This is a genomic window from Pustulibacterium marinum (assembly GCF_900116665.1).
Lineage (GTDB): Bacteria > Bacteroidota > Bacteroidia > Flavobacteriales > Flavobacteriaceae > Pustulibacterium > Pustulibacterium marinum.
The window spans coordinates 227,373-285,043 of the sequence record NZ_FPBK01000002.1; the positions used below are offsets into that span (position 1 = coordinate 227,373).

The 57,671-nt window shown below is 35.4% G+C and carries 49 protein-coding genes (1 of these 49 only partly in view); 21 read left to right on the top strand and 28 right to left on the bottom strand.

From position 1 onward, the window contains the following. The 4 genes from BM383_RS05460 to BM383_RS05475 form a co-directional block, all read right to left on the bottom strand. The gene (locus BM383_RS05460; RefSeq protein WP_093023816.1) at positions 1-1,149 is read right to left on the bottom strand and encodes an alpha-hydroxy acid oxidase; all 1,149 of its coding nucleotides are present in this window, start codon (positions 1,147-1,149) and stop codon (positions 1-3) included. Between the two features lie 2 nt (positions 1,150-1,151). Then, on the bottom strand, positions 1,152-2,546 hold the full coding sequence (locus BM383_RS05465; protein WP_093023818.1) for an FGGY-family carbohydrate kinase: 1,395 nt from the start codon (positions 2,544-2,546) through the stop codon (positions 1,152-1,154). Between the two features lie 54 nt (positions 2,547-2,600). Further along, positions 2,601-3,881, bottom strand: a complete 1,281-nt coding sequence (locus BM383_RS05470; RefSeq protein ID WP_093023820.1) for a sugar isomerase — start codon at positions 3,879-3,881, stop codon at positions 2,601-2,603. A gap of 131 nt (positions 3,882-4,012) precedes the next feature. After that, positions 4,013-6,109 carry a bifunctional aldolase/short-chain dehydrogenase gene (locus tag BM383_RS05475; protein ID WP_093023822.1) on the bottom strand — a complete coding sequence of 699 codons (2,097 nt, stop codon included), beginning with the start codon at positions 6,107-6,109 and terminating at the stop codon, positions 4,013-4,015. A gap of 156 nt (positions 6,110-6,265) precedes the next feature. On the opposite strand from BM383_RS05475, the gene BM383_RS05480 reads away from it, so the two are divergent. The 6 genes from BM383_RS05480 (at position 6,266) to BM383_RS05505 (ending at position 13,967) form a co-directional block, all read left to right on the top strand. Then, positions 6,266-7,315, top strand: a complete 1,050-nt coding sequence (locus tag BM383_RS05480) for a GntR family transcriptional regulator (RefSeq protein ID WP_093023824.1) — start codon at positions 6,266-6,268, stop codon at positions 7,313-7,315. Between the two features lie 125 nt (positions 7,316-7,440). Next, on the top strand, positions 7,441-10,161 hold the full coding sequence (locus BM383_RS05485) for a glycosyl hydrolase (RefSeq protein WP_093023826.1): 2,721 nt from the start codon (positions 7,441-7,443) through the stop codon (positions 10,159-10,161). Positions 10,162-10,169: 8 nt separating this feature from the next. Then, positions 10,170-11,297, top strand: a complete 1,128-nt coding sequence (locus BM383_RS05490) for a glycoside hydrolase family 88/105 protein (protein ID WP_093023828.1) — start codon at positions 10,170-10,172, stop codon at positions 11,295-11,297. Positions 11,298-11,299: 2 nt separating this feature from the next. After that, positions 11,300-12,214 (top strand): alpha/beta hydrolase, encoded by a 915-nt coding sequence (locus BM383_RS18985; protein ID WP_093023830.1) that lies wholly within the window; start codon positions 11,300-11,302, stop codon positions 12,212-12,214. Positions 12,215-12,220: 6 nt separating this feature from the next. Continuing rightward, entirely contained in the window at positions 12,221-13,144 is a 924-nt protein-coding gene (locus BM383_RS18990) for a glycoside hydrolase family 43 protein (RefSeq protein WP_093023832.1), read from the top strand. A 67-nt stretch (positions 13,145-13,211) separates the two neighbouring features. Then, positions 13,212-13,967, top strand: coding sequence for a LytR/AlgR family response regulator transcription factor (locus BM383_RS05505; RefSeq protein WP_093023834.1), 756 nt, complete (start codon positions 13,212-13,214; stop codon positions 13,965-13,967). On the opposite strand, the gene BM383_RS05510 is transcribed toward BM383_RS05505, so the two are convergent. Then, a complete protein-coding gene (locus tag BM383_RS05510; protein WP_093023836.1) occupies positions 13,968-14,333 on the bottom strand; it encodes a winged helix-turn-helix transcriptional regulator in 366 nt (121 codons plus the stop codon). 148 nt (positions 14,334-14,481) lie between these two features. On the opposite strand from BM383_RS05510, the gene BM383_RS05515 reads away from it, so the two are divergent. Together BM383_RS05515 and BM383_RS05520 are read left to right on the top strand one after the other, a co-directional pair. Further along, positions 14,482-15,360 carry an SDR family oxidoreductase gene (locus BM383_RS05515; protein WP_218157913.1) on the top strand — a complete coding sequence of 293 codons (879 nt, stop codon included), beginning with the start codon at positions 14,482-14,484 and terminating at the stop codon, positions 15,358-15,360. 66 nt (positions 15,361-15,426) lie between these two features. Further along, positions 15,427-16,113 (top strand): TrmH family RNA methyltransferase, encoded by a 687-nt coding sequence (locus BM383_RS05520; RefSeq protein ID WP_093024070.1) that lies wholly within the window; start codon positions 15,427-15,429, stop codon positions 16,111-16,113. Positions 16,114-16,162: 49 nt separating this feature from the next. Here BM383_RS05520 and purL read toward each other — a convergent pair whose 3' ends face one another. Further along, positions 16,163-19,822 (bottom strand): phosphoribosylformylglycinamidine synthase, encoded by a 3,660-nt coding sequence (gene purL / locus BM383_RS05525; RefSeq protein WP_093023841.1) that lies wholly within the window; start codon positions 19,820-19,822, stop codon positions 16,163-16,165. Between the two features lie 146 nt (positions 19,823-19,968). On the opposite strand from purL, the gene BM383_RS05530 reads away from it, so the two are divergent. Then, positions 19,969-20,433, top strand: coding sequence for a hypothetical protein (locus BM383_RS05530; RefSeq protein WP_093023843.1), 465 nt, complete (start codon positions 19,969-19,971; stop codon positions 20,431-20,433). A gap of 75 nt (positions 20,434-20,508) precedes the next feature. Here BM383_RS05530 and purB read toward each other — a convergent pair whose 3' ends face one another. The 3 genes from purB to BM383_RS05545 form a co-directional block, all read right to left on the bottom strand. Next, positions 20,509-21,843: an adenylosuccinate lyase gene (gene purB / locus BM383_RS05535; RefSeq protein ID WP_093023845.1), complete on the bottom strand. Its 1,335-nt coding sequence runs from the start codon at positions 21,841-21,843 to the stop codon at positions 20,509-20,511. 69 nt (positions 21,844-21,912) lie between these two features. Then, positions 21,913-22,479 (bottom strand): NUDIX domain-containing protein, encoded by a 567-nt coding sequence (locus BM383_RS05540; RefSeq protein ID WP_093023847.1) that lies wholly within the window; start codon positions 22,477-22,479, stop codon positions 21,913-21,915. Continuing rightward, positions 22,476-23,036 (bottom strand): hypothetical protein, encoded by a 561-nt coding sequence (locus tag BM383_RS05545; protein WP_093023849.1) that lies wholly within the window; start codon positions 23,034-23,036, stop codon positions 22,476-22,478. The genes BM383_RS05540 and BM383_RS05545 overlap by 4 nt, the downstream gene beginning before the upstream one ends. A gap of 110 nt (positions 23,037-23,146) precedes the next feature. Between BM383_RS05545 and BM383_RS05550 the strand changes: the two genes are divergently transcribed. Then, positions 23,147-23,617, top strand: a complete 471-nt coding sequence (locus BM383_RS05550; RefSeq protein WP_093023851.1) for a heme-binding domain-containing protein — start codon at positions 23,147-23,149, stop codon at positions 23,615-23,617. Positions 23,618-23,625: 8 nt separating this feature from the next. Beyond that, a complete protein-coding gene (locus tag BM383_RS05555) occupies positions 23,626-24,861 on the top strand; it encodes a glycosyltransferase family 4 protein (protein WP_093023853.1) in 1,236 nt (411 codons plus the stop codon). Here the strand turns inward: BM383_RS05555 and BM383_RS05560 are convergent. The 5 genes from BM383_RS05560 to BM383_RS05580 all read right to left on the bottom strand — a co-directional run bounded on the left by BM383_RS05560 (position 24,850) and on the right by BM383_RS05580 (position 28,954). Next, positions 24,850-25,530 (bottom strand): SIR2 family NAD-dependent protein deacylase, encoded by a 681-nt coding sequence (locus BM383_RS05560; RefSeq protein ID WP_093023855.1) that lies wholly within the window; start codon positions 25,528-25,530, stop codon positions 24,850-24,852. The two genes, BM383_RS05555 and BM383_RS05560, sit on opposite strands and share 12 nt — an antisense overlap. A 197-nt stretch (positions 25,531-25,727) precedes the next feature. Further along, complete coding sequence (locus BM383_RS05565) at positions 25,728-26,498, bottom strand: anti-sigma factor (protein ID WP_093023857.1); 771 nt, start codon at positions 26,496-26,498, stop codon at positions 25,728-25,730. A 1-nt stretch (position 26,499) separates the two neighbouring features. Further along, positions 26,500-27,030 carry an RNA polymerase sigma factor gene (locus BM383_RS05570; RefSeq protein WP_093023859.1) on the bottom strand — a complete coding sequence of 177 codons (531 nt, stop codon included), beginning with the start codon at positions 27,028-27,030 and terminating at the stop codon, positions 26,500-26,502. Between the two features lie 23 nt (positions 27,031-27,053). Next, the gene (locus BM383_RS05575) at positions 27,054-28,166 is read right to left on the bottom strand and encodes a tetratricopeptide repeat protein (RefSeq protein WP_143106344.1); all 1,113 of its coding nucleotides are present in this window, start codon (positions 28,164-28,166) and stop codon (positions 27,054-27,056) included. Between the two features lie 65 nt (positions 28,167-28,231). After that, the gene (locus BM383_RS05580; protein WP_093023863.1) at positions 28,232-28,954 is read right to left on the bottom strand and encodes an SDR family NAD(P)-dependent oxidoreductase; all 723 of its coding nucleotides are present in this window, start codon (positions 28,952-28,954) and stop codon (positions 28,232-28,234) included. 310 nt (positions 28,955-29,264) lie between these two features. Between BM383_RS05580 and BM383_RS19100 the strand changes: the two genes are divergently transcribed. Further along, a complete protein-coding gene (locus tag BM383_RS19100) occupies positions 29,265-29,609 on the top strand; it encodes an SRPBCC family protein (RefSeq protein ID WP_394331586.1) in 345 nt (114 codons plus the stop codon). On the opposite strand, the gene BM383_RS05590 is transcribed toward BM383_RS19100, so the two are convergent. From BM383_RS05590 to rlmH, 5 genes are all read right to left on the bottom strand, one after another. After that, positions 29,606-31,213 carry an alpha-amylase family glycosyl hydrolase gene (locus BM383_RS05590; protein WP_245766534.1) on the bottom strand — a complete coding sequence of 536 codons (1,608 nt, stop codon included), beginning with the start codon at positions 31,211-31,213 and terminating at the stop codon, positions 29,606-29,608. The genes BM383_RS19100 and BM383_RS05590 overlap by 4 nt on opposite strands. Before the next feature lie 98 nt (positions 31,214-31,311). Further along, on the bottom strand, positions 31,312-32,094 hold the full coding sequence (locus BM383_RS05595) for a carboxypeptidase-like regulatory domain-containing protein (RefSeq protein ID WP_093023869.1): 783 nt from the start codon (positions 32,092-32,094) through the stop codon (positions 31,312-31,314). A gap of 94 nt (positions 32,095-32,188) precedes the next feature. Then, on the bottom strand, positions 32,189-33,934 hold the full coding sequence (locus BM383_RS05600) for a DEAD/DEAH box helicase (RefSeq protein ID WP_093023877.1): 1,746 nt from the start codon (positions 33,932-33,934) through the stop codon (positions 32,189-32,191). Between the two features lie 120 nt (positions 33,935-34,054). After that, positions 34,055-34,627, bottom strand: a complete 573-nt coding sequence (locus BM383_RS05605) for a non-canonical purine NTP diphosphatase (RefSeq protein ID WP_093023879.1) — start codon at positions 34,625-34,627, stop codon at positions 34,055-34,057. A gap of 2 nt (positions 34,628-34,629) precedes the next feature. Continuing rightward, a complete protein-coding gene (gene rlmH, locus BM383_RS05610; protein ID WP_093023881.1) occupies positions 34,630-35,103 on the bottom strand; it encodes a 23S rRNA (pseudouridine(1915)-N(3))-methyltransferase RlmH in 474 nt (157 codons plus the stop codon). Between the two features lie 85 nt (positions 35,104-35,188). Here rlmH and nadC point away from each other — a divergent pair, with 85 nt between their 5' ends. From nadC to priA, 4 genes are read left to right on the top strand one after another with little or no spacing between them, the layout of a single operon-like run. After that, positions 35,189-36,046: a carboxylating nicotinate-nucleotide diphosphorylase gene (gene nadC / locus BM383_RS05615; RefSeq protein WP_093023883.1), complete on the top strand. Its 858-nt coding sequence runs from the start codon at positions 35,189-35,191 to the stop codon at positions 36,044-36,046. Next, the gene (locus BM383_RS05620) at positions 36,047-36,979 is read left to right on the top strand and encodes a YihY/virulence factor BrkB family protein (RefSeq protein WP_093023885.1); all 933 of its coding nucleotides are present in this window, start codon (positions 36,047-36,049) and stop codon (positions 36,977-36,979) included. A gap of 1 nt (position 36,980) precedes the next feature. After that, complete coding sequence (locus BM383_RS05625) at positions 36,981-37,412, top strand: DUF2147 domain-containing protein (protein ID WP_093023887.1); 432 nt, start codon at positions 36,981-36,983, stop codon at positions 37,410-37,412. A gap of 14 nt (positions 37,413-37,426) precedes the next feature. Next, entirely contained in the window at positions 37,427-39,880 is a 2,454-nt protein-coding gene (gene priA / locus BM383_RS05630; RefSeq protein ID WP_093023889.1) for a replication restart helicase PriA, read from the top strand. A gap of 5 nt (positions 39,881-39,885) precedes the next feature. Here the strand turns inward: priA and BM383_RS05635 are convergent, their stop codons facing one another. After that, a complete protein-coding gene (locus BM383_RS05635; RefSeq protein WP_093023891.1) occupies positions 39,886-40,590 on the bottom strand; it encodes a LytR/AlgR family response regulator transcription factor in 705 nt (234 codons plus the stop codon). Between the two features lie 180 nt (positions 40,591-40,770). On the opposite strand from BM383_RS05635, the gene rpsF reads away from it, so the two are divergent. From rpsF to treF, 4 genes are all read left to right on the top strand, one after another. Then, positions 40,771-41,109 carry a 30S ribosomal protein S6 gene (gene rpsF / locus BM383_RS05640; protein ID WP_093023893.1) on the top strand — a complete coding sequence of 113 codons (339 nt, stop codon included), beginning with the start codon at positions 40,771-40,773 and terminating at the stop codon, positions 41,107-41,109. A gap of 2 nt (positions 41,110-41,111) precedes the next feature. Further along, positions 41,112-41,411, top strand: a complete 300-nt coding sequence (rpsR, locus tag BM383_RS05645) for a 30S ribosomal protein S18 (protein ID WP_177229071.1) — start codon at positions 41,112-41,114, stop codon at positions 41,409-41,411. Between the two features lie 14 nt (positions 41,412-41,425). Next, positions 41,426-41,878, top strand: a complete 453-nt coding sequence (rplI, locus tag BM383_RS05650; RefSeq protein ID WP_093023897.1) for a 50S ribosomal protein L9 — start codon at positions 41,426-41,428, stop codon at positions 41,876-41,878. Between the two features lie 221 nt (positions 41,879-42,099). Further along, complete coding sequence (gene treF, locus BM383_RS05655; RefSeq protein ID WP_093023899.1) at positions 42,100-43,653, top strand: alpha,alpha-trehalase TreF; 1,554 nt, start codon at positions 42,100-42,102, stop codon at positions 43,651-43,653. A 3-nt stretch (positions 43,654-43,656) separates the two neighbouring features. Here the strand turns inward: treF and BM383_RS05660 are convergent, their stop codons facing one another. The 6 genes from BM383_RS05660 to BM383_RS05685 form a co-directional block, all read right to left on the bottom strand. Next, the gene (locus tag BM383_RS05660) at positions 43,657-44,787 is read right to left on the bottom strand and encodes an AEC family transporter (RefSeq protein WP_093023901.1); all 1,131 of its coding nucleotides are present in this window, start codon (positions 44,785-44,787) and stop codon (positions 43,657-43,659) included. A gap of 3 nt (positions 44,788-44,790) precedes the next feature. Continuing rightward, positions 44,791-45,978, bottom strand: a complete 1,188-nt coding sequence (locus BM383_RS05665) for a pyridoxal phosphate-dependent aminotransferase (RefSeq protein WP_093023903.1) — start codon at positions 45,976-45,978, stop codon at positions 44,791-44,793. Positions 45,979-46,125: 147 nt separating this feature from the next. Further along, complete coding sequence (locus BM383_RS05670) at positions 46,126-47,415, bottom strand: porin (protein WP_245766535.1); 1,290 nt, start codon at positions 47,413-47,415, stop codon at positions 46,126-46,128. Positions 47,416-47,533: 118 nt separating this feature from the next. Further along, the gene (locus tag BM383_RS05675; protein ID WP_093023905.1) at positions 47,534-48,520 is read right to left on the bottom strand and encodes a Gfo/Idh/MocA family protein; all 987 of its coding nucleotides are present in this window, start codon (positions 48,518-48,520) and stop codon (positions 47,534-47,536) included. Further along, the gene (locus tag BM383_RS05680; protein ID WP_093023907.1) at positions 48,517-50,238 is read right to left on the bottom strand and encodes a sodium:solute symporter family protein; all 1,722 of its coding nucleotides are present in this window, start codon (positions 50,236-50,238) and stop codon (positions 48,517-48,519) included. The genes BM383_RS05675 and BM383_RS05680 overlap by 4 nt, the downstream gene beginning before the upstream one ends. A gap of 106 nt (positions 50,239-50,344) precedes the next feature. Then, on the bottom strand, positions 50,345-52,867 hold the full coding sequence (locus BM383_RS05685) for a PIG-L family deacetylase (RefSeq protein ID WP_093023909.1): 2,523 nt from the start codon (positions 52,865-52,867) through the stop codon (positions 50,345-50,347). 174 nt (positions 52,868-53,041) lie between these two features. Here BM383_RS05685 and asd point away from each other — a divergent pair, with 174 nt between their 5' ends. Next, the gene (gene asd / locus BM383_RS05690; RefSeq protein WP_093023911.1) at positions 53,042-53,929 is read left to right on the top strand and encodes an archaetidylserine decarboxylase; all 888 of its coding nucleotides are present in this window, start codon (positions 53,042-53,044) and stop codon (positions 53,927-53,929) included. Positions 53,930-54,001: 72 nt separating this feature from the next. Here the strand turns inward: asd and BM383_RS05695 are convergent, their stop codons facing one another. Next, entirely contained in the window at positions 54,002-55,114 is a 1,113-nt protein-coding gene (locus BM383_RS05695; protein WP_093023913.1) for an efflux RND transporter periplasmic adaptor subunit, read from the bottom strand. A 4-nt stretch (positions 55,115-55,118) separates the two neighbouring features. After that, a protein-coding gene (locus tag BM383_RS05700) for a CusA/CzcA family heavy metal efflux RND transporter (RefSeq protein ID WP_093023915.1) crosses the window boundary here: on the bottom strand, positions 55,119-57,671 show its 3' portion. The gene runs 1,779 nt beyond the window's last position; the window shows 2,553 of its 4,332 coding nt (coding positions 1,780-4,332); the start codon falls outside the window, past its right edge; the stop codon is at positions 55,119-55,121.

Here is a 57,671-nt window from a genome sequence, read left to right on the forward strand (position 1 = left end):
TTACTTGACTAAATAGTTTGGTAAATCTTTTACGTTTTCGCAACAAACTTGTTCCATTACTTGCTGTAATTGCATTTTCAGCATTTCTATCACTTGATCTCCACCTTTTTCACCTAAAGCACCAACGCCGTACATAAAACTGCGCCCCATAAAGGTGAAATCGGCTCCGCAGCTCATAACTCTTGCAATATCAGGACCTGAACGAACGCCGCTATCTAGCATCACTGTAAGTTTGTCTTTGTATTTAGGAACGATTTCTTTTAGTGGTTTGATGGTAGATTCTCCGGCATCTAACTGGCGACCTCCGTGGTTGGAAACGATGATTCCGTCGAAACCTAATTTAACAGCTTCTTCGGCATCTGCTTCCGAAGCAACTCCTTTTAAAACCAGTTTTCCTTTCCATTGATCACGAATCGGTTTTATTTTTTCAGCATTTAAACGACCAGAAAAAGTAGCATTCATCCACTTTCCTAATTGTTTAATACTCATGCCGTTTTCCATATATTTTTCCATGGTAGCAAAGTTGGGCTGACCATGTTTTAATGTTTCCATTGCCCAACGAGGTTTGCCTAAAACTTGAAAAACGTTGCGCATGTTCATCTGTGGCGGCATGGCTAAACCGTTTCTAATTTCTTTTGGGCGATATCCAAACGTGGGAACATCACACAACACAACTAATACATCACAACCCGATTCTTCTGCTCTGGAAAGTATATCTTTTCGTAACCAATCTTCAGCAGGATTGTAGAGTTGAAACCAATAATTTCCTTCGGTCAACTCAGCTATACGTTCAATACTGCTAGTAGTTACGGTACTCAGGACAAATGGAATGTTATGTTTGAAAGCAGCTTTGGCCAAAATTTCCGGAGCATTGGGCCACATTAAACCTTGCAATCCCACAGGAGAAATTCCAAAAGGAACGCTGTATGTTTTTCCGAAAAGTTCAGTTTTCAAATTGGCATTTCCATAGTTTTTAAGATAAGTAGGCTTTAGTTGAACTTGTCTTATTTCGTCTGTATTTCTTTTAATATTGATATTTTCATTGCAACCACCATCTAAATATTCAAACGCAAATTTTGGCATGCGCTTTTGGGCACGTTCTCTCAATGATTCTATAGACGGATATTCGGTATTAAAGGGGAACGCCATAATTAATGCATGATATTTTTAAAGATTAATGGTTGTAATTCTTTCATTTTATAGTGTGTTTGCAAAAAGCCATCTGTAATTTCTTTGTTGGAAATCACCATGGCTGCACCTAGTGCCGAACCAAGCGGCGAATGTGTGCTTAAAACTTTGTATTCACTGAAATGGTGAGACATGAGTTTCATAAACACATCGTTATCGGTAAAGCCGCCATCTATGTAAATGGTTTTGATAGGCGAATTGCCAATGGCATTGGTAATAGTATGAATTTGCAGTTCCATCAATTCAATCATTAATTGATGATATGCCTCTTCAAAAGTTTCAAAAGATTTAAGATCTGTTGCCTTTAATGTTTTTCGTTTCAAAGAAATTCCTTCAAATCGAAAATAGATTGAAGGTTTTTCTATCAACTTTAAATACAGTTCTTGATTAAATTGAACTGTTCTATGATAACCGTACTCTTTGCCGTAATATTCACTTAATTTTTCTACTTGAATTCGGTATTCATTACCCATAAAAAAGCGTGAAGCTTTTACTCGTTTTCCATCGGTTCTTAAATAATTCAGACAATTATTTTCAATATCTTTCTCTTGTAACTGTTCTTCATTAAACGGATTTAACGAAATACTCCAAGTTCCTGTAGAAAGTAGTAGAAAAGGTTCTTTTTTACTTAAAATATATGGAAGCAGAGCAGAAGAGCTATCGTGAATACCTACTCCAATTTTGATTTTTTTGTCCTTATATACGGTATTTAAACTTGCCGAAGTTGGTACAATTGAGCCAAATAATCTATCAAACCCCTCATCTAAAACCCATTGGTGATAATCACCTTTTTGGTAATCCCATAAATTTGTATGACAACCAATGGAAGTGTACTCACTCACAGGAACTCCGGTAAAAAGAAATGATAAATACTGAGGTAAATGCAAGCTGTATTTTACTTTAGCAAACGTTGTAGGGTATTTTTCCTTTAACCAAAATAGTTGTAAACCGCTATTTAACATTCCAGCTTGAGGCGAAGCTGTTTCTACAGCTATTTGTAACTCACTACCATGTTTTTCATAAAATGAAGTAAGAATTTCTTTTTCTATGGGCTTGGTGTAATTGTACAAAGGAAAAAGTACATTTCCTTTATGATCTAGGTGTACAAAACTGGCTCCATATGTAGAAAAGTTAATAGCTTTTATTTCATATTCTTCAGAAAGTAAAACTTTGTGAAATGTTTTCTGAATCCATGTTGTAAGCGCCTGAAGATCTTCCGTAGGATATTGATCTTCGTCTAATGTCAATGGAAGATGTGTATATTCTCGAAAAACTTCCTGATAATGTTTATCAAACAGAAAAAACTTTTTGTTTGTTTTACCAATATCAAAAACGGCAGTTACTTTCTTTTTCCCCATGTTATTTTCTTATTGCCTACAAAAGCAATACTTCTTTTTGAGTTTTTATTGAAATTATAGTCCTGTTGCCTGAACTTCTAAACCTCTTTCATCTATGAGTTGCTGACGAACCTGAAATGCACGATAGGCTTTTAACGGATCTACCGCACCACCTGCTTGTTCGCGAGCAGCTTTTAAAATAGAACGTACATCGGTGTTGTAAGCATCTTGTAAAATTTCCTGACATTTAACAACGTCATTTTCTAATTGGGCAGTTTTCAAAGCTTTTTGGTCTACCAATAACGCTTTGGCGTATGCCATTAAAATTGCTTCTAAAGATTGAATAAGATCTTCTAACGGATCTTTGATATTGTGACTTGCGTCAATCATCCAAGCTGGATACGGGTTTTGTGGATTGTTTTCCATTCCGTATACCAATTCATTAAAAATTAAGAATAAAGCATATGGTTTGATGGAGCCTACGGTAAGGTCATCATCTCCGTATTTACTGTCGTTAAAGTGAAAACCTCCTAATTTTCCTTTGTGCATTAAGGTAGCCACAATCTGTTCTATATTGGTATTTGGTAAATGGTGCCCTAAATCTACCAAGGTGTACGCTCTTTCTCCACAAGCATTTGCTAACATAAAAGAGGTTCCCCAATCTTGAATAGTGGTACTGTAGAAGTTGGGTTCATAGGGTTTGTACTCAATAAATAACTTCCAATCTTCTGGCATGGCTGCATAAATTTGTTGCAAACTGTCTTCGGTGTTTTTCAAAGCAGTTTGAAAATTTAATTGCCCGGGAAAACTAGCGCCGTCTGCCAACCAAACTGTTAAACTTTTAGAACCTAATGCTTTTCCAATTCTAATTACTTCTTTGTTGTGTTCCACAGCATATTCTCGAGCCCTTTTATCGGTACTGTTTAACGAACCGTATTTATAAGTTTCTTCTGCGTTTGGCTGATCTTGAAATGTATTAGAGTTCATAGCATCAAACACAATTCCGTGATTGGCGGCAATTTCTTTTATTGCATTGATATCTTCAGGAATATCCCAAGGTATGTGAAGAGATACAGTACCAGCACTTTTGGTTAAAGCATGAATAAGGCCAACATCATTTAACTTTTGTTCTAAAGTAGCGGGTTCTCCTCCATAAGAAAAGCGTCCAAATCTTGTTCCTCCAGCACCTAAAGCCCAACTTGGAATAGCCACTTGGAAATCGGCTACTTTTTTAATAATGGCATCGATATCGATTCCTTTTTTGGTAAACTTCGATCTTAAGAAATCGTTTTCGTGTTTGTAATCTTGGTTACACGATTTGTTAAAATCGGCTATTTCGTTTTTTGATAGTTTCATAACAATAGTATTGGTTGATTTGTACTAAAAGTAATACAAATAAATTGTATGATTATAAAAATCGTACAATTTTATAAGGATAAATCACAAGATGAAAAAAAGTCACCTTGTGATTTATGATATTTTTTAAATTATCTCACAAAAGCATTGGCCATACCACCATCTACATTAATGGTATTTCCGGTACTTTTATCTAAAATTCCGATGCAAGCAAATACTCCGTTTGCAATATCGTCTGGTAAAATAATTTCGTTTAATAAATTTCGCTTCGCGTAGTGCGCAGGTAATTCTTCTACCGTAATTCCATATGCTTTGGCACGGCCTTCTGCCCAGGCGCCTTCCCAAATTTTACTACCAACAATCACTCCGTCTGGATTTACGGTATTTACACGGATTTTATCTTTGGCCAATTCAGCAGCCAATAAACGCGTCATGTGTTGCTGTGCGGCTTTTGCTGTTCCGTAGCCTACATTGTTTGGTCCGGCAACCAATCCATTTTTACTAGCAATGTGTACAATATCACCGCCTAAACCTTGCTTGCGCATAATGTCTACAGCTTTTTTAGCCAATAAGAACTGACCTTTTACTAATACATTTTGAAGCAATTCCCAATCGCGAATTTCGGTATCTTCTAAAGATTTAGAGATGGCTAATCCGGCAGAGTGAATTACAATATCTACACCTCCAAAAACTAAACAAGCTTCTTTGTAGGCTTTCTGAATAGAGTTTACATCGGTTACATCGCATAGAGCGGTAGCAACTTCGTCTCTTTTATAGGTTTTGAATGCACTTGCCAAATTGTCTTCATTAATATCTGTAAGTACCACATTAGCACCTTCGGCTACCAATTTATCCGCAATTGCTTTTCCTATTCCGCCTGCTGCTCCGGTTACCAAAGCTACTTTTCTGCTCAATGGTTTTTCGGCGGGCATACGTTGTAATTTAGCTTCTTCTAGTAGCCAATATTCAATATCAAAAGCTTCTTGACGCGGTAATGAAGTGTATGCTGAAATTGCTTCGGCTCCACGCATTACGTTGATGGCATTGATATAGAATTCACTGGCAACACGAGTGGTTTGCTTGTTTTTAGCAAAGCTGAACATACCAACTCCCGGATAAATAATGATGACCGGATTTGGGTCTCTCATAGCCGGACTGTTAGCGTGTTTACAGGTTTCGTAATAGGCTTTGTATTCGTTTCTATATTTTTCGAAAGAAGGATTTAGTTTTGCTAATACTGCTTCGGTATTCGTCAGATCTTCATCTGTAGCTAAATCTAAGATCAAGGGTTGAATTTTGGTACGTAAGAAATGATCTGGACAAGAAGTTCCCATAGGAGCTAATCGTTCTAAATCATTACTGTTAATGTACTCTAATACCACATCGGTATCTGTAAAATGACCAATCATTCTGTTTTCAGAAGAAGCCAATCCTCTTAATAATGGCATTAACTGAGCCGCTTTTTCTTTACGTTCTGCCGGTGGTAAGGATGCTAATTTTTGTCCGCCAAAAACACTTCCTTTTTCTTTTATTTTCTTGTTGATATATTCAGAAGCGGTTTCAATTACTTCTAAGCTGTTAATGTAGCATTCGTAAGAGGTATCTCCCCAAGTGAATAAACCGTGACTTCCTAAAACAATTCCACGAATTCCCGGATTATCATTCAAGCATTTTTCTAGCTGTAACCCAAGATCAAAACCTGGTCGTTGCCAAGGAACCCAACCCATAGTGTCTCCCCAAATTTCTTTGGTAATTTGCTCACTATCTTGTGCTGCGGCAACAGCAATCAAAGCATCTGGGTGAAGGTGATCTATATGTTTAAAAGGAAGTAAACCATGTAAAGGTGTGTCTATCGAAGGCGCTTTACTATCAAGATCATAAATACAATGGTTAAAAAGGCCAACCATGCGGTCTTCATCAGCTAAACCACCATATACATTTTTCAAATCTCTTAATCTATTGGTATACAAACCGGCAATACCTTTACGGGTAAGTGTACCAATATCTCCACCTGAACCTTTCACCCACATTACTTCTACCTCTTCATTGGTCAACGGATCTTTTTCTATAGTTTTACAACTTGTGTTTCCTCCACCATAGTTAGTTATTCTTAGATCGGAACCTAAAATATTTGATCGGTATAGAAACAATTCTACCTGATCATCTCCTAAAGATGCTGTTTTGGCTTCATCCCAAAGATAATCTACATACTGAAACGTTTTTTCCATTTTATGATTTAATTTCATTAAGCTTTTCAAATGTAGTTGTTACATTTTCTGACTCCATCCTGTGCTATACTGCTTATTTTAATAATTTTTATATCTTGTTTTTGAAAACTTATAATTATTTTAGAGAATTAATAGAACAGACTAACCATAGTATAAATGTTATCGAAAACCTTTGAGATTACCATAGACTCAGAATCTCGGATTCCAAAATACAAGCAAATTGTAGATTCCGTTATCAATGATATTGCCCAGGGAAATATAAAAATAGGAGAGCGTATTCCTTCTATTAATGAACTTAGTGAACATTTACTTTTAAGTAGAGATACCGTAGAGAAAGCATATAAACTTTTAAAAGAAAAGAAGATTATTGTATCGGTAAAAGGGAAAGGATATTACACATCTAAAACCGAGTTGATTTCCAAAACAAATGTCCTTTTTTTGGTCAATAAGCCGAGTACATATAAGTTGATGATCTATAATTCTTTTGTAAATACACTAGGAATTAATGGGCATGTAAACTTGTTCATCTATCATTGTGATGAATCATTATTTGTAAATTATTTAGAGCGCAATATTGGATATTACGATTATTACGTAATAATGCCGCATTTTAGAGATGAGAACCTAAATCATTTGAGTTATACGGATAAAGTTATTAAAACTTTGGAGCGTATACCTAAGAACCAACTCATTATGCTAGATAATACGAAGCCGGCTATTAAGGGCGATTATGGGTCTATTTATCAAGATTTTAACGATGATATTTATAGTGCTTTAAAAGAAGGGTTAGATAAGATAAAGAAGTATGACAAGATTATTTTGGTATACCCATCTTCATCGGTAAACCCATATCCTAAAAGAATTGTACACGGGTTTAAAAGGTTTTGTATTGAGTTTGATATCGATTTTGAAATTCTGGATGAAATTTATGACGATATGGAATTGCAAAGTAAGGATGTGTATATAACCATTCAGGAACGTGATTTGGTTAATTTGGTTAGGCAAGTACGTGCTAAAAATCTAGAAATGGCAAAGGATATAGGAATTATATCCTATAATGAAACTCCGCTTAAGGAATTATTAGGCATCACAGTTATTAGTACAGATTTCAAAGCAATGGGAGAATCTGCGGCATATATGGTGTTGAAAAACAAGAAAGAAAGCGTTAAAAACGTCTTTAAGTATATCGAAAGAAATTCTTTGTAGCTTACGATGCAATCGATTACTTCCGTTAAAAGCTCAGGATACAACAGGATAGCGATACTGAAAATTGCTGGTAATTTCACACGATAAAAAGAAAACGTTTTCGTTTGAAAAGAATACAACTTTAAATGAATTTTATTAAAAATAGTTTTGTGTGTATCTGTGCCATGGTGAGCTTGCAAATGGCAGCGCAAACCACCACCACCACAACAACAACAAATGCATGGCAAAATACCAATAACGAAGCCAAACCCTGGACTCGCTGGTGGTGGATGGGAAGCGCCGTAGACAAGCACAATATTAAAAACCACTTGGTGCAATTTCAAAAAGCGGGTCTTGGCGGTGTAGAAATCACACCGATTTATGGAGTAAAAGGGGAAGAAGCTAATTTTTTAGAATTTTGGTCTCCTGAATATTTAGAAGTGCTTTCATATACCATTAAAACTGCCGATAGTTTAGGTTTGGGCGTAGATATGGTATTGGGAACCGGTTGGCCGTACGGCGGTAAGCAGGTAAATCTGGAAGATGCTGCTTCTAAACTGGTTTACAAGAAAATTGATATCAAAAAAGGAGAGAAGTTTGAAGGCTCCATACTGCCCGAAAAAGCCAAACACCTTACACTACAAGCGGTCATGGCTTTTAGCTCTAATAAAGCAGAAAACATCACAGCGAAAGTAACGGCTGAAAATACCATTAAATGGAAAGCTAAAAAAGGAGATTATACTATTTATGCCTTGTTTTTAGGGAAAACCGGACAGCAGGTAAAACGAGCAGCTCCAGGGGGAAAAGGCTATACGTTAGATCATTTTTCACACAAAGCGTTACAAAACTATGTCAGCTTTTACCATAGCGCTTTTGCCAATATGGAAGAACGCCCAACCACTATTTTCAACGATAGTTATGAGGTGTACGGAACCACGTTTACGCCTGATTTTTTAGCACAGTTTGAAAAACGTCGCGGTTATAGTTTGTTACCGCATCTAAATCAATTGTTGCTAGAAGAACCCGACGATATTGCTAATCGCATCAAGTCCGATTTTAGAGAAACTATTTCTGATATTTTACTGGAAGAATTTGATAGACCGTGGACCAAATGGGCAAACGGTTATGGTATGAAAACGCGTTTACAAGCGCATGGTTCTCCCGGAAATTTAATCGATTTGTATGCTTCTGCAGATATTCCAGAATGTGAAACCTTTGGTTCTATGCCGTTTGATATTCCCGGATATCGAAGAGATCCTGAAAATATTCGTAAAGGTGATGCCAATCCCATTATGTTGAAGTTTTCGTCTTCGGCAGCGCATATTTCGGGCAAACCCTTAACGTCATCGGAATCGTTTACATGGTTGCGAGAGCATTTCAAAACCGCTTTATCGCATACCAAACCAGAAGCAGAAGAGTTGTTCTTAAACGGTGTAAATCACTTGTTTTTGCACGGTTCTACCTATTCGCCGGAAAGAGCTGCTTGGCCGGGATGGAAGTTTTACGCATCCGTGAATTTTAGTCCGCAAAACACCATTTGGGCCGATGCCGATGCCATGTTTTCTTATGTGAAAAATGTACAAACGTATTTGCAAAAAGGAACTTCAGACAACGAACATTTGGTGTATTGGCCAATTCATGACGTATGGAATTCCTATTTTGAAGGCAAGCTGTTTGTGCAGTTAAAAATACACTCGTTGGAAGAGTGGTTGTTGCCCACCAATTTTTATAAACTCTCCACAAATCTTATCGAAAAAGGCTATACCATTGACTTTATCTCAGACCGATTTATTGAGGAAGCTAAAGTGGTAAACGGAGAAATTCAGTTACCGGGCGGTACTTTTAAAAGTATCATTATCCCAAAAAGTAAATTCATTCCGTTGGCAACTATGCGAAAATTACAAGAACTAAAAGCAGCTGGCGGAAACATTATTTTTGAAGGATTGCCGGCAAGCGTTCCCGGATTTTTTCAGTACGAAAAGCAAAACAGTCAATTACAACAATTGCTAAAAGAGGTTTCGGTTTCAGAAGATGTGTTGGCAAGTTTAGCAGCAAACAATAACCAACCGGAAACCTTGGTGACTACTGGATTAAAATTCATCAGAAGAAGTTACGAAGGTGGTAAAATCTACTATTTAGTCAATCATACGGCGAAAAAAATAGATACGCTGATTCCTTTAAATACAAACGAAAAAGAAGTATTGCTGTTAGATCCGTTAACGGAAAAAGTAGGGAAGGCTAAGGTTGTTCAAAAAGGAAATCAAACGTTTATCAAATTGCAATTGGCTTCGGGCGATGCTATCATTGCGCAATCCGGAGATCATTTTGATGTGGCAGAGTGGACGTATTTTGAAGAACAATCGAAACAGTATGCCATAGAAGGAAACTGGGAATTGACTTTTGAAAATGGCGGACCAACCATACCGGAATCAATAGAATTGTCAACTTTAACCGATTGGACAAAGATCAATGAGGAAACAACCAATTTTTCAGGAACAGGCGTATACACAATTTCCTTTGAAAATCCGGATGCGAGTGTTCACAATTGGAATTTAGATTTAGGGAATGTTCGCGAAAGTGCTGAGGTGTATTTAAATGGCGAATACCTGCAAACACTTTGGTCAGTACCGTTTACTTTACAGCTTTCCAACCTAAAAGAGGGAACAAATCAACTCACGATAAAAGTCACCAATTTGGCTGCAAATCGTTTACGCGCTAAGGAAATGCGAGGCGAGGAGTGGAAGAATTTCTACGAAATTAATATGGTAACCAAAGATTATCAAAAATTTGATGCCACACTCTGGAAACCAATGCCATCCGGGTTGTTGTCTACCATCAATTTAATTCCATTAAAAGAAATCGATTAACGAGAACTATGAAAAAAATATATGCATTTTGTTTGGCTGCTTTGAGTGCAGCAAGTGTCACGGCGCAAGAAGCTATCAACCGTGAGGAAGTTTTGAAAACCCTGGAAACCACCAATGGATATTTTATGAAAAAGTGGCCCGATGTGGGCAAAACCATCATCACCAACAAAGAACGTCCCAGCAATATCTGGACACGCGGTGTGTATTATGAAGGTTTGATGGCTTTGCACGAAATTATGCCAAGAGATGTGTATTACAAATATGCGTTAGATTGGGCCGATTTTCACCAATGGGGATTCCGTAGTGGTAATGAAACCAGAAATGCCGATGATTATTGTGCAGCTCAAACTTATATAGATTTATACAATTTACAACCAAATCCAGAGAAATTAAAAAACACAAGAGCTTGTATGCAAAAGTTCTTACATACACCGGAAGATGCCGATTGGGATTGGATTGATGCCATACAAATGGGAATGCCGGTGTTTGCTAAAATGGGTGTTTTAGAAAACGATGATCGCTACTTTCAGAAAATGTACGATATGTACATGGAAACTCGTAACGAAATTGGTGGACACGGATTGTTTCATGAAGTCGAGGGCTTATGGTGGCGCGATGCAGATTTCGATCCGCCATACACAGAACCTAACGGAGAAGATTCGTATTGGAGCCGTGGAAATGGTTGGGTAATTGCTGCGTTAGCTAAGGTGTTGGCGATTATTCCGGAAGGAACTATTGGAGAAGAGCAATACAAAAGCGATTTGAAATTAATGGCGGAAGCCTTGGTAAAAGTGCAACGTAAAGATGGATTTTGGAATGTGAGTTTACACGATCCCAAGCATTTTGGAGGCAAAGAACTTTCGGGTACTGCTTTGTTTGTATACGGAATGGCTTATGGCGTAAACAATGGAATTCTCGATAGAAAAACCTATCTTCCTGTGATTGAAAAAGCATGGAATGCTATGGTTGAAAAAGGGGTTCACGAAAACGGATTTTTAGGTTGGGTACAATCTACCGGAAAAGAGCCTAAAGATGGTCAGCCGTTGGCTTATGACAAAACTCCAGATTTTGAAGACTACGGATTAGGATGCTTTTTATTAGCAGGAACTGAAGTATATCGTATCGAAACCAAATAAAGATGTATAGAATAAGTTTGTTGGTTTGGCTGTTAGTGAGTGGTTTGCTCAATGCACAAGATGCAGAAATTGCTATCTGGAAAGATCATATTCCGGGAAGCATTAGCAATCCAAACTATCAGGAAGAACAACAATTTAAAGACGGAGAAATACGTGGCGTGAGTAAGGTGACAGAACCTACCATCAGTGTTTTTTTGGCCAAGGAAAATCCGCAACAAACCGCTGTGATTATTTTTCCCGGCGGTGGCTACAGTCATTTATCCATTAACAAAGAAGGATATAAAGTAGCACAATGGTTAAATACACAAGGAATTTCAGCCTTTGTAGTGAAATATAGATTACCCGATGCCAGTATTATGGAGAATCCTGCTGTTGGTCCTTTGCAAGATGCGCAGGAAGCTATCAGAATAATTCGTGCTAATGCTGAAAAATATCATCTCGATCCATCTAAAATAGGAATCTTAGGGTTTTCCGCAGGCGGACATTTAGCTGCTACCTTATCAACGCATTTTGATGAAGAGGTGTATACTTCAGCATACAAAGTAAGCGCCAGACCCGATTTTTCTATATTGATCTATCCGGTGATCAGTATGCAAGAAGGCATTACACATCAAGGTTCTAAAGATCATTTATTGGGCAAAAAGCCTTCAAAAAAAACAGTTACCCATTTTTCTAACGAAACTCAGGTAACTGCCAACACACCGCCTACGTTTTTGGTGCATGCGGTAGACGATTCCGGAGTCCCAGTAGAAAATAGCATCAACTACTTAAAAGCATTAAAAGCACATGGTGTCAAAGCAGAAATGCACTTGTACGAGAATGGCGGACATGGTTTTGGTTTAGGAAGACAAGTAACCAACAATCAATGGCCGGAAGCTTTGTTGAAATGGTTTCAATTACATAAAATTTTAAAATAAGATATGATGAAAAAGAAGTTGTTTTTGTTCTGTAGTTTATTTGCACTTTTTGCACATGCTCAAGATGTATATCTGTTTAGCTATTTCAAAGGAAATGGAGAAGATGGTTTGCACTTGGCATATAGCGAAGATGCTTTGCACTGGAAAGCATTGCATGATGACAAAGCAATTCTAGAACCCAAAATAGGAGAACAAAAACTCATGCGCGATCCGTGTATTATTCGCGGTGGCGATGGAAAGTTTCATATGGTTTGGACAACGGGTTGGACAGAACGTGGTATAGGATATGCTTCGTCAGACGATTTAATTCATTGGTCAGGACAAAGATTACTTTTTGTAATGCATGATGAAAAAACAGCTCGTAATTGTTGGGCTCCAGAAATTACTTATGATGAAAAATCAAAGGAATATATGATCTATTGGGCCACTACGATTCCGGGGAAGTTTCCTGAAACGCAATCGGAAATGGAAAACGCATACAACCATAGAATGTATTACACAACCACAAAAGATTTCATCAATTATACGCCAACCAAATTATTATATGAGCCAGGGTTTAATGTGATAGATGCCACCATTCAAAAAAAGGGAGATAAGTTTATCATGTTTTTAAAAGATGAAACGAGAGAGCCGGTAGCAAAGAACATTAAAATTGCATATGCTGATGCTTTAACTGGTCCGTATTCAGAGGCGAGCGAGCCTATTACTGGAAATTATTGGGCAGAAGGGCCTACTGCGGTAGCAATTGATGGATCATATATCGTATATTTTGATAAATACAGAGATCACAAATATGGCGCTGTAACTTCTAAAGATCTCAAACATTGGGATGATATTTCTGATGAAATTCAATTTCCGTCAGGATTGCGTCATGGAACGGTATTTAAAGTGACCAAAGAAGAATTTGAGGCCTTGCAGGAAAACTTATAGCCGTATTCACAATTAGGTTACTTTTTTAGAAATTTCTATATTTATCCTTCGCTTCAAGAAGATACAAATGACAATAACCTGCGCAATTATAGATGATGAACCAATGGCGTTGAGCCTGGTTGAAAGTTATGTTGAGAAAACTCCTTTTTTAACGCTTAAAAATAAGTTTAGCAGTGCTATTGAGGCGATGCAAGCCATTCAAGAAGAGCCTGTTGATCTCTTATTTTTAGATATTCAAATGCCCGATCTTACAGGAATTGAATTTTCAAAAATGTTACCAAAACATACACGCGTAGTGTTTACAACGGCTTTTGATGAGTACGCTATAGATGGTTTTCGTGTAGAAGCGCTAGATTATTTGTTGAAACCTTTTGATTATGCTGAATTCTTAACGGCAGCGAACAAGGCAAGAGATTGGTTTTCTTTGGTGAAAAAAAGTGAACATTCAACTTCAGAAACCACAAAAATTTCAATGGAAACAGTAGAGGAGAAGAAGGAAAAAGAATTTCTTTTCGTAAAATCAGAATACAAACAACTGCGCATAAAGCTTGATGATGTATTGTATTTTGAAGGCTTAAAAGACTATATTAAAATCTGGTTGAAAAACGAATCTAAGCCTATTCTTACCTTAATGAGTTTAAAATCATTAGAAGAGGAATTACCGGAAACTGATTTTATGCGCGTACACAGATCGTTCATTGTTTCACTCAAAAATATAGATGTAGTAGAACGTAGCCAAATTGTGATTAACAATCAAAGAATTACCGTTTCCGAAGCGTACAAACCAAAATTCCTTGAGTTTATCAGTAACAATTCGCTTTAATTAACTTTTTTGATAACTCGCTCGGTTTGCCAAAATAGTTTGCATATTTTGGTTGCTCCAACCTGCCAAAGCATCTACATGGGGTAGCAAACTTTTACCTAAATCTGTAAGTTTATATTCCACTTTTGGCGGAATTTGAGGATATACTTTTCGGTTTACCAAACCATCTGCTTCCAGATTTTTTAAAGATACCGACAACATTTTTTGAGAGATATCTCCAATTGCTTGGTGAATTTCGTTAAAACGTAATACTTCATTTTGGTTTAGCACCATTAGAATGAGCAAAGACCATTTATCTCCAATTCTATCCAGTACATTTCTTACCGGACAATTCAAAATATCAGTAAAAATTACTTCTTTTTTCATTTTTAATTCTTTGATTTTCAATATAACTAACTTTTTGGTAAGTAGCTTTCGGCGTCGTTCGTTCTTGTTTTTTCTACACTAACTATTTACCTTTGACTTACCAAAAGTAAGTAAATATATTTTATTAATTATAAAAATTTAAATTGTTATGATATTAGTTACAGGTGCGAGCGGTAGTTTAGGAGCCCAAGTAGTAAATGAATTACTCAACCGTGTAGAGGATTCAGAAATTGCGGTATTGTCTAGAGATACTAGTAAAGTCGCCGAATTCAAGGAAAAAGGTATTGAAATTCGTCAAGGTGATTACAATGATTATGAATCTTTAGTAAAGGCTTTTGACGGAATTAACAAATTGTATTTTGTTTCAAGTAGCGATATTCCAAATAGAATTGCGCAACATGAAAATGTGGTAAACGCAGCCAAAGAAGCTAAGGTTGGCCATATTGTTTATACTAGTTTTCAGCGTAAAACCAACAAGAAAGATTCTATTATTGGTTTTGTTGCCGAGTCGCATATTCATACCGAAGAAATTATCAAAGCTTCCGGAATACCGTATACCATTTTAAAACATGCGTTGTACATGGAGGTGATTCCGTTATTCTTGGGAGATAAAGTGATAGACATGGGCGCTGTGTATTTACCAACCGATGATGGTAAAGTTTCGTATGCTTCCAGAGTTGATATGGCACAAGGTGGCGCCATTATTTTGTCAACAAACGGACATGAAAATAAAGAATATGAATTTGGTGGCGAACTGAGTTTAGGCATGGATGATGTAGCCAAAGTGCTTTCTGGTTTGTCTGGAAAAGAAATTGCATACGTGAGTCCGTCTACAGAAGATTTTATCAAAACGCTTTCAGAAGCTGGCGTTCCAAAAGAAGCGATAGATATTACTGTTGGTTTTAGTGTTGGAATTGCCGCAGGAGAGTTTGACGGTGCTACCAACGATTTAAAAGATATTTTAGGTCACGAATTAATCTCGTTATCTACATTTTTGAAAGGAGCTTACGATTTGCAGGAAGCATAAGCATTGAAAATTTTACAAGAATCAAAAATCCGTTTGCAATTAAGTTTGGAACGGATTTTTTCATTTATGTATCTTTCCGGAAATTTTAGAAAAGTGGATCAGCACCATTTATTAAACTACTTGTTAGACTTTATTACCGAAGAACGTTTTCAGCGTTTCAACGATATTTTACAACATAGAACCAATCATTTTACAGTAGCTACCGAAGATATTTTTCAGGCGCACAATGCCAGTGCGGTGGTGCGTAGTTGCGATGTGTTTGGCATTCAACAAGCGCATTTGATAGAAGAAAAATTTGGGAAACGTTTAGACAAAAATATTGCCATGGGTGCCGAAAAATGGGTAGATACGTTTCGGTATCAAAATAACCAGGATTGCATAGATGCGTTAAGAGCCCAAGGTTATCAAATTATTGCCACCACGCCACACAACGATTCTTGTTTGTTAAACGATTTTGATGTCACCCAAAAAAGTGCTTTTTTCTTTGGTACGGAGCGCAAAGGACTTTCGGAAGAAGTGTTGCAACAAGCCGATGGCTTTTTAAAAATTCCAATGGTTGGGTTTACAGAGAGTTTGAATATTTCGGTAAGTGTGGCCATTATTTTGCATGCCGTGACTCAAAAATTAAAAAACTCAAACGTAGCCTGGCAATTGTCCGAAGCCGAATTGCTAACCAAACAAATTGATTGGGCGCAAAAATCCATTAGAAGTATAGAAGATGTAATGCAGCGTTACCATGAATTATATTCATAAAAAAAGCCACTCTATTGAGTGGCTTTTGTATAGTATCTAGTTAAGAAAATTATTTGTTTTCTAACCATTTTCTGGCATTGGTGAATGCTTCTAACCAAGGCGAAACTTCATCTTTTCTACCGTCTGGGTAGTAAGCCCAGTTCCATTGGAAAATAGAACGCTCAATATGTGGCATGGTTACCAAATGGCGACCTGTAGCATCGCACAACATAGCGGTATTAAAGTCAGATCCGTTAGGGTTGGCAGGGTAACCTTCATAACCATATTTGGCCACTACATTGTATTGGTCTTCGCCGTATGGTAAATTGAATTTTCCTTCACCATGACTAATCCAAACTCCTAAAGTAGTCCCAGCCAACGTAGAAAGCATTACCGAATTGTTCTCCTGAACTTTTACAGACGTAAAGTTACTTTCGTGTTTGTGGCTATCGTTATGTACCATTTTACCGTGCTCTTCGTGTTCTGGATTGATCAATTCCAATTCCATAAACAACTGGCATCCGTTACAAATACCAACAGAAAGTGTGTCTTCTCTTTTGAAGAAATTCTCTAAAGCGGTTTTTGCTTTTTCGTTATACATAAATGCTCCGGCCCAACCTTTGGCAGAACCCAACACATCTGAATTACTAAAACCACCAACAGCACCAATAAACTGAATGTCTTCTAAGGTTTCACGACCCGAAATTAAATCGGTCATGTGAACATCTTTTACATCAAAACCAGCTAAATACATAGCGTGTGCCATTTCGCGTTCGGAATTACTTCCTTTTTCACGAATGATAGCCGCTTTTGGTTTAGCAGTTCCGGTAGCAATTTCAGGAAGTTTTCCGGTGAAATGACTAGGGAAGGTATAGTTTAATGCTTGGTGTTTATAATTGTCAAAACGAGCAGTTGCTGTATTGTTTGCTGTTTGTTTTTGATCGAAGAAATACGAAGTTTCAAACCAAGTATCTCTCAATTCAGGAATACTGAATTCAAAGGCTTCTTCACCATTTTTGATGCTGAAGGTAGTACCTTCCACCACATCACCAATTTGGTAGAAACGAATTTCGTTTTCAATCAATGTTTGCTCGATGGCTTTATCAGCCTGGAAAACAATACCTGCATTTTCGTTGAACATTGCTTTTACCGTATCAGGTTGTCCTAATGGAAGTAAATCAATGTTTGCAGCTACGTTTACATCTGCAAAACACATTTCTAATAAGGTAGTGATCAATCCACCTGAAGCTACATCGTGTCCGGCAACAATTTTACCTTCTTCGATCAACCCTTGAATGGTATTGAATGTTTTCTTGAATTCGGCAGCATCAGTAATCGTTGGTGCTTCGTTACCAATCGCGTTAATAATTTGTCCGAAAGAACTACCGCCTAATTTCAATCCGTCACCAGAAAGGTTGATGTAATACACATGTCCGCCATCTTTTTTGAAAACCGGCTCTACCACTTTGTTAATATCGGTACAGTTACCAACGGTAGAAATAATTACAGTTCCCGGAGCAATCACTTCCTCATTCGGATATTTCTGCTTCATAGAAAGCGAATCTTTTCCGGTTGGGATGTTGATGCCCAATTCAATAGCGAAGTTAGAACAAGCTTCTACAGCATCGTACAAACGTGCATCTTCACCTTCATTTTTACAAGGCCACATCCAGTTTGCAGACAAGGAGATTCCTGCCATTTTATCTTTGATAGGAGCCCAGATAATGTTGGTCAACGCTTCCGCAATACTGTTTCTACTTCCTGCAATAGGGTCAATAATCGCAGAAACAGGCGAGTGCCCAACGGTAGTAGCAATACCTTCTTTTCCTTTAAAGTCTAAAGCCATTACCCCAACGTTGTTTAGTGGTAACTGTAAAGGCCCGGCACATTGTTGCTTCGCCACACGACCACCCACACAACGGTCTACTTTGTTGGTTAACCAGTCTTTACACGCTACGGCTTCCAAACGTAATAATTGATTTACGTAGGTTGGAATTTCGCTAGCGGTATAGTTTAAGTCTTTGTATTTTCTGTCAACTTTAGTATCGTTCATAATGGTTTTAGGCGAACTTCCAAACATGTCAGAAAGTGCTAAATCCATTGGTTTGTCACCATTGGTAGCCGATTCAAAAGTGAAACGCTCATCGTTGGTAACTTCCCCTACAACATACATTGGCGAACGCTCGCGCTCTGCAATACGTTGTAAAGTTTCGGTATCTTTTTTACCAATAACCAATCCCATACGTTCCTGAGATTCGTTACCAATAATTTCTTTGGCAGATAGGGTAGGGTCTCCTACAGGTAATTTATCTAAATCAATTTTACCTCCGGTTTCTTCTACCAATTCCGATAGACAGTTTAAGTGTCCACCTGCACCGTGATCGTGAATAGAAACAATAGGGTTTACATCACTTTCTACCATACCTCTTACGGCATTGGCAGCACGTTTTTGCATTTCTGGGTTGCTACGTTGTACTGCGTTTAGCTCAATACCACTGCTAAATTCACCAGTATCTGCCGATGATACAGCAGCACCACCCATACCAATTCTATAGTTTTCACCTCCTAAAATTACGATGTCATCACCGGCTTCAGGAATGTGTTTTAAGGCTTGTTCTTCTTTACCATAACCAACACCACCGGCCATCATAATTACTTTATCAAACCCTAATTTACGAGCATCTTCTTCGTGCTCAAAGGTTAATAAAGAACCGGTGATTAAAGGCTGACCAAATTTGTTTCCGAAGTCTGAAGCTCCGTTAGACGCTTTGATCAAAATATCTAGTGGGGTTTGGTACAACCATTTGCGTTCTGCCATTCCGTTTTCCCACGGACGGTTTTCACTTAAACGAGAATATGAGGTCATGTACACCGCAGTACCTGCTAGTGGTAACGATCCTTGTCCACCCGCCAAACGGTCACGAATTTCTCCTCCTGAACCTGTTGCAGCACCGTTAAATGGCTCTACAGTAGTGGGGAAGTTGTGCGTTTCCGCTTTTAAGGAAATGGTCGATTGAAATTCTTTTTCGATATAGAAATCTGGTTTGTCTGCTGTTTTAGGAGCAAATTGAACCGCTTTGGGTCCTTTTACAAAGGCAACATTATCTTTATAAGCCGAAACAATACCGTTCGGGTTTTCTTCAGATGTTTTCTTGATCATTTTGAACAAAGAAGAAGGTTTTTCTTCGCCATCAATCACAAAAGTTCCGTTGAAGATTTTGTGACGACAGTGTTCTGAGTTGATCTGTGCAAAACCATACACTTCAGAATCGGTTAGTTTTCTTCCTAATTTCTTAGCAAGTCCGTCAAGGTACACTACTTCTTCTTCGCTTAAGGCCAAACCTTCAGCTTCGTTATAGGTTGCAATGTCTTCAATTTCTTTGATAGCTTCTGGCTGAATGTTGATGGTGTAAATATCTTGATTCAGTTGCTTGTATTTTTGAGAAAGCATTGGGTCGTAATCGGTAGTATCTTCAGCAACTGCTTCAAATTCTTCAATACGAATAATACCTTCTAGCGCCATGTTTTGAGTAATCTCAACCGCATTGGTACTCCATGGAGTAATCATTGCAGCACGTGGCCCAACAAAAAAAGCGTCTATAGACGCCGCGCTAATTTGTGGTTGGTTGCCGAACAACCAGGTAAGTTTTGCAATATCTTCTTGTGAAAATGCCTTGTCCGTCTGGACTGCAAATACCTTTTTTTCAGGATTTCCGAAGAAAACTATCATAAAAATAAAGTTTGTGTGTTGTATGTTTTAGCAAAATGCAAAAATACTCTTTTTTATGGAATTGTTAAGGATATTTTTTTCAATGCTTTCTAGGGGTGAGATTTGAATTTTTTAATGTAGTTTAGACGTATAAAAACTAATCGATAATGACTTATCTCAACAAATTTTTTACCATAATGTTATTGCTATTCCTTGCAGGGTGTGGGAAAGAAAATGAATTGAAAGAATTGGCCCGTTTGCCTATAAAGGAAATTAGCAGACAAGGTTTTAAAACTGAAGAAACACATCTTGATCTTAAGAAAGGAGAAGAAGTGATTTTTTATACCGATTTGGATGTACATTATAAAGATGAGTTAGTGCTTGGTTATCTTGTAGAAATTAAAAATGGAGAAGAAAGTAAGGGAATCATTCGTTTAGAGGCAATTGAAGAGGCCGAGTTTGTAGAAGCTGTAAAATCTTCTGTAAGTGATACCATCTATAGAAAATTGACAAAAGAAATAGGTTCTTACGAAGTGGAAGAAGATGGTAATTATTTGTTTAGAGCAGCTTTGATGTCCTCTCCCAATTTTACTCTTAAAATCGATAAAGCCGATTTGATCTTGAAGAAATAAAAGAATAAATAATGGTAAACAAAAAAGCCTTGAAAATTCATTTTCAAGGCTTTTTTAAATTATGAGTATTAGCAATTAAATTCCTGTGTAGTTTGAAGGAGAAATTGCTTTTAATTCTGTTTTGATAGTTTCGCTAACTTCTAACGTATCAATAAACGCAGCAATAGAATCTTTGGTGATTTTTTCGTTGGTTCTGGTCAATCCTTTCAACGCTTCATACGGATTTGGATAGGCCTCTCTACGAAGAATTGTTTGAATAGCTTCTGCTACTACAGCCCAGTTGTTTTCTAGGTCTTCAGCAAATTTAGCTTCGTTCAATAACAATTTGTTCAATCCTTTCAAAGTAGATTGTAAACCAATAATAGTATGTCCAAACGGTACGCCTACATTACGCAAAACAGTACTGTCTGTTAAATCGCGTTGCAAACGAGAGATTGGTAATTTTCCTGCTAAAAATTCAAAAATAGCATTTGCCATTCCTAAGTTTCCTTCCGAATTTTCAAAATCGATTGGATTTACTTTGTGTGGCATTGCAGATGAACCTACTTCGCCAGCTTTGATCTTTTGCTTGAAGTAATCCATAGAAATATACGTCCAGATATCTCGGTCTAGATCAATCAAAATAGTGTTGATTCTTTTTAAGGCATCAAACAAAGAAGCAATATGGTCGTAATGTTCAATCTGTGTTGTTGGGAACGAGTGGTATAGGCCTAATTTGTTTTCAACAAAGTCAGTTCCAAAAGCTTTCCAATCGGTATCAGGATACGCAACTTTGTGCGCATTGTAGTTTCCGGTTGCACCACCAAATTTAGCAGCAAACGGAATTTTACGTAAAAAGTTAAATTGCTCTTCAATACGTTTTACAAACACTTCAATCTCTTTTCCTAAACGAGTAGGAGAAGCTGGTTGTCCGTGTGTTCTTGCCAACATAGAAATGTGATCCCAATCTTGAGCCAGCGCTTCCAATCTGTTGGTTACTTCTTTTAATTCTGGAACATAAACAGCTTCAAAAGCTTCTTTTACAGAAAGCGGAATAGCTGTATTGTTAATGTCTTGCGAGGTTAATCCAAAGTGGATAAATTCTTTATAAGCTTCTAAACCTAGTGCGTCAAATTTTTTCTTGATGAAATATTCAACCGCTTTCACATCGTGGTTGGTTACGCTTTCAATTTCTTTTACAGATTCAGCATCTGCGGTAGAAAAATCGGTATAAATTTTTCGTAGTTCACTAAAAAGAGCCGAGTCTACACCTGTTAATTGTGGTAAAGGTAATTCGCAAAGTGCTATGAAATATTCAATTTCAACTTGTACTCTATATTTGATTAAAGCTTCTTCCGAAAAGTAAGCGCTTAAGGCTTTTGTTTTCCCGGCATAACGTCCGTCGATGGGTGAAATAGCTTGTAAAGACATGTTTTTTTGATGTGTTGTTTTTAATAAAGGTGCAAAGATAATGTATCTGGCTAAATATAAAAGGGTTTTCTACAGTGCTTTATGTAGCAAATACCATTGAAAGGCAACCATAGTTTTAAAGTCGTTGATTTTGGGTAGAAATGTTTTTATTTCTTCCGATGGTAATTTGATCAATTGAATGTCTTCAGACTCATTGTCCAATCCACCACCTTGTTTTACTTTATCTTCCGAAGTAACTTCAGCATAATACATATACACATATTCGGTTTGCGTTCCCGGGGACGAATAGTAGGTTCCTATATGTGTTAATTCTTTGATAGAGTACCCTAACTCTTCCATGGTTTCTCTTTTGGCGGTGGTTTCGGGAGATTCGCCTTCGTCTACCATTCCAGCCGGAATTTCGGTCATCCATGGATGTCCGTTCTGAGAAGTTGGATATCTAAACTGTTTTGTGAGCAAAAAGGAGTCGCTATCCTTTTCGTATATAAGTATTCCAACGGCATTTCCTTTGTTGAGCGATAACCTTGTGGCTTTGATATCTTTTTCTGGTTGAAAAGAATCGTGAGTTATTGTGGCTTTGGTAATTTGAAAAAAGTCATTAAAGACCAATTCTTCCTTTTCTATATTGAATTTCATCTACGCATTTTTTTGAGAACATCTTTGGCAGCAGCTTTGTAAGCGGCCGAATGTTTCTCCATATTTTCCTGTAAAATTAAGGTTAATTCAGGATACACCCAATCACTGTCTTTGCCAATTAATTCTAAAATTCGCATAGCATATGCTTTAATGGCTACTTTTTCATTTCCAATAAGCCAGTCAAAACAAACTTCTATGATTTTTTCTTTCTTTTCTGGAGTGATGATAGATCTGAAAGGATAGCCAAAAGCAATTGGAAACCTGGTTCTTTCCAAGAAATTGTAGAGAACTCTCAACATGGGACGTTTGGCGCTGTCGTGTTTCAAACGGTGTACATTTTCTACTAGCGTAGGGAAGATATAAGGAAAAATCCTAACTCGATGTAAATAAACAGATTCAAACAACCAGCAGGCCTTTACAGACATTTCTTGGTCATCGTCAAAGCAAAGTTGTATGAGCTCTCTTTGTAAAGGTCTACTTTTGACAATGTCTCTTTCAAAACGAAATTTTCGTGCTTCTTGTCGAGTGGCTTTCTCCAATTCTTCTTTCAGGTTCATGACATATAGTATTCTTTAGATGAAAAGAAATTCATATTTTAAGTGAAAATTAAAAAACTATCCTATTTGATTTCTCTAAATTTACAGCAAATAATTATAAATACTTTAAGATGTTTAAGAAAATTCTGCTTGTTCTTCTCATTGTTTTTATTCTGATGCAATTTTTTCAGCCAGAAAAGAACATTTCAGAAATCACTCCTACTACTGATTTTATAATGATGAACAATCCGCCAGAAGAAGTAGCTCAAATTCTTCAAACATCTTGCTACGATTGCCATTCCAACAACACAAAGTATCCTTGGTACAACAAAATAGCGCCGGTATCCTATTTTTTAGCAAGTCATGTGAATGATGGAAAAAAACATTTGAACTTTTCTGAGTGGGGAAAATATAATATACGTCAAAAAGCACATGCTTTAGATGAAATTATTGAAGAGGTTGAGCATAGAAAAATGCCTATGACCTCATACATTTCAATGCACGAAGAAGCTGCGATGAGTAATGAAGAAATTACAACACTTACCGAATATTTAGACAGGGCTTTAGGGATGACGGAATTGCAGCAAGAGCGCGCACATTAAAATTGTAAATGGAAATAAAAAAACTTTTGATCATTGGTTTTGTATGGCCGGAACCGAATAGTTCTGCCGCAGGTAGCCGAATGATGCAGTTGATTGAACTGTTTTTAGAAAATAAGTACCAGGTAACTTTTGCGAGTAGTTGTGCCAAAACGGCCAATGCCATAGATTTAGCAACATTCGGAATCCATTCGGAATCAATTGCCCTGAACGATGCTAGTTTTGATGTTTTTGTAAAAGCCTTGAATCCAAACGTGGTGTTGTTTGATAGGTTTATGACCGAAGAACAGTTTGGTTGGCGCGTAGCAGAAAATTGTCCGGATGCTTTGCGTGTACTTGACACCGAAGACTTGCATTCGCTGAGAAAGGGTAGAGAAGAGGCTTTGAAACGAGAAGAGGAATTTTCTAAAAAATATTTATTTAACGATCACGCTAAGCGGGAAATTGCTAGTATGTATCGGTGTGATTTAAGTTTGATGATCTCTGAATTTGAAATGGAATTGTTGCAAGAAACATTCAAGTTTCCGAAAGAATTATTGATGTATTTGCCTTTTTTATTGGCAGAAACACAACGAAATCATATTCCAAAGTTTGAAGACCGACAACACTTTATGACGATTGGAAATTTTTTACATCAGCCTAATTTTGATGGAGTACAATATCTTAAAGCTGAAATTTGGCCTTTGATCAAACAACAACTACCAAAAGCAGAAATGCATGTGTTTGGAGCCTACAAAAGTCAAAAAGTACAGCAACAACACAATGAAAAAGATAAATTTTTAATCAAGGGTTTTGCTGATAATGTAGATGAGGTGATGTCGAATTCCAAAGTTTGTTTAGCAGCACTTCGTTTTGGTGCTGGACTCAAAGGAAAATTGTTTGATGCCATGCTCAATGGTACTCCGGCAGTAATGACGCCAATTGCTGCAGAAGGAATGTTTGGCAATGAACAACCCAATGGTTTTGTAGCAAAGACTCCGTCTGAATTTGCTGAAAAGGCGATTCAATTGTATACAGATGAAACTGTGTGGAAACAAGCTCAGGAAAACGGATTTCGGGTATTAGCAAATCGATTTCAAAAGAAACAATTTCAAACGGCATTTTCAGATATGATTGAAATGCTTCAAACTAATTTAGAACAACATCGTTTGGATAATTTTACCGGTTCTATGTTAATGCATCATACATTGCAAAGTACCAAGTTTATGAGTCGCTGGATCGAAGCAAAAAATGCTTCAGCTCATTAAAAGATCAACAACTTTGCTCACTCCCGAGGAAGCTTTTTCAGCATACACTTTTAAATTTTTTCTATTGCTTTCTCCCAAGCTTGGATTGGGATCCACAAAATATACGGGAGTCTTTTTTGGTGCATAATGAATGAGACTAGCCGCAGGATAAACTTGCATGGAAGTGCCAATAATCATAACAGCATCTGCATTGCTAATTTCGTCTACTGCATCTTCTAGCAGCGGAACGGCTTCACCAAACCAAACAATATGTGGTCGCAGTTGATAACCGGCTTCACAAAGGTCTCCCACCGCAATATCTTTGGTCCACTCTCTAACGTCATTTTCATTTCCCGAACTTCTTATTTTGAACAGTTCGCCATGCAAATGAATTACTTTGGAACTTCCTGCACGCTCGTGCAAATCGTCTACATTTTGAGTAATAATAACTACTTCATGTTTTTCTTCGAGCTTAGCCAATTGTTTGTGAGCTTCGTTAGGTAACGCATTTACCAATTGTTTTCTTCTTTCGTTATAAAAACTTAGCACAAGTTCCGGGTTTTTAGCAAAACCTTCTGGTGATGCTACCTCCTTAACATCATGTCCTTCCCATAGTCCACCAGAATCTCTAAAAGTTTTTAGTCCACTTTCGGCACTTACTCCTGCACCGGTTAATACAACAATTTTCATTTTTTTTAATTCTTTGAAAACCTAATATACACAAACTTCGTATATAGAGAAAACTGCTCTACATATATGTTCTGACTTTACCATTTTCATATAGTTTTAGGTTAGGTTTTTGAATTTTCTACAGTAGATAGATAAGTGGGTCAGAACAAAGAAAGGGCTGCAATTCTGCAGCCCTTTTTATATGATTTTAGTTATTTCTAAACTTTACCCAGCGTATATAATTGCTCCATGGTTGGAGATTCACTACCACCGGCAGGTTCTAAAGTGATACCAAAGGCATCGGCTGTAGTTACGTTGGCAACTCTAAACATTTTCATATCATTTTCATCAAAGTTGTCTAACAGACCAATACTTGTTGGGGTTAAAGGATCCATGGTTAAAGACCACACTTGATATACTTTTCCTTCTGGTGGCTCTGGTAAACCTTTACCGTCTATCATTACGCTATTAGATTCTTTATCCCAATATACATTGGCAACCGATGTTGGTGCTGCCGTTTGCCCTGCAAGTGTTACTCTGGTAAAATTACCTTCACGTAATTCTTCAAAAACAGCATTTTCAAGTTTTGATTTTTCCATGTCGGTTTCCATGGCTCGTTTTTCAGAACTTACTACTTGAAAACTTTCTTGTAGGTTATTGTATTTTGAATAGATACTAAAAATACCAACCAACAATAGAACTGCGGCAGCATAGCCAATAAAAGTTATGATTTTATTGGTTCGCATATTTACCACACGACCACCTCCAATGTTTAGCGCCGTTTTGATTCTTTCGTAATTTCGGGCACTCAAATATGGAGAGGTATACGTAGAAAGGCGGTATAGTGCATTTTCTATAGCGTCCACTTCTTCTTTTACTTCTGGATGTTTCAAAATCATTTCGTGTACTTCCTGTTGTTCGTCTGGAGCGAGCGAACCGTACACATATAATTCTAATTTTCCTGATTCTATTAATTCTTCCTTCGTCATATTAACTGTCTAGCATGTTTCTTAATTCATTGATACAAGCTCTGTTTCTTGTTTTTACAGTTCCTAACGGAATTTCTAATTCTTCAGCGGTTTCCTTTTGTGTAAATCCTTTGAAGAACAAAAGATCTATAATTTTGATACACGTTGGTTTTAGCTTGTTGATGAAGTTTTTAATTCCAATAGCATCTGTTTTCGCATTCATGTTATAAGAACCTGTGATGATATGTACGAAATTATCAGTAGATAGGTTTTTTCTACTATTGTTATAGGATTTGGACCTATATTTATCAATAGCTGTATTTCGTGCAATGTTCAGGATCCAGGTGAAAAATCGTCCTTTGGAAGTGTCGTAACTATCTAGATTGTTCCAAATTTTCACGAATACTTCTTGCAAAACATCTTCCGATTCTTCTTTGTCTTTTACCACGTTATGAATGATGCCAAAAAGATTGTCTGCATACATGTCATACAAATAATCAAACGATTTCGGATCTTTTTTCTTGATGAGGATTATTAGTTGCTCTTGAGTCATGTAACTAAAATAGTAAAATAAAACTAATGCCCCTTCTTCCAGTTTTTAAAAGTCTTGGTTTTATAAAAATCATTCATATCGTTTTTTACTAAATCGATTAGATCTTTTTTTGAGTAGCCGTCATTCACCATATTAGAGAGTAGAGTAATGGCATTTTCTGGTTCATCTAGTTCATGATAAGTGTGAAGGAGCATAACATCTGCTTCTACAAACGAGGGATATTCTTTAATTATGTATTCATAATTTTCTTTGGCAAGATAAAATTCATCAATTTCAAAGGCGTAATTGGCTTTAAAGTATTTTAGAAAATCATCGTCTGTATAAATTTCAAGATCATCAATGGCTCTAAATAGATTGTTGAAATCTTTTTTTAAGTAGAAATAATCAATAGAAAGTAATGTAATACATGGGTCTTGAGGATACTTTTCTAAAATCTCAAGCATACTTTCTGTATAAGCTTGATCACTATACTCAGATGCACTTTGCGATTTTAAAATCAAAAAAGTTCTATCTATAATGGTTGTATCGGTTATCTTTTCAGCTACTTTGAATGCTTTTTCGTTCAATCCTAAATTTTTCAGTACTAAAAATTTCTTATAAAGGTCTGCATCTGTCTTGCTTTCCGAATTAAAAGAATTATTGAATGAATTGGCGAGCATATCACTGAAATCTTGTCCTGTGAGTAGTATATAAATATCTTTAAGAATAAATTTATCATCCTTATAGGTAGCTATATATTGATGATAATTTAAACCAGAATCATTAGAAAAGTATCGGAACAAAGCATAGAAGGTATTGTCGTCATCCCTAGTATAATTAATAAAATTATAATACTCTCCTGCATTGATAGCATTATGCATATTCGTAGTTAATGCAGCATATCCTTTTTCTATTTCCTTCTTGTAAATATCTTTATAAAGCGTATCTGGAACTTTAGTTAAGATTTTTTCGATAGTTGTAGAATCTGTATGCTTAAAGATAAACTCCCGATCGTTCTTATCAATGGCTGTTGAGATTTCGTCTATAAAATTAAAGAAATGCGTAAGTGTATCTATTTCTTCAGTTTGTATAGGCTCTTCTTGGCCGTAACTGCTACAATAGGAAAAAATTAAAATGATAAGTAGAAGATGTTTCATATGCATACCTAATATTTATGATCAGGAATTTTGAAGATACATAAAAAACATTTTTTATACAATAATTACATTCTATTCCGTATAAATGAGGGTAATGCTTTAATTATAAAGGCTATGATACTCCATCTTCTAGATACGTAGCCTACTTTTCTTTTGTTTTTGATCATGGAATATATTTGCCTCCCTGCTTTTTCTTGTGATGCAACCCAAAACATCTTTTTTCCTTTGGTAAGCGGCGTATCTACAAATCCCGGTCTTACGTCTGTAATATAAATCGGCTTTTTAGATTTATGAGCTTTTTGTCGTAGTCCTTCCAAATAGGATGCTTGATAGGCTTTTGCTGCATGATAAGCCGGAGCCACTCTGCTACCAAAAACAGCTGATAAGGATGTAATTCCTACAAAGTGTCCGTACGCTTGTTTTTCAAAAAAACGATAACTCCAGTCTGCTGCTTCTGTGAACCCTAGAACATTGACTTTATTTGCTCGATTTTCAACCTGATGCCCTAGGTTTTTGTTAAGATTACCTATACCTGCGCTATACACCAAAAGATCTAAAGAGCCGTTTAATTTATTATTTACAAATGTTTCGAGTTTTTTAGAGATATCGTCTTCAATACAATTTAAACATTCCACTTCTACGGCATCACTTTTCTTAAAGTCATAGATTTGAGATTCTACACAAGCGCGTGTACCTGTTACAATTACTTTGTAGTTATTTTCTAGAAGTTTATCTGTAATTCCATGGCCTATTCCAGATGTTCCACCTACGACAATGGCATGCTTCATAAAATTTTGGTTTGATAATTTTTAATTTTAAATATTGAAAATATTTCTATATTGGCATACAAATTTGGTAATATAAGAAATTATACAGAAATACCGAATATACCCCTTAAACCCCTTTCAAATGACAACCATTTTTTATGTATCAATAATTTTGGTTACAATTATTGTTTTTTTAGCTTTTATTGCTCCTAAAAATTATCACGTATGTAGAAGCATTGTAATTCAAAGACCAAAAAGTGAAGTTTTTCTGTTTCTTAAGTATTTAAAAAATCAAGATCAATGGTCACCTTGGAACAAAAAGGATGTAAACATGAAAAAAACTTATGTTGGCACCGATGGAGAAATTGGTTTTATAAGTGCTTGGGAAGGTAATAAAGATGTTGGAGCAGGAGAGCAAGAATTGATAAATTTTGTTGATGGTGAACTTATTCAAAGTCAATTACGATTTTTAAAGCCTTGGAAATCTACTTCAGATGCATATATTAGATTAGAGGAACTCAATGAAGCAACTCAAGTAACTTGGGGATTTTCTGGTCATAATAAATTTCCTGCCAGTATCTTTATGTTGTTTATGGATATGGATAAAGCTGTAGGGAAAGATTTTAATGAAGGTTTGAAAAATTTGAAGAGAATTCTAGAATCTGTAAACGATTAAAGCGCATCTATAGGTTCTAGTAAAACAACCGAGAATGGAGTGTTCATTTGTACAAAACCGTCTTTTACCTCTACGGTTGTATTGCTATAGGTATCGTTTAAAAGTGTTCCATTTATAAAGGAATCTCCAACCGGAAGTTTTTTAGGACCTTCAGGAACGTCTAGACCAATAACAACTTTGTCATCGTATTTTTCAGAAGAAAAAGTTCTTTTAAAAATATAAGGACTTTCATTTATTATTTCGTGAACACCAGCGCCAACGGTAGGATGTTGTGCTCTAAATTTTCCTAATTTTTGATAATGTCCAAGTAGGTTTTTGGTGTATGAATCATTTTCAATGCAATCCCAGTTCATAAATGATCTTAAATTGGCATCGCCTTGTGCATCACTAATTATTAATGGACGTGCAGACTCATCACCGTAATAAATTTGAGATATTCCCGGAGATAACAATAATTTGGTTGCGGCATTGAAAGGTCTTTTTCTTTCTTTATCAAAAGGGGTTTCATCATCATGTGATGATGTATAGTTAAGAACGGTATATCCTTTTAATTGGGTAGCGAGTTCTTCACTATTTCTCCTGAAAATGCTTTCATAGTCTTGTTCAGCATCGTATTTAAATTGAAAATTTATGAGTGCATTAAAACCATGATCAAAGTAGTTGACTTTTTGATCACCAAAGTCATATTGTTTTCCGTTATGTATGTTGTATCCATACACTTCGCCTACCATGAAAAATTTATTGTCGTCTAAAATCTGATCAGGGTTATTGTTTTTCCATTGATCAAAAGCAAAGTCAGCTTCTTTTCGAAGAATACTCCAAACATCCTCTTCCACGTGTTTTACGGTATCTACTCGAAAACCATCAATCCCAAATTCTTTGATATAATTGGTGAGCCATTTAATGATGTAATATTTTGGAGCTCTTGGATATCCTGTTCTTGTAAAGAAATCATCAAGTTCTTGAAGTTCGTAATCTAATCTATCTTCACGCTTCCATTTTTCAATAAGAAAGTTTGGTAATTCAACATCATTATTGTTTTCAGTTTTGATGTCTGGAAGATTTTTAACCAAAACACAATCAGTAGTGGTATCATAAGAGTCATAACTACAAACAGGACCAGTTCTTACCCAATCGTCTGGCCATACTGGATCTTTTTCAGTAACCGGACCGGTATGATTGATTACTACGTCCATCAAAAGTCGAATTCCGTGTTCGTGAGCTGTTTTTACAAGTTCGTGTAAATCTTCTTTTGTCCCAAAATTAGGATCTATATTGGTCCAGTCTTTAGCCCAATATCCGTGAAATCCGTAAGAATTTCCCGAGCCTTCATCTACACAATCATGTATTTGCTCTACAATAGGGGTAAACCAAATAGCATTAATCCCTAGGTTTGTAAAATAGCCTTCTTTTATTTTTTGAGTAATTCCTTGAAGATCACCTCCCATGAAATTTCTCAGTTTACCACAGCTTTTATTTCTATCGAAATTGATGTCATTTTCGCTATTACCATTACAAAAACGATCTGTAATTAGAAAGTACACATTGGCACCTTCCCAAATGAATTTTAAATGATCTTTATTTGAATTTTCAGTAGTATCCATAATCATTATTCAAGAAATTGTTAATGAAAAATTTAGGTAATAGAGACTACTTTTGTAGATAGCGAGAATAGATAAAGTAGCTTTTAGCTTAGAAAAACTTATTTATTTCTATTCAATACTTTATAGTCTTCATAACAACCACTAATTGCATCCAAAATTTGAAGGTCATTAGCGGTTTCAATAAATCCTTTTGAATAATTACAATAGGTTAAAATTTCTTCAAGCTCAGATTCATCGATTTGTAAAAGTGCAGTTAACGTTTCTCTGTCAAATTTTGTTGCCAACATGTTTCTAATGGCATCATCCTCTTTCATTTGACGTAACTTTCTCATTTGTTTTCCCTTGTTTCCAAACATGTTGTACAGAAAGTCAGCAGGGTTAAAAATGGAATTGATGACTCTTGTCACAGCGCTTCTACCGCTACTTCCGGCTTCATAACCAATATCCAAACCAGCAATGGAATAGCGTAAATTATCATTAACAGGAGCGTTTTTAGCATCAATATCTAAATAACCTGTAAGATTGTATTGATTGATAACCACATCTTCAAGAGCAAAAGCAAGTTCTGTAAGCTCTATTTTTGTACCAGGGAAGTTGATCATATCATTAGTTACTCTAACCTTGATAGATTTGAAACCTAAATACGAGAAGTAAAGTGTATCATTAACAGCTGCATTCATCGTGAATTCTCCTTCGGTATTTGTTAGAGTACCTTTTACTTTATTTAGATTAAGCACATGCACATTGTCCATAATTTTACCGTCTTGGGCATTTACAACTTTTCCGGTAACTATGGTGTCATTTGGAGTTTTTGTAGTTGCATCCTGTCCAAATGCAGTATGAAGTACAAAAAATAGGAGTATGTATAAAGTATATTTCATTCAAAAGGCTGTATGGGCGATAAATGTACTAAACATAAAAAAAAAATGTGCCATTCGGCACATTTTTTTAAATATTCTTTAACAAGAAATAGAATTATCTATTGCTTCGTCTCTTGCTTTTTCCTTTATCAAAAGAACCTTTAGATCTTTTGTTTCCGAAACCACCTTTAGATTTTCCTCTATTGTCGTTTCTTCTTCCGCCTCCGCCACCATTGCGACGACCACCACTGTTTTTAGAAATTTCAACGTTGATAAATCTACCATCCATTTTAAACTCGCTAAACATGCTTAAAATAGCTTCTGTATGAGCAGCTTCTGTATTGAAGAAAGAAAAACTTTCTTTTACATCTACTTTGAAAACATCATCTCTTCCAAGATCTAATTGTTCTTTTAAGAAGTCTTTCAATGATTTCCAATCGTAACCATCTTTTTCACCAACATTGATGAAATAACGAACATCACCACCAGAAGGAATACTACCGGCATCGTTACTTCTGTTCTTTCTGTCATTTACAGAAGGTGCATTCAGGTCTTTTGCGTTTTTGTAGTAATTAGCAAAACGGCTAAACTCTACAGAAATCATCTTTTTAATCAATTCTTCTCTGTCGATTCCTTTAAGGACATCGTTGATTGCAGGAATAAAATTATCAACTTCGTGATTAATCTCAGTTTCTTTAATTTTACTTGCTAAGTGGAATAATTGAATCTCACAGATTTCTTCAGAATTTGGTATTTGCTTTGCATCAAATTTTGTTTTGATGATGCGCTCAATAGCACCAATCTTACGGAATTCACTTCTGGTAATAATAACCATAGAAACTCCCGATTTTCCAGCTCTACCAGTTCTACCACTACGGTGTGTATAGGTTTCTATCTCATCTGGTAGTTGGTAGTTGATTACGTGTGTGACATCATCTACATCAATTCCACGAGCGGCAACGTCTGTTGCAACAAGCATTTGAATTTGACGATTTCTAAAAGATTTCATCACCAAATCACGTTGGTTCTGACTCAAATCGCCATGTAATGCAGCTGCGTTGTAACCGTCTTCTACTAGTTTTTCTGCAACACTTTGTGTGTCTCTTTTCGTTCTACAAAAAATTACTGAGAAAATATCAGGATTTGCATCGGCCAATCTTTTCAACGCCAAATAACGATCTCTACCAGAAACCATATAATATTCGTGTTGAACATTTTTAGAAGATGCATTCTTTGTACCCACTGTAATTTCATATGGGTTAGACATGAATTCGCTAGCAATACTAGCTACTTCTCTTGGCATAGTTGCAGAGAATAACCACGTATTTTTCTCTCTTGGCGTATGCGATAGGATAGAAGTAATGTCTTCATAGAATCCCATGTTTAGCATTTCATCTGCTTCGTCTAAAACACAAGTATGAATATTGGTAATATCCACCATGTTTCTACGAATCATATCTTGCATTCTTCCAGGCGTTGCTACAACAATGTGAGCTCCTCTTCTTACTTCTTTCGCTTGCTCTGTGATGCTAGCTCCACCATAAATTGCAACTACTCTAAGGCCTTTTACATACTTAGAATAATTTTTTAATTCTTGAGTGATTTGTAAACAAAGTTCACGTGTTGGGGACAGGATTAACCCTTGTGTTTCTCTGCTGTTTGCGTCAATTTTTTGAATTAAAGGAAAGCCGAAAGCAGCCGTTTTTCCTGTTCCTGTTTGTGCTAGCGCTACCATATCGGTATCTTTTGCTAGTAGGACCGGAATAGCTTTGTCTTGTACTTCTGAAGGTGTTTCAAAGCCCATGTCTTTGATGGCATTCAATAGCTGTTCGTTCAGTCCTAATTGTTCAAATGTGTTCATATAGGTATTTAAAATTGGCTGCAAAGGTAGGTTTAATTATTGGTAATGAATAATTTATAATTAAATATATTTTTGTATGCAGCTGTGAAATAATCGTATTTCTCTTGAAATTGAGTTAACTTATTTTTGAAGAAAGGCCACCAGTTTTTTCATAGCTAAACCTCTGTGGCTGATACTGTTTTTTTCTACTGATGAAAGTTCTGCAAATGTTTTTCTATAGCCTTCTGGTTGAAAAACAGGATCATAGCCAAAACCTTGCTCACCTTGTTTTTCTTTGGTAATAGCGCCTTTGGCAATCCCTTCAAAGGTGTGTAATGCTTCTCCTTGAACCAATGCTATTACGGTTTTAAACTGTGCTTGGCGATTATTTTTATGAGCTAATTCCGTTAATAATTTTTCCATATTGGCTTCAGCATTTTTGTTTTCGCCTGCATAACGTGCAGAATAGACTCCCGGAGCGCCATTCAAAGCGGCAACTTCTAGCCCGGTATCGTCTGCGAAACAATCGTAACCATAATGTTCTTTAACATATTGAGCTTTTAAAATAGCATTGCCTTCAATGGTTTCAGCAGTTTCAGGAATTTCTTCATGACAGCCTATATCGGCTAATCCTAGCACTTCATAGGCGTCTCCTAGAATTTGCTTGATTTCTTTTAATTTGTTGAGGTTTCCTGTTGCAAATACAATCTTCATAATTATTGATGGTGGTAAGGTTCGTTTCTTAAAATGGTAAAAGCTCGGTACAATTGCTCCACCAAAAATAGACGTACCATTTGGTGAGAGAATGTCATAGCAGATAACGATATTTTTCCTTGTGATTTTTGATAAATTGTTTCAGAAAAACCATAAGGCCCGCCAATGACTAGAACTAGTTGTTTGGTTCCTGCATTCATTTTTTTCTGGATGTATTCAGAAAATTTAATGGAGGAAAAACTCTTTCCACCTTCGTCTAGCAAGACCAAAACATCTGTTGGTTGAAGTTTTTTAAGAATTAATTCTCCTTCCTTTTCTTTTTGTTGTGCTTCCGAAAGATTTTTAGAATTTTTTATATCTGGAATGATATCCAATTCAAAATTCACATAAAAACCAAGACGTTTTTCGTAAATATGAATAAGTTCAGAGAGTTGTTTGCTATCGGTTTTTCCAACCGCTATCACCTTTATCTTCATGCTGCAAATATACGGCAAGCTTTATAAAACCAAACATAGATTGGTTACCAAGGAATTTTCATACTTTAGCTACAAATTTTAGATCATGATTTCAGAAGCTCAATTACAAGATGAGTTATCCATTATTATAGCCAATGCTATTAGAGAAGATGTAGGCGAAGGCGATCATAGTTCTTTAGCGTGTATTCCAAAAGAAGCGCAGGGAAAAGCAAAATTATTAGTAAAAGACAATGGGGTAATAGCTGGTGTTCAATTTGCTAAAATGATTTTGAATTATGTAGATCCATTATTAGAAACTGAAACCTTTATTCATGATGGTCAACAGGTGAAGGAAGGAGATGTAGTTTTTTACGTAACCGGTTCGTCACAATCGATACTGAAGGCAGAACGTTTTTTGTTGAATTCTATGCAGCGCATGAGCGCCATTGCTACTAAAACTAGATATTTTCAGGATTTATTAGCAGGAACTCATACCAAAATTTTAGATACACGAAAGACAACACCAGGAATAAGAGCATTGGAAAAATGGGCTGTAAAGATAGGTGGAGGTGAAAATCACCGTTTTGCTTTGTACGATATGATCATGCTAAAAGATAATCATATTGATTTTGCTGGCGGAATCACCAAAGCCATTGAAAAAACACAACAATATTTGTCCGAAATTCATAAGGATTTAAAAATTATAGTAGAGGCACGTGATTTAGCAGAGGTAGAAGAAATTTTACAAAGCGGCGGCGTTCACCGTATTTTACTCGACAATTTTTCTTTTGAAGATACCAAAACTGCCGTGGCTATGATTGGCGATCAGTGTCAAACAGAATCTTCTGGAAACATAAATGAAGAAACTATTAGAAAGTATGCCGAGTGCGGTGTAGATTATATTTCTTCGGGTGCACTTACGCATTCTGTTTATAATATGGATTTAAGCTTAAAAGCAATGTAAATGTCTGCAGAAGTAGAAGCGAGATTGCAAAAAATACCCGTTGTAAAAAATCTTGTAAAGCTTTTGAAAGGTGTAAAACTGAAAGCTTTAGAAGGTTTGTCGCTCTACGATGTATTGGAAATGTACACATACGGAATTGTAAAAGGTGCTTTAACGTATAGAGCTGCTGCAATTTCGTATAGTTTTTTTATCGCAATATTTCCGTTTTTACTGTTTTTGATGAACTTGATTCCATACGTGCCTATAGAGGATTTCCAGCATAATTTTTTGGCATTTGTAGAGTCGCTGTTGCCACCCAAAACGGCGTCTTGGTTTGATCCGGTTTTAGAAGATATTGCCAATCGTAAACGAGGAGGATTGTTATCATCGGTTTTTCTTTTGTCTATTTTTTTAATGGCGAACGGAATCAATTCCATTTTTGGAGGATTTGAAAATTCATATCATAAAAAAATCAAAAGGAATTATTTTCGGCAATACGCAGTTTCGGTTGCGGTAGCGCTTATGTTAGCCATTCTATTTTTGGTGTTTACCGTGCTTTATCTATACTTTGAGGTAGATTTTGACGAATTTATGCGTCGTAGTTTTACCACGTACGGGCAAATTGCCAGAGAAGATTCGGGATTTTCATTTGTGAAAGTTTTGTTATTTGTAGGCTTAATCTATTTATCAACTTCAATTTTATATTATTTTGGTACTGTTGACGGGAAAGAATCACGTTTTTTTTCGTCGGGAGCATTGTTAACCACCATTTTAATTATTGTAACCACCTACCTTTTCGGTATTTATATTGAAAATTTTAGTCAGTATAACGAATTGTATGGTTCCATTGGTGCGTTGTTAATCTTTATGTTGTACATCTGGTTGAATTCCAATATTTTATTATTAGGTTTTGAACTGAATGCTTCTTTAACAAGTCTGAAAAATAAATTTTGATATGTTGATACAAAAAATAGTTCTGGTATGTCTTTTGGTAGTTATTCAATTTTCTGCTTTTTCGCAAGAGGTAGTCGGAAAATGGAAAATGATTGATGATGAAAATGGAAAAGCCAGATCTATTGTTCAGATTTATGAAAAGGACGGGAAAATCTTCGGAAAAGTTTTAGAGTTGCTAGATCCTAAAAAGAAAGATGCCGTTTGTAAAGAGTGCGATGATTACCGAAAAGACAAAAAAGTAGAAGGAATGGTGGTTATTGAAGATATGCAGAAAGAAGGCAGTACTTATAAAGACGGACAAATATTAAATCCAGATTCAGGAAAATTCTATCGATGCAAAATTTGGTTAGATGAAGATAATTCAGAACTTTTGCATGTGCGAGGCTATCTAGCGTTTTTCTACAGAACTCAAACTTGGCACCGCGTTAACTAACCAGAAATTTATACATGGCATTCTTTGTAGATGTTATTTTGCCTATTCCGGTAAAGCGATATTTTACATATTCAATAAATGAGGAAGAAAGTAATTTTCTAGTTCCGGGAATGCGCATTGCAGTTCCTTTCGGAAAGTCAAAAATCTATGCCGGAATTGTTCATGCAATTCATCAAACGCCACCAATACATTACGAGGCAAAAGAAATTCATCAGATTTTAGATGAAATGCCAATTGTAAATTCCATTCAATTAAAATTATGGGAATGGATTGCACAATATTATATGTGTGCTGTTGGCGAAGTGTATAGAGCTGCCGTTCCAAGTGCTTTTTTGTTAGAGAGCGAAACCATTATTCAACTGAATAAAGAAACTGTAGTTGACGATCTAGAATTAAAAGATGATGATTTTCTAGTGTACGAAGCCTTGCTGCATCAACCCATTTTAAGAATTCAGGAAATCAATGCAATCGTTGATAAAAAAACGATTCTTCCCATTATAAAACGATTGCTTGCCAAAAATATAGTTACTGTTCAAGAGCAGATTTACGAGCAATACAAACCAAAATTAATTCGATTTGTTCGTTTACATGAGCAATATGCTTCAGAGGAAGCTTTGCAAAATTTGTTAGATCAACTTTCAAGAGCCAAAAAGCAGAAAGAAGTTATTTTAACCTTATTCAGTTTGAGTGCAACCACCCGAAAACCTGTTTCGGTTGTGGAGCTAGCCAAAAAAAGTAACGTATCTACTTCTGTTGTAAAATCGCTTATAGATAAAGAAATTCTGGACGAATTTTATCTACAACAAGATAGAATTCAGTTTGAAGGAAATGAAGAAATGATTTCAAAAGAGTTGAATGAGTTTCAAGAAAAAGCGTTAGAAGAAGTTAAAAGTTCTTTTGAACAACATCAGGTTACATTATTACATGGAGTTACTTCTTCCGGAAAAACAGAAATCTATGTAAAGCTTATTGAAGAAGCCTTGCAAGCTGGTAAACAAATCCTGTATTTATTACCTGAAATTGCACTAACAGCACAGTTAATTACCCGATTGCAACAATATTTTGGTGAACAAGTAAGTGTATATCATTCTAAATACTCAGTTCACGAAAGAGTAGAGGTTTGGAATAATGTTTTGGAAAACAAATCAAAAGCTCAAATAGTTATTGGAGCGCGTTCGGCAATTTTTCTTCCATTTTCTAATTTAGGATTAATTGTGGTTGATGAAGAGCATGAAGGCACTTTTAAACAATACGATCCTGCGCCGCGTTATCAAGCAAGAGATACAGCTGTAGTTTTAGCTGCTATGCACAATGCAAAAGTATTATTGGGTTCGGCTACACCAAGTTTAGAAAGCTATTACAATGCTCAACAACAGAAATATGGATTAGTTTCGCTTACAAGAAGACATGGAAATGTATTGATGCCAGCAATGGAATTGGTAGATATCAAAGAAGCACACCGTAAAAAAAGAATGAAAGGACATTTTTCTGAACGCTTACTGAAAGAAATGGAAGCTGCTTTGGAAGAAGGCGAACAAATTATTTTGTTTCAGAATAGGAGAGGATTTGCACCCATTTTGGAATGTAATACTTGTGGACATTCACCGCAATGTCCTAATTGTGATGTAAGCTTAACCTATCATCAATACAAAAATCAGTTGCGTTGTCACTATTGTAGTTATCATATTGCCATGCAAAAACAATGTTTGGCTTGTGGAAGTACAGAGTTAGACACAAAAGGTTTTGGAACGGAACAAATAGAAAAGGAGCTTCAGGAACTTTTTCCTGATTTGAAAGTGGGGCGAATGGATTTAGATTCTACACGCGGTAAGCATGCTTATGAAAAAATAATTACAGCTTTTGAACAACAAGAAATAGATATTTTGGTGGGTACACAAATGCTCAGTAAAGGACTCGATTTTAGAAATGTAACCTTGGTAGGGGTGATGAATGCTGATAATTTGATCAACTTTCCTGATTTTAGAGCGCATGAAAGAAGTTTTCAGCTATTGTTGCAAGTTGCCGGAAGAGCAGGGAGAACACAAAAAAGAGGAAAAGTACTCATTCAAACCTACAATCCATATCATCAAATTTTACAACAAGTAACGGTAAACGACTATGATGGAATGGCAAAAGAACAATTGAATGAGCGCTATCAATATAAATATCCTCCATTTTACAAGTTGATAAAGTTTACATTGAAGCACAGAGATTATACAAGAGTAAACGAAGGAGCTGATTGGTTTGCCAAATCATTACGTAATAGTTTTGGTGCACAAGTTTTAGGACCGGAATTTCCGCCGGTTTCCAGAATTAGAAATCAATACCTAAAAAATGTGTTATTGAAAATTCCGCCAAAACAATCTCTTCAAAAAACAAAAGAACAAATCGAAAAGATTTGTTCTAGTTTTGATGCAATTCCCAATTATAAAGGAGTTCGTGTTGTCATAAACGTAGATAACTATTAAGAGAATTACTCTTGAATATTTTCAAGAGCCTCCGTAAGTGTAGCTTTTTTATTTCTACTTAATGGTAGCGATTCTCCAACTACTTCTACAAATTTACTATTGAATTTATCAACACGTTCTAGGTTTACAATGTATGATTTATGTATTCTTAAGAACTTATCAGCTGGTAATTCGCCTTCAAAAGCCTTCATTGTAGACAATACAATAATATTACTTTCATCGGTTACTACTTTAATGTAGTCACCTAATGCTTCCACCCATTTAATGGTAGCTAAGTAAACTTTACGCTTTTTAAGGTTACTTTTTACAAAGATGTGTTCATCGTCTTCTGTAAAACCTTTATTATTGATAAGCTCGTGTTGTGTAATGGCTTTTTTAACAGCCAACTCAAATCTTTCAGGCTTAACAGGTTTTTGAAGATAATCGGTAACATCATACTCAAATGCTTTTACAGCATATTCAGCTTTACCGGTTATAAGAATAATCTGTGGTTTCTCTTTTAAGGACTCCATTAAGTCAAACCCGGTAATTACGGGCATCTCAATATCCAAGAATACAAGGTCAATAGCATTGTTTTTAAATGCATTTTTCGCATCCATACCATTAGAACACTCTGCCACCAAATTTAGTGCTTGGTGTCCCGAAACCAATTTAGATATGGCTATTCTTTGAATCGCGGAATCGTCAACTATAATACAATTAAGCTTCATAAATATGAATTAGTTCAGGTTAGAGTTGGAGTTCATAAAGCAATTTTACTAAAAAAAATCAACAATATCAATGTATTAATGCGGTTGAAAATTTATTTTTACTGATAATAGAAAAATATTTGCTAATTAGTATTAAAATAGTAATTTTGCGTCCTCAAAAAACAAATTAATTTTTTTATTATGAACCATTACGAAACTGTTTTCATTTTAAATCCCGTTTTATCTGAGACTCAGGTAAAGGAAACAGTTAAGAAGTTTGAGGATTTCTTAACCGAGAAAGGTGCAGAGTTTGTATCTAAAGAAGACTGGGGTCTTAAAAAATTAGCGTATCCTATTCAAAACAAGAAAAGTGGTTTTTATCACTTATTCGAATTCAAAGTAGCTGGTGAAGCTATTGATGGTTTTGAATTAGAATTTAGAAGAGATGAGCGCATTATGCGTTATTTAACTGTGAAGTTAGATAAGCACGCTATCGCTTGGGCAGAGAAAAGAAGAACTAAATTAAACGCTAAAGCTTAAGAATTATGTCATCTATAGAACAACAAGCAAAAGGGAAAAAAGACGGAGAAATCAGATATTTAACTCCGTTAAACATAGAAACTACTAAAACTAAAAAGTATTGTCGTTTCAAAAAGTCAGGTATCAAATATATCGATTATAAGGATCCTGATTTCTTATTGAAGTTTGTAAACGAACAAGGTAAAATTTTACCACGTCGTTTAACAGGTACTTCTTTAAAGTATCAAAGAAAAGTGGCTACGGCTATTAAAAGATCACGTCACTTAGCATTAATGCCATACGTTGGTGATATGTTGAAATAATAAAAGAGCAAACAATGGAAGTTATATTAAAGAAAGACGTACAGAATTTAGGATTTAAAGATGATCTTGTAACTGTTAAGAATGGTTATGGGCGTAATTACTTAATTCCTCAAGGGTTTGCTGTTTTAGCTACACCATCAGCGAAAAAAGTATTAGCCGAGAACTTAAAACAAAGAGCATTTAAAGAGCAGAAAGAAGTTGCAGAAGCAAAAGAAACTGCAGAAGCTCTTAAAGCATTAGAAGTTAAAATCCCTGCAAAAACAGGAGGTGGAGATAAATTATTCGGATCTGTTTCTAACGCAGATTTAGCTGAGATCTTTGCTAAAGAAGGTCACAGTATTGATAAGAAATTCATCAATGTTGCAGGTGGTACTATCAAAAGAACTGGAAAATACAATGCTGCTGTGCGTTTGCACAGAGAAGTTATTTTAGACTTTCCATTTGAAGTAGTTGCAGAAGCTAACTAATTAAGATAGTTTACAATATTTTCAAAAGCCTTTCGGATTTTCCGAAAGGCTTTTTTATTTGCTACTATGTTAATAGAATTCTTTATAAAATATTAAATCTTTAAAAAATTGATTTCTGAATATTAATTTTATATTTATGGAATCATTTTTTTAACAAACAAATATTTTAAACCGTTTTATTAATAATGAAGCCAGTAATTTTAAAATTAACGATCCTCTTTATGATTACTTCATTCAGTTTCTCCTGTAAACAGGAAGCAAAGAAAGATGCTGTAGTAGATTTCTATGAATCAGAATTTTTTAAACGTGTACAAATGGAATCCATTTTCAAAGATTCCAAAACATTTGTAGACATGACTCCAAAAATTTCTAAAACTGAAATATTAGAGAAGTATGAATTGGAAAAGGATAAACCACATTTCAATTTAGAACATTTTGTACAGGATTATTTTCTACCTGTTACTGCACAACAATCTCATTTTATTACAGATACTACAAAAACTATGTACGAGCACATCAGTAGTATGTGGCCTGTTTTAACAAGAAATGCAGATAAATACCATCCGTATAGTTCATTAATTCCTTTGCCGGAACCGTATGTTGTTCCTGGTGGACGCTTTAGAGAGATTTACTATTGGGATAGCTACTTCACCTTGCAGGGGTTGCTAGTGGATGGTAAGGAAGTTTTGGCTAAAGATATGGTTGATAATTTTTCTTTTTTAATAGATACCCTAGGATTTATCCCAAACGGAAACAGAAATTATTATTTATCTAGGTCACAACCTCCATTTTATGCCATGATGGTACATTCAGTTGCAAAACATGATGCAGCCACATTCATGAATTATTTTCCATTTGTATTGAAGGAATATGAATATTGGATGAAAGGATTCTCAAATTTGGAGAAAGCATTTGAACCCGTTAATGCAGTAGTGAAAACAGATGACGATACTTTTTTAAATAGATATTGGTCGTATTCAAATACACCTAGAGAAGAATCATACAGAGAAGATGTGCATTTGGCTGAAAATATTCAATCTTCAGAAGCGCAAAAGGAATTGTACCGAAATCTTAGATCAGCTGCAGCTTCAGGGTGGGACTTTAGTAGTCGTTGGTTTGAGAAGGAAGATGATTTTAGCTCTACTTTTACAACGCAGTTGGCTTCGGTAGATTTAAACTGTTTGTTGTATTTTATGGAGACTCAACTAGCAGAAGGCTTCGCGATGAAAAATGATTCCGTAAGTAAGGTATTATATCAAGAAAAGGCGAATAAAAGAAAAGCATTTATTCAGAAAGAATTTTGGAATGAAGAGAGGTCTTTCTTCTCAGATTTCAATCTGAAAACACAAAAACCGACCAATGAAATCACGCTGGCTGGTTTATATCCATTATACTTCAAAATAGCTACAAAAGAACAAGCTGAGGCTGTGAAGAATACATTGATGACACAGTTTTTGAAACCAGGTGGATTGGTAACAACTTTACGAAATACAGAACAACAGTGGGATGCTCCAAACGGATGGGCGCCGTTACAATACATGGCAGTTCATGGTTTATTGCACTACGGTTACAGAGATGAAGCAAAGGAAATTATAACACGCTGGTTAGATTTAAACGAACGTGTTTATAAGAATACGGGTAAAATGATGGAGAAATATAATGTAGAAGATATGGATTTGCTTTCGGGCGGAGGTGAGTATGAAACTCAGGATGGTTTTGGTTGGACCAACGGAGTTGCATTAAGTTTTAAAGCCACTTTAGACTCGATTAAGTAATATTTATTTCGTATTTTTCTTTAACGATAATTGAAAGGATTCCTTAGTGAATCCTTTTCTTTTTTGTAACTGATATACCCCAACCGGAATCAAACCGCAAACGGTTAAAAATATTCCTAATATCAAAAGGTAATTTGGGTTGGCAAATGTATTTCCAGCGGCTAGAATTCCTAAAATCAATAAGGTTGATATGGGTAACGAAAGTGCTAAAATATTAATTCCGTAGGTTGGAAGAAATGTTGTTTCAGTTTGATCATTCTCTAATTCTTTTTTAGATACTGAAGCAATATGAGCAAACGGCCAAAAACTACAAGAGCTCAGGCAAAACGCTGTAAGAACCAATATATCCTGAGGAACTTTTAGAGGAATTACATAAAATACAAGACTTAAAACAACCAATGTTACTCCTGCTCTTAACAGTAGTAATGCGGTTATTTGTGCAAATTGCTTTTTTTGAACATTTACAGCAAGACCAATATATAAAAGAACCAAAGGTGTCATAATGTATTTCAGTTTCTCTAAAATACTCTGCAAAACGAATGGGAAAGATGCAGAATGAATATTGAAACTCACTAAAAGAAGCGCTACAAAAATAAAAATGTTTACAGGTTCTGAAATCATTCTGATAGCTAACGATTTTAATTTAGAGCCTGATGCTTCCTCATGATTTGATTTGGTAAGTTTTACATGCCAGTTCATGGCTACAGAGTACAAAATAAACAATACAAATATTTTATTCCCTAAATCGGTCATGGCTGCTTTTGCAAGATATTGATCACCTAAAAATTCAGAGATAAATGCAAAACACGAAAGCCCAGGAGCTAATGACGGAATAAGAAGTTTAGCGGTTCTGTACTTTGGAGTTCCTTTTTGAATTCCTAGTAATGGAAGTACCCAGGGAAAGATGAAAAATAAAAAAGCATTGAAAGCCAAAGCTACTACAGGAAGTAATAAAAGCTCTGTTTTAATTTGAATATCTATCAATGCCAGAAAAATAGTAGCAGGTAACGCCAGGTTTAAAATGATGGTTTTAATACCTGTTAATTCTTCCTTTGAAGAAAATTTAGCCTTCAGTACATATCCTATAAGAATGAAGGCTAAAAAGACTAATGTTTTTTGAAGTGAAATATCCATGAATTAAGCTAGGATTTCATCCATAGCTTCAAAGAAATATTGCATTTCTTTTGGTTTTCCCATACTTACGCGACACCAGTTCTGATCCCAGAAATTAAAGGCTCTTACTACTATTTTTTTAGCGTAAACTTTTTCTAAAAATACGTCTCCTTCCATATCTATTGGAAAAATCACAAAATTGGTTTGCGATGGCATGTAATCTATTCCTTTAGATTTTAAATACGCCATGGTATCTATTCTGGCTTTTGTAAGTTCTGTTTTACACATGTCTAAATATTCGGCGTCATCAAGACTTGCATTTGCTGCGGCAATAGATGGTCCTGTGATTCCCATTCCGCCACGCGTAATTTCTCCAATTTTGTTAATAATATTTTCACTTGCTGCCATATAACCAACACGTAAACCAGCCATTCCATGAATCTTGGAAAAAGTTCTGGCTACCATAACATCATGTCCTTTTTCAACCAAATGAACCATACTGTTTTTCATGCCAGCTTCAGAAAGTTCTATATAAGCTTCATCAATGAAAATGGGTACTTTTTTGGAAACACGCTTACAAAAGTTTTCCAGTTTTTTTGGATTGGTAAGTGTAGCTGTTGGGTTATTTGGGTTTGTGATGTAAACAAGTTTGGTATCAGCATCTATAGCTGCTTCCATAGCATCTAAATCATGCTGATAATCATCTGTAAGTTTGATAGGTTTCCATGTACCTCCAGAAGCTTCAGCTACTGCGACTAAAGACATATAACTTGGATCTGCACTGATGATATTTCCACCATTTTGAAAATAGACCATAGCAACCTTCTCTAAAAGGTCTGAAGATCCTGGTCCCATCATGATTTGTGATGGTTTTACATTTTCATTTTTACAAATTTTAGTTACTAATTTATTCAAACTTCCCCATGAATAGTGATTTCCTTCAACAACAGCTTTTGCAAAGGCTTCTTGCGCCTTGTTTGAAGGTCCATAAGGATTTTCATTCCAAACAAGTCTTGCTTTTACAGTAGAAAGATCTGGGAATTTTGGTGGCGTGAACTCATTAAATAAAGCATCGTTATCAAAAAGAAACTTTCTTTTTTGTAATTGAGCAGCTTCAACCTTCGATGCCCAAATATCGGTTGGTGTCATAGTAATAGCTCCTACAGCCAAAGCGCTTCTTTTAATCCAGTTTCTTCTATTTAATGCATTCATGATTAACTTTATTTAACGTTATTGTTAAAATTAAGTTAGAATCATAAAATTTACAATGTTCTTTTGGTAAAAATGAAGAATTATCCTAGCGATAATGAATTTATGGTTTTGATCTTTTATCAAATTTTGAATTTAGTACAAATTCTCTTAATTGATGATTACTTGATATTGAAGCACAACTTGTCCTTTTCTGCTTTTTTTTGAAATGATACCACTTGATTGTTCTTCAAAAATGGGACGTGATTGATATCCTAAAGATAGCTTACTGGAATGACCATTAAAATACCAATTGATACCAGCGTCATATACGGTAACAGGATCTGCAAGAGCATCAAAATTTGAATGCTGAATGGCGATATTTGGTTGAAGCTGTCCTCTGTATGAAGTAGATCCAAGCATGTTTTTTCCTAGAAGATAACCAAATTGTAAAAACCACGTGTTTCCGGTCCCATTCATTGGGTAATCATTCCCAGAACCATTGAAGGACGTACCACCGTCAGTATAGTCGTTTGCTCCCACATTGCGTACATAATCTTTTCCAAAATTGGTGTCATAATATCCTAGATAGAAGGTAAGTGCTGTGGCTTTTTCTATGTTTAAAGGCGTGTCATAAAATATTTCTGCTGCCCAGTTCTTAAAATCATACAGTTGTTCTTCGCCGTTTTCAAGTCGGGACATCATTTTTGGTTCGTACAAAGCTCCAATTCCAATATTTAGAAGTCTTTTTTTACCTAGATATGTGCTGTTGCCTCCACTATACGCGGTTTGATTACTTTCATTTTCTAAAACTTCGTATTTCACATAAGCAGATGAGCGCATTCTGGGATTATTCAAGGCATAATCTGTAATACCTTCTTGTGCTACTACACCATATTTTACAGGTTTTTTTAAAGATAGGACGTAGTCAAATTTACCGATTTGTCCTTTTGCCCAAATACCAAAACCTCTACCTACATCATCATTTTTATTTACACTAAGTAGCGAATACAAAGGCGCATCTACAGCCATTAATGTTCCTGAATTTCTAACCAAGTTTCTGCTTAAACCTTCCCAAGCATTTTTTCCAATACCTATTGCAAACTCAGGGGCAAATGTATATTCAGCATTTAAATCTAATACACCAAATCGCCATTCTTTTTCAGTAGCTATATTTACATTGTTACCACCAAATAAACCATATACGAAGAGCTTAGGAGTTAATTGAGCTTTAAGATTAATTCTAATTCTGCGTATGGAAAAATCTACTCCATTATCGGTAAGTTCTCCATTTACGGTAGTACCGGGATTCATATCCATATACCGAGCCCAAAACATAGCTCTTACAGAACCTTTTATGTAGGTTTTACCAGTTTCGTCTAAATTCAACTTTAACTTTGGACTTTGCGAGTAGGAAACGGAAAGAATTAAAAAACAACTTAGAATAGTAAGTAATCTCATGTGTTATATTTCTATAATTACAGCATAAAATTAGTAGTAATTGATGTTTGAGACTAGTATTTTGAATTGTTTTTTACTGACAATTGTCAGTGATTTTTTGAGCTGAATTCTTGCAAAATTAAATATCATATTGCAAGCCAATTTCGCTCCTTACAGTATCTAATAACTGTATTAATTTACGGCTCAATTCAAAATTCATGATAGGACTTTCCGTAGCTCCTTCTAATAATAATGAGCCAAAATGTGCTACTTCAAAATTGTATCCTATTGTGGTATAATCAAAATCTAAAGTTTCCGTAGTACCATCATTAGATTTTAAAGTAACCGTACTAGGTTCGTGAAATCTACTGTTTAAGAGAACGGTTCCGTTTTCACAAACAATGGTAGCTTCTGTAGCTGTTTTTTCTAGTAGGGTGCTTTTTAATTTTGCTACAATATCATTGTTATATTGAAAGTTCATTTCGCATACACTGTCTGCTCCGGTTTCAAAAAACTGAGCCGTTGCGTTAATTTTTTTAGGCATTCCTAAGATGGAAAGTGCTGCAAAAATAGGGTAGATGCCTATGTCTAATAATCCGCCACCTCCGAGGGATTTATTTAAAAGTCTACTGGATGGATCAAGTTCTGCTACAAAACCAAAATCTGCTTCTAAACTTTTAATAGAGCCAAAGGTTTCATTTTTAAGAAAATTAAGTACATATTGATAATGTGGTAAAAAGTATGTCCACATGGCTTCCATAAGAAGTACTTTTTTACTTTGTGCAATTGAAATCATTTCTTCAACCTCATTTGCGTGCATAGCAAATGGTTTTTCACAAAGCACTGCTTTTCCGTGCTCTAAACATAGTTTCGTAGCAGTTGCATGATGCGTATGAGGAACGGCTATGTAAACAGCATCTACGTGTGGGTCTTTCACCATTTCTTCATAAGATCCGTAACTTTTTTCGAAACCAAATTCTTTTGAGAAAGAGGTAGCTTTGTCAAAAGACCGCGAAGCAACTGCATATTTTTGTGCGTTGGTTACTACGGTAAGGTCTGTTGCGAATTTTTTTGCAATTTTTCCGGCACCGAGAATTGCCCAGTTTACAGTTGTTTTTTTGTTCATGCGATCTGTTTTTTAGGTAAAATGAATTGTAAAATAGTGGCTAATAGGATTACAATAACGCAACCGTAGAAGTTAAGCCATAAAAATCCTAATTTTTCTTGTCCTGCAGGATGTATGTGTATGGCGAAATACCAAATAGCAATGATAATCACCTGTGTAAGCAATGCTGCTATGAAGGTTGCATTTCCTTTAATAAATTTAAAAAAGAATGCAATTAAAAATATACCAAGAACATTTCCATAGAAAATAGATCCAATGATGTTCACCAATTGAATTAAGTTTTCAACCAAGGAACCATAGCTAGCAAATAGAATGGCAATGATACCCCATAAAAGAGTGAAACCTTGAGAGGCTCTTAAAAAATGGTTTTCAGTTTTTTCAGATTTTAAATTACGCTTGTAAATGTCCATGGTTGTGATGGTTCCTAGCGCGTTCAATTCAGATGCAGTAGAAGACATGGCGGCAGATAAAATCATAGCCAGTAGTAAACCTACTAACCCGGTTGGTAAATTATTCAGAATAAAATGAATAAATACATAATCTTTGTCGTTGGTTTCGAGGGTAGGATCTACTTTTTCTATTATTTCTCTTGCTTCCTCTCTGCGTTGTAACTCTTCTTTATTTAACTGAATAATTCGATTTTTTGCAGCCATCGTAGCATCATACTCTTTAATGTCTAAAGCCGCACTAAATTCATCCTGTGCAATTTTCTTTTCTACTTCTGCTAGCCTATGTTCTGCTTCCAGTTTTATGTAATCATTTTTATATTTTGATTGCATTACTTCTTGGTAAGCAGCCGGATTAAAATTAAGTGGAGAATGATTGTATTGATAAAACACAAAAACCATGACTCCAACAAGCAGTATGAAAAATTGCATTGGTATTTTAAGAAGTCCATTGAAAATAAGTCCAAGCTGACTTTCTCGAACAGATTTTCCCGAAAGGTAGCGCTGTACCTGGCTTTGATCAGTTCCGAAATACGCTAGCATTAAGAAAAAACCTCCTGTAATTCCACTCCAAAAGGTATATCTACTTTCGGTATTGAATGAAAAATCAAGTATCTTCAGTTTGTTGTTTGCGCCGGCAACTTTTAGTGCTTTACCAAAATCAATATCATTGGGTAAATAGTTGAGAATGATAAAAAATGCAGTAAACATACCTAGCATAATGACAAACATTTGCTGTTTTTGAGTCACACTTACAGCTTTTGTACCTCCGGAAACTGTATAAATTATAACGAGTACACCTATAATTAAATTTAAAGTTTTTAAATCCCAGTTTAAAACAGCCGATAAAATAATAGAAGGCGCATAAATGGTAATTCCTGCAGCAAGCCCACGTTGAATGAGAAATAAAACCGCTGCTAGCGAACGAGTTTTAAGATCAAATCTTTTTTCAAGAAATTCGTAAGCCGTGTAAACTTTTAATTTATGATAAATAGGGATAAATACCATACAAATAACAATGGTAGCTAGTGGCAGTCCAAAGTAAAACTGAACAAATCCCATACCATCGTGAAAAGCTTGTCCAGGTGTTGAAAGAAACGTAATAGCACTCGCTTGGGTAGCCATTACAGACAACCCTATGGTGTACCATTTAGCTTCTTTATTTCCTAAAATATAATCATCTACATTTTTACTTCCACGGCTTTTTAAATAGCCATAAATAACAATAAAAGCGAGTGTGCCGGCAAGTATAATCCAATCTATAATTTCCATAACTAGCTATTGCTTACCATAATGATATAAAAGACTATAAAGTAGAAGATGTTTGCCAATATAACGGCAAAATATATATGATTCCATTTGAATTTGTCAAACATTGTTATCCTTTTATTTTATCTTTAGGAAGTTCACTTTTACCAACCGAAATAAGATTGGTGAACAATTTAAAAGCACCAGGAACGCCAGCTGGAAGTTCTCTGAAAAAGCTTAATCCTGTATAAATATAATATCCTTCTCCATATTTTGCCACCAAGAGACTACCTTTTTTGGCTTCTTCTCCTTTGTCATGCATAGATAAAATTGGAGTAAAGGCTTCGTCCCAGCTATTTGGGAAATACAACCCGCGTTCCTGCGTCCATCCATCAAAATCTTTTTGAGTGATCTTATTTGGAAAATTTAGAATAGGACTATCTTTTTCAAGAAATGTTACTGTCGCATTTTCATCTGTAACTCTATCATATGACAAACTCATTTTATACGGGGTCAAATGATCTGTAAGTAATCTTCTGTTGGTGTTGTATTGTGCAATTACAGTTCCTCCATTTTTAACATACGATTCTAGAAATTGTTGTTTATATGGAAGTGTATTGACAGTATTATAAGCTCGAATTCCTATAACAATTGCATCGTACTGTGAAAGGTTGCCTTCTGTAATTAGTTCAGGATCAATTATTGAAACAAAATATCCTATTTCCTGAAGACTTTCTGGTATTTTATCACCCGCTCCTGCTATGTAACCAATATGTTCTCCAGCTTTATCAATATTCAAACGAACAATTTTGGAAGTGGCTGGCAATAAGACCGATTGTTTCGGAATATGATCATAATCTATTGTAACTAGTTTTTTATCATATTGCTGATTGTTGATAGTAACAATAGGTTGTACACTCCCCACGCTTTCTTGTTTTGGAGGTGTCACAGAAAACTTTAGTTGTTGTATGTCATTTTTCTCATTGATTGAAAAAGCAATTTCTTTTGGGAATACTTCCCATTCCTTTGGAATAGATAAGGAAACAACTCCTTCAGTATGATCTTTCCCAGCTCTTACGGTAACTTCAATTTCTTGTGTATCAGAATTTGAAAAAATGATCACATCTTTGGCAATGGATGCTGTTACTTCCGGAAGTATATGAAATGGTTCAAAAGTTTCACCTTTATCAGGATAAACTTTTTTATAGACAACAGATTTTGTGAATGTAATAGGGGTATCATCAATAAGCAGACTTATGGTAGCATTTACTGGAGCCGGTGTTTCTGGTTTTCCTATTAGTTTTTGTTTATCTACTTTGTACATACCCAATGTACCTTCTTCCATTAACCAGTATGGAGTACTGTATGCACTGTTTTTTGGAATAGTTACCGAAAAATCAAACGTATTTTCTTGATTATATGGAAGGGATTTTTGAAATGTTTTCGCTTGATTGTCTTTATCAATCGCTACATTTTGTAACACAATATTTTGATGACTTCTATTGGTTATTTCAAGTTGAATTGTGGCACTATTACCAGGAGTTACACTTGCATTTACACTATTTGCTTGTATATACAGTCCGCAACATGCCTGAATAATTTGCTTGATTTCGTTAGATTTATAAGTTCTCCAGTAAGAATCTTCTAGGTTTTGAATCAATTTATAAGCTTTCAAAAGCTCTGAAACATGCGTTTCAGGATGAGAAAAATTAAAATTAGCTTCAACATTTTCTAGAATGTTACCAATAGCTTTTCCTCCTTTAACTCTTGTCCATGTTGTATTAATGCCGCTAAATAAATCTTCTTCGTTAGAAGGCATTTCACCTTTAATCAATTCTAAATATTCAGTATTGCTTCCTCTTGTTCCTGCAGTTCCAAAACCTTGACAACGATGTTGAGATCTACTTAAACCGGCAATTTCGCCATTACTTTTTCCTTTTAAAGGATAATATACACCATCATCCACAGAAATCATTTTAGATTTATCTGCTTTATCAAAAGCTTCTTTGCTTCCGTAGAACCACCAATTGGTATTGAAAAACATACGTTTTGGTTGCCAGGTTTCTGTGTATTGTAATTGATCTGGAAAAGCTTTTGGATCATTTACTTTATCAAAGGCTGTAACACTTAAAATTGCCGAGGTAGTATGGTGTCCGTGCGTAGTTCCCGGAGTTCTATGGTCAAAACGATTGATGATAATGTCTGGTTTGAAATTTCTCATGGTCCAAACTACATCTGCAAGTACATCATCTTCATTCCAAAATTCCAACGTTTCACTTGGGTGTTTTGAATATCCAAAATCATTTGCTCTTGAAAAAAACTGTTCTCCACCATCTACTCGACGTGCTGCTAATAATTCTTCGGTACGCAATACACCAAGTAATTCTCTTAATTCGGTTCCAATTAAATTTTGTCCACCATCACCGCGTGTAAGTGATAAATAACCTGTTCTTGCTTTTGTATGGTTAGATAAGTATGCAATTAAAGCGGTGTTTTCATCATCGGGATGTGCAGCAACATAAAGTGCAGTTCCCAGAAAATTAAGCTTTTGTATCTGTTCGTAAATTTCTGAAGCATTATAAGTGGTAGGCTTTTGTGCAAATGATAGGGAGGTAAAGGTAAAAGATATAACAATAGCCAGTATTTTTCGCATGTTTCGGGTTTTAGTTGATTTTCAAATATATCAAAAATTATACCCAAAGCAGGTTTCAATTGGTGAATTTTATCTGAACTAAAATGAACTTATCTTTCCTTTAAATTTTAATATCATAAAGAGTACGGTTACTTTTGTAATTCAATATCATACCATATCAAAGCCAAAACAACAATGGAAATAAAATACATCAATAGAGCAACCGGAGCTATAGAAACGGAAAATCCGCCAGCTGTGGGACTTTTAAAATTCTTGTATAAAAATCCTATTGGAACAAAAACTATATTACCGTTTGCCAAGCGAAAATTAATTACGGCTTTGTTTGGAAAGCGAATGGATAAACCGGCGTCTATTCAAAAAATACAACCCTTTATAGATGCTTTGGGTATAGATATGAGCGAGTCTAAGAAACAGGTTGCTGAGTTTACCTCGTTTAATGATTTTTTCTACAGAATGCTAAAACCAGGTGCAAGACCTATTGGAAAGGGGTTGGTATCACCGGGTGATGGAAGATTGCTTGCTTTTGAAAACTTTGAAGATGTACATCACTTTTATGTGAAAGGAAGAAAGTTTACGTTGAAAGAATTTTTAGGAGACGAAGTTTTGGCCAAAAAGTATAAGAAAGCTTCTATGATTATATTGCGATTAGCACCAAACGATTACCACAGGTATCACTTTCCATATGCAGGAGTTCCTTCTGCAATTCAACCTATAAAGGGACATTACTATTCGGTTTCGCCTTATGCTTTAATTCAGAATTTTACAAAAGTATTTTGTGAAAACAAGCGTGAACTGTGTACATTAGAAATTACAGATAAAACACCTATGTTAATTCTTCCGGTAGGAGCCACAATGGTGGGGAGTATGCATAGCACCTTTACACCTGAGAAAGCTGTTGAAAAAGGGGAAGAGATGGGGTATTTTGCATTTGGAGGATCAACGGTTGTAATGCTTTTTAATTCGAAAGATTTTGAAATTTCACCCGATTTATTAGAAAATACCAAAAACAAATTGGAGACCTATGTGAAAATGGGAGAAACTATTGGAGTGCCAAAATCATAAACGATTCATAAAAAAACATCCCTTTTTATCAATTCAGAAAAAGGGATGCAAATGAACTACTTTCTTTGAGTTTTATAAAAAATGAGCTCCTTTTATAAGCACAGTTTTATTTTTGATATTTTCTGGAATAGCTACTTGTGAATCATTGCTTGATAATATGGGAAGTGCCGTTTTTTTAAAGTAGTATCCTTCGTTATTTTCAGATATTAAAATAAAAACAAAACGTTTGTCATCTTCATTATTTACTGCTGTTGCTGGTATTGCAAAAGATTTGCTTGTATTTGTAATGATTTTTGCGTTGACATACATTCCTACTGTAAAATTCATATCTTTTTCATTACGTAAATGACCATGAACTTTTACCGTTTTATCTTTGGAAATGGTGTTACCTACCAAGTGTACTTGTGCATTAAAGGTACTGTCAGAAGCTTCTAATACTTTAAATTTAATTTCTTGTTCTTTATGAACGTTTAAAATATCTTTTTCAAAAACATTGAGCTCCAAATGTAAATGATCATTATTTACAATTTCCATGAGCTCATCTGTTGGAGAAACATAGCTTCCTATACTGTAAGTTAAATTTGCAATAGTCCCGGTAATTGGAGCATATAGATGAATTACTGATGAAAAATTTCCTTTCATAACTTGGTTTGGATTTAGGTTGAGTAGGCGTATTCTTTTTTCCAATCCATTAAATTTTGCCTTTGCTGCATTGTAATCGCATTTCGCTTTTAAAAAGTTTTTTTCTGAAGTTATTTGTTCTTCGTAAAGAGTGTTTTGACGCTCATATTCAGATTTTAAGTATTCCAGTTGCTCGCCAATTTCCATATATTCTTGTTGAATATCAATATATTCGGGGTTTTCTAATGAAAGTAGTAAAGCTCCTCTAGTTACATGGTTTCCAATAAGTAATGGAGATTTTTTAACATATCCTGCCATGAAAGTGCGAACCGAGGCTCTATTTTGTGGAGGAACATCTATATAGCCATTTGCAGATATATAATTGTCAAATGTAGTTTCTAGTGGTTTTCCCAATTTCATATCATTTGAAGAAAACTGATCTTTTGTAATGAATATTTCATTAGATTCTGTTTCGTTTGCAGTAGTTTTATTTTCTTTTGTAGAAGAAGATTCTCCGCAAGAAGCTACTATTAAAAGTAATATGATTGTTGATAGATTTTTCATTTTCTTAAAGCGTTAAATGGTTGATTTGAATAGCAATTTCATTGTAAGAGAAAAGAGCTTGTAAATGTGCAAGTCTAGTTTTCATTGCAGTGTCAATACTTTGTATGTATTGAAAAAAATCTATTTCGCCATTCTTAAAACTCTTCTCGGCAGTTTCTATAATTTTATTACTCAGTACAGCACCTTCTTGTTCGTAATAATCAAGTTCTAATTGTTGTTTCTGAAGCTCGCTCAATAGCATCTGGTATTTAGTTTGTAATTGTGAGCTGTAAGATTTAACTTGATAGGATGCAGCGTCTCTTTTAAATTTTGCAGCTTTAATTCTGGCTTTTTGTCCATTGAACAAAATGGGGATGTGAAGTCCAATTTGATAACCGGAAAGCGATTTATTTAAATCACTGTTGGTTCCTTGAAAGTATTCTACAGAAATGTCTGGTAGTAACTGTTGTTTTTCAAATTTGTAATTTAGGTTGCTCAAGGTAGCCTGTTTTCTTTGGACTTGAAGACCTGCATTATTGGAAGTGTCTATGGCGTTTACAAGAATTTTATCATAAGTTGATTTTTCAAGTTTAAACGACTTTTCTATTTGTGAAAGTTGATATAGTTCTTGGTAAGCAGAAGACACATCTTGTTGTGAAGATTGAAATTGAATAGCTATTTCTTTTTGCTTTGTTTGCGCGGTGATTTTTTCAAGATAGTTAGTTTCACCTAATTCAAATCTTCTTGTGGCTGCATGGGAAAAGTTTTGATACAAACTATCTAAGTATTTATAGATCTCCGTTTTTTCAGTGGTAAATTGCACATGATTGATACTTTGAAGAACAGCTTTTTTTACCTGAATTTTCTTGTAGTTTTGCTCAGCTTTTGCTACTTCAAAATTTTGTTTTAATACCTTGTGTTTACTTCCGTAAACCGTAGGGAAAGCAAAATCTTGTGTGGCTCCCCAAACCTTTAAAGGTTCATTGTTTATAGCAAGATTATTTTCATCGTAGCTGTGAAAAATATAAGTCTTTCCAAAGTCAAAAGCAGTTCCTTGTTGTGCCTGGGCTGCATTGGTCTGTTCTTTTAATTCTCTTAAAGATAGATTTTTTGTCATCGCACTATCTATAATAGCTTCTGTTGAAAGTATATTTTCTTGCGCATTTGTTAAGCATGGAAATATAGAAATAGTAATCAACAGCAATAACGTATTGATATGTTTATTTGAATTTATTTTCATTCGAATCGGTTTAGAAAAAACAATGTAAAGTACCGGTAATACAATCAATGTAAGTAAGGTTGCAGTGATTAAACCACCAACTACTACAGTGGCTAAAGGTCGTTGCACTTCTGCACCGGCATTGGTAGAAATAGCCATGGGAAGAAATCCTAGAGCTGCTGCAGATGCAGTGAGTAATACAGGACGTAAACGATCGTTGGTTCCTTTGATAATTATTTGTTGTAATGAAAGGTTTGTTGTGTGTTCCAGTTCCTTGAAATATTCTATAAGCACAATGCCATTTAAAACTGCGATACCAAAAAGTGCTATGAAACCTACACCTGCTGAAATACTGAATGGCATTCCACGAAGCCATAAAAAGAAGATTCCACCAATACTTGCCAAGGGAATAGCGGAGAATACCATAAGTGCTTCTTTTAACGAATTAAATGCCATATATAGCAAGAGAAATATAAGGATCAAAGCCACCGGAACAGCAATTAGCAATCGGTTACGAGCACTTTGTAAGTTTTCGAACTGACCGCCATACGTGATATTATATCCAGAAGGTAAGCTTATTTTTGAGTTTACTACTTTTTTAATATCATCTACTACAGATTGTAAGTCTCGGTTTCTCACATTTACTCCAACCACAATTCTACGTTTGGTATCGTCTCTAGATATTTTAGCAGGACCTTTTGTATAGCTTATCTCAGCTAGTTCTTCTAATGGAACTTTATTTCCAGATGCAGTATTTATGTAAAGTCTTTTTAGATTTTCAATATCCTTTCTATAATTTTCCTGAAGTCTTACTACTAGGTCAAATCTCTTTTCTCCTTCGAAAACGGTTCCTGCTTTAGCTCCTGCAAATCCTGTTGAAATAAGATTATTCAGATCTGCTATAGCAACACCATATTGTGCTATTTTAGCTCGGTTATAGCGAACGCGCATTTGTGGTAAACCTTCAATTTTTTCAACTGTGATATCTGCGGCTCCTGGAATATTGCTAATTACATTTTTAATAGCTTTTCCCTTTGCAGCTAGAATGTCTAAATCTTCTCCAAAAATTTTAATAGCAATATCCGATCGAACACCGGTAACCAGCTCGTTAAAGCGCATTTCTATGGGTTGTGTAAATTCTATTTCCATATTAGGAATTACTTCAAGCGCTTCTTTAAATTTTCCGGCTAACTCATCTTTTGTCTCTGCAGAAACCCATTCGTCTTTTGGTTTTAGTTTGATGATGACATCACTTTCTTCCATTGACATAGGATCAGTAGGTACTTCTGCCGCACCAATTCTACTTGCAATTTGATCCACTTCTGGAAAATTTTCCTTTAGTGTTTTTTCAATCTGTGT

Coding starts and splice junctions, on each gene's coding strand:
- BM383_RS05460 (WP_093023816.1), bottom strand. CDS start 1,149: ATGGCGTTCCCCTTTAATACCGAATATCCGTCTATAGAATCATTGAGA.
- BM383_RS05465 (WP_093023818.1), bottom strand. CDS start 2,546: ATGGGGAAAAAGAAAGTAACTGCCGTTTTTGATATTGGTAAAACAAAC.
- BM383_RS05470 (WP_093023820.1), bottom strand. CDS start 3,881: ATGAAACTATCAAAAAACGAAATAGCCGATTTTAACAAATCGTGTAAC.
- BM383_RS05475 (WP_093023822.1), bottom strand. CDS start 6,109: ATGGAAAAAACGTTTCAGTATGTAGATTATCTTTGGGATGAAGCCAAA.
- BM383_RS05480 (WP_093023824.1), top strand. CDS start 6,266: ATGTTATCGAAAACCTTTGAGATTACCATAGACTCAGAATCTCGGATT.
- BM383_RS05485 (WP_093023826.1), top strand. CDS start 7,441: ATGAATTTTATTAAAAATAGTTTTGTGTGTATCTGTGCCATGGTGAGC.
- BM383_RS05490 (WP_093023828.1), top strand. CDS start 10,170: ATGAAAAAAATATATGCATTTTGTTTGGCTGCTTTGAGTGCAGCAAGT.
- BM383_RS18985 (WP_093023830.1), top strand. CDS start 11,300: ATGTATAGAATAAGTTTGTTGGTTTGGCTGTTAGTGAGTGGTTTGCTC.
- BM383_RS18990 (WP_093023832.1), top strand. CDS start 12,221: ATGAAAAAGAAGTTGTTTTTGTTCTGTAGTTTATTTGCACTTTTTGCA.
- BM383_RS05505 (WP_093023834.1), top strand. CDS start 13,212: ATGACAATAACCTGCGCAATTATAGATGATGAACCAATGGCGTTGAGC.
- BM383_RS05510 (WP_093023836.1), bottom strand. CDS start 14,333: ATGAAAAAAGAAGTAATTTTTACTGATATTTTGAATTGTCCGGTAAGA.
- BM383_RS05515 (WP_218157913.1), top strand. CDS start 14,482: ATGATATTAGTTACAGGTGCGAGCGGTAGTTTAGGAGCCCAAGTAGTA.
- BM383_RS05520 (WP_093024070.1), top strand. CDS start 15,427: ATGTATCTTTCCGGAAATTTTAGAAAAGTGGATCAGCACCATTTATTA.
- purL (WP_093023841.1), bottom strand. CDS start 19,822: ATGATAGTTTTCTTCGGAAATCCTGAAAAAAAGGTATTTGCAGTCCAG.
- BM383_RS05530 (WP_093023843.1), top strand. CDS start 19,969: ATGACTTATCTCAACAAATTTTTTACCATAATGTTATTGCTATTCCTT.
- purB (WP_093023845.1), bottom strand. CDS start 21,843: ATGTCTTTACAAGCTATTTCACCCATCGACGGACGTTATGCCGGGAAA.
- BM383_RS05540 (WP_093023847.1), bottom strand. CDS start 22,479: ATGAAATTCAATATAGAAAAGGAAGAATTGGTCTTTAATGACTTTTTT.
- BM383_RS05545 (WP_093023849.1), bottom strand. CDS start 23,036: ATGAACCTGAAAGAAGAATTGGAGAAAGCCACTCGACAAGAAGCACGA.
- BM383_RS05550 (WP_093023851.1), top strand. CDS start 23,147: ATGTTTAAGAAAATTCTGCTTGTTCTTCTCATTGTTTTTATTCTGATG.
- BM383_RS05555 (WP_093023853.1), top strand. CDS start 23,626: ATGGAAATAAAAAAACTTTTGATCATTGGTTTTGTATGGCCGGAACCG.
- BM383_RS05560 (WP_093023855.1), bottom strand. CDS start 25,530: ATGAAAATTGTTGTATTAACCGGTGCAGGAGTAAGTGCCGAAAGTGGA.
- BM383_RS05565 (WP_093023857.1), bottom strand. CDS start 26,498: ATGACGAAGGAAGAATTAATAGAATCAGGAAAATTAGAATTATATGTG.
- BM383_RS05570 (WP_093023859.1), bottom strand. CDS start 27,030: ATGACTCAAGAGCAACTAATAATCCTCATCAAGAAAAAAGATCCGAAA.
- BM383_RS05575 (WP_143106344.1), bottom strand. CDS start 28,166: ATGAAACATCTTCTACTTATCATTTTAATTTTTTCCTATTGTAGCAGT.
- BM383_RS05580 (WP_093023863.1), bottom strand. CDS start 28,954: ATGAAGCATGCCATTGTCGTAGGTGGAACATCTGGAATAGGCCATGGA.
- BM383_RS19100 (WP_394331586.1), top strand. CDS start 29,265: ATGAAAAAAACTTATGTTGGCACCGATGGAGAAATTGGTTTTATAAGT.
- BM383_RS05590 (WP_245766534.1), bottom strand. CDS start 31,213: ATGGATACTACTGAAAATTCAAATAAAGATCATTTAAAATTCATTTGG.
- BM383_RS05595 (WP_093023869.1), bottom strand. CDS start 32,094: ATGAAATATACTTTATACATACTCCTATTTTTTGTACTTCATACTGCA.
- BM383_RS05600 (WP_093023877.1), bottom strand. CDS start 33,934: ATGAACACATTTGAACAATTAGGACTGAACGAACAGCTATTGAATGCC.
- BM383_RS05605 (WP_093023879.1), bottom strand. CDS start 34,627: ATGAAGATTGTATTTGCAACAGGAAACCTCAACAAATTAAAAGAAATC.
- rlmH (WP_093023881.1), bottom strand. CDS start 35,103: ATGAAGATAAAGGTGATAGCGGTTGGAAAAACCGATAGCAAACAACTC.
- nadC (WP_093023883.1), top strand. CDS start 35,189: ATGATTTCAGAAGCTCAATTACAAGATGAGTTATCCATTATTATAGCC.
- BM383_RS05620 (WP_093023885.1), top strand. CDS start 36,047: ATGTCTGCAGAAGTAGAAGCGAGATTGCAAAAAATACCCGTTGTAAAA.
- BM383_RS05625 (WP_093023887.1), top strand. CDS start 36,981: ATGTTGATACAAAAAATAGTTCTGGTATGTCTTTTGGTAGTTATTCAA.
- priA (WP_093023889.1), top strand. CDS start 37,427: ATGGCATTCTTTGTAGATGTTATTTTGCCTATTCCGGTAAAGCGATAT.
- BM383_RS05635 (WP_093023891.1), bottom strand. CDS start 40,590: ATGAAGCTTAATTGTATTATAGTTGACGATTCCGCGATTCAAAGAATA.
- rpsF (WP_093023893.1), top strand. CDS start 40,771: ATGAACCATTACGAAACTGTTTTCATTTTAAATCCCGTTTTATCTGAG.
- rplI (WP_093023897.1), top strand. CDS start 41,426: ATGGAAGTTATATTAAAGAAAGACGTACAGAATTTAGGATTTAAAGAT.
- treF (WP_093023899.1), top strand. CDS start 42,100: ATGATTACTTCATTCAGTTTCTCCTGTAAACAGGAAGCAAAGAAAGAT.
- BM383_RS05660 (WP_093023901.1), bottom strand. CDS start 44,787: ATGGATATTTCACTTCAAAAAACATTAGTCTTTTTAGCCTTCATTCTT.
- BM383_RS05665 (WP_093023903.1), bottom strand. CDS start 45,978: ATGAATGCATTAAATAGAAGAAACTGGATTAAAAGAAGCGCTTTGGCT.
- BM383_RS05670 (WP_245766535.1), bottom strand. CDS start 47,415: ATGAGATTACTTACTATTCTAAGTTGTTTTTTAATTCTTTCCGTTTCC.
- BM383_RS05675 (WP_093023905.1), bottom strand. CDS start 48,520: ATGAACAAAAAAACAACTGTAAACTGGGCAATTCTCGGTGCCGGAAAA.
- BM383_RS05680 (WP_093023907.1), bottom strand. CDS start 50,238: ATGGAAATTATAGATTGGATTATACTTGCCGGCACACTCGCTTTTATT.
- BM383_RS05685 (WP_093023909.1), bottom strand. CDS start 52,867: ATGCGAAAAATACTGGCTATTGTTATATCTTTTACCTTTACCTCCCTA.
- asd (WP_093023911.1), top strand. CDS start 53,042: ATGGAAATAAAATACATCAATAGAGCAACCGGAGCTATAGAAACGGAA.
- BM383_RS05695 (WP_093023913.1), bottom strand. CDS start 55,114: ATGAAAAATCTATCAACAATCATATTACTTTTAATAGTAGCTTCTTGC.